Below are 56,449 nucleotides of genomic sequence, written 5' to 3'. Positions count from 1 at the left end.
CGATGCTGCTGGTGTAGGGGCCTGCTTTCGTTCGCGTACAGGAACAGCGTTGATCGACCGGTGCGGCGGCATTACCTTGACCGCCCCGATGTTACAAGGAGACTCCTGTGGCCAGGACACTTGAACCCCCTGCAGTCCCCGGCCCGTACTACCCCCCGTCCCCGGCACCATCCGGTGCAATCTCTTCACCGATCCCATGGCCTAACGCATGAGCACCACTGGCGTTCCTCGCACGGGCGCACCCTCTCCCGTCCGCACCCCGAATGCGATCAAGCGCGGCATCATCGGCGCCGCGGCGTTCGTCTCGCTGCTGATCGTCGGCATCATGTTGAGCACGGCATTCACCCGTGTGGACTCGACGGAGCACTGCGTGCTGACCCGCTATGGCTCCGTGCTCAAGCGGAAGATGCCGACCGGGCTCAACTTCACGCCGCTCTCCGAGCCGACGTGCTTCAACATGACGCAGCACAACTTTCCGGACAACTCCGAGGGCAAGGAGGTCATCCAGGCCACCACCGCGGACCCGGTAACGGTGGAGGGAGACGTGGCGGTGACGTGGAGCTACAATCACGGTTCCATCTACCAGGTCTTCCTGGACAAGCGCACCCCCGAGGCAGCCGAGACCGAGGTGATGAACGCGCTGCGTGAAGGCTACCGCAACGCGCTCAATGCCTGGACGGTGAACCGCATCTTCTCCGCCCAGAGGGCGCAGCTGTCGGAGGACGTCCGGCGCCAGATCCAGGCGAAGCTCGGGAACCGGGCCACCATCCACCAGGTGTTCGTCCGCGACATCCGCATCCCACCCGCGATCGAACAGGCCCGCATCGCGGCCGCGCAGCAGGCGCAGGTGCTCGACAAGGCGCAGAAGCAGTTCACGATCGATTCCGTGGAAGCCCGCGGGCGCGTGATGCGGGCTGAGGCCGACGCTCGCGCCAAGGAGCTCGAGGCCCGCTCCTACGCCGCCAACCCCGCACTAATTCAGCTGGAGAGCGCGAAGGCTATGAGCCAGGGGCTTTCCCAGGCGTGCCGCGGAGTGCAGACGTGCGTGATCGGCGGCAGCGTCATGGACACGTGGAAGAGCGGCCCGTGATCGGGATCGCGGTGTTTCTTCTCATCCTGGTGCTGGCCGCCGGCTCGATCGCGGCCCACGTCGGCGCGTACAACCGGATCGCCGCGCTCCAGCAGCAGCTTCAGATCGCGGAGCGCGAGCGCGTGCGTGATCGCGAGCTTTTGGAGGCCGTCCTGCTGGAAGACCCCGGCAAGGTCCGCCGCCTGATGGCTCGCGGGTAGGCACTCCGAACGCCACCGCCGCGGGTTCGAACGGGAGCAGCCATCGTGGTGAAGCCTCACGGCAAGGTGGTTCGGGGGGCCGGCGCCGCGCCGGGCGCACGGAGGCGTCGCAAGAACGATTGCCGATTTATCGGATGGAGAGGGTTCACAGAACGGAGACACAGGGGAAAGGCACGAACTCGCCTCTCGTCCCCGTGTCTCTGCATGCATCCGTCACTGCGGAAACGCACACCGATTCACGCGTCGGTGGCGGGGTCGGACGTAACTCAGTACGCGCCCACGCGCGCCGGCCGCCCTCGGCGTCCCCGCGGAATCCGCCGCCGCGCTGGCCGAGGTCCGCGCTGCGGGCGGCTCCACCTGGGCCGTGGGCACCACCGTCGCGCGCACCCTGGAATCGGTCGCCACCGAGGACGGCGCCATCCCCGCCGGCTCCGGCTGGACGGACATCTTCATCTGCCCGCCCTACCGCTTCCGCGCCGGCGGCCACCTAGTCACCAACTTCCACCTCCCCAAGAGCACCCTCCTCATGCTCGTCGCTGTCTTCTGCGGCTACGACCTGGCGATGGAGACGTACCGGGAGGCTGTGGCGGAGCGGTACCGCTTCTTCTCGTACGGGATGCGATGCTGCTGGTGTGAAGGCGAAATCGAGGAAGGCAGAAGAAAACGGCGAGAACCCCGGGGAATTCTCGCCGTTCTTCATCTCTTATCAGGCACCGTTCGCTCGGCAGCAGGTGTGACGAGTCCGCGCTCGCCGCGATCGGCTAGTTGAACTAGTTCAAGCACCGCCGCACACAGCCGGCGGAAGGAGCGCGAGCGTTTGTATGCTCGGCGCAGGCTCATCCTATGGGTGAACTGTGGCTGGTTGATGCGCTCCTTGTACGCGCGCCCAGCGCCCATCTGGCTGCTTATCCAACCTTTCGCATCTCTTGGAGCTTCCGGATCACCGGGATAATCTAGGCGTTGCTCACCGATCCCGGCGTTCAGCGAGAGCGACCACATGCTCGCAAGGAACCAGGCTTCGTACTCTCGGTGCGCAAATACCACAGCAATTGGGAACGCAGCATTGTAGGTGCGCAGGCGCTCGGCAAGCTCGTGTGCAGCGGCGCGAGGACACCCGTCGTCTAGGTCGAGGAGTACGAGTGCGCCGGCGCAGTTCGGGTCCTGAGCGACATACCTCAGAAAGTCGTCCAAACGGTTGACGAAGTTGGCTACCGAATGGACCCGGATCGTGCGGTTGGCGTTCAGATCGTAGCGACCAAGCTTGTGCAGAATTCGGTTCAGCAGGATCGGCACGGCCGCCTCATCACCCTCACCCTCCACGAACGTGACGAGTGATCGCATCCGCTAGACTCCCGCCGCCTCGCGTCGAAGGCCCTCCATCTTCATGATCTCCGCCGTTGAGAACAGCATCTCCCGAATCGCTTCCTGCTGATCCTGCGCGACCGGACCGACGTGCGTCACACCGTCACTCTTCTCCACGACTCGGAGGACATCCGGCATGAATTGCCCGATGAGATCTGGGTTGTGGGTCGTGACGAGGATCTGGCTGCGAAGGCGAGCCTCCTGCAGCAAGTCTGCTATCACTCCGAGAGCACCGGGGTGGATGTTGATCTCAGGTTCCTCGATCACGACCAGCCCGCGCGACGGCTTCTGGTAAAGCGCGGCGAGGATCGACAGGATTCTCAGTGTGCCGTCGGACTCCTGCGCGAGGTCCGACGCCAGCCGGGTCACGCGGGCCTGATCAGCTGCGGTAGTGACGTCTGGAAACTCGTAATGAAGCCTGGTCACGAGGTAGCTGCCAACATTGTGTATATCATACGACCGGAGTCCATCAACGAGACGGGCGAGTGCGCCTTCAATGTCGTTCAACTCCGGGCCTTCGCCCCTCTTAACGGAGCGTAGAACCGCCGCGAGATTCCGCCCCTTCTCGTCGAATGGCGACTCCGATACGATTTGTTGGGGAGTGCGAAGGCTCTCGGGGCTGATGTTGTAGAACGACATGTCGGCGACAAGCCCGAACGTAGCCCTGACCGCCCACTCCGGATCGGCAGGGAGCAACCCCATATACAGCCACCATGTCCGTAGCATGTGGAGCTCGGTATCGGGGTACGAGCGCAGCTGAAGTTCGTTGGAGATTGCATCTCCAATCCACTGGCCATTGACCAAGTGGAGAACGCCTATCACCGCGCCCGACTCCGTGCTCCGCACCTGGAGGTGCTCCTCGAGGATCTTGTACTCAGTGCGAGGGTTCGGTGCAAGCGTAAATCCGTACAGGACCTCGTACCGGCCGAAGGTACACTCCACTTCGAGCAAGATGTCGGAATCGGGGGACTGCGACCCGAAGCGCTGTACTGCCCCCATTCCCCCGCGATCCAGCAATGCCTGATCGACGCCTTTGGTCAGGCAGTCCCGGATGAACCGTAGCGCGTCGATGATGTTGCTCTTCCCCACACCGTTCTGCCCTACGAGAACATTTAGTGGCCCGAGTTTGAGGTCGATCCACTCGATGCTGCGGAAGTTGGAGGCGCGCAGGCGTGTAATGATGGCTCGCGGTTTCCTCGACATGACGACTCGGGTTCGGGACCGGGCGGGGAAGTATACTTCCCAATGTAATCTCCCCGTGCGATCCCGGAACAGGGAACCGTGTCTCTCCAGACCCCGCATGCGCCGCCGACGCCTTGCTTTCTCCCCCGACTTCCGGCAAACTACCGGCTTGGATCGGGTCCGGAGTGGGCCGGGCGCGCGGCACACGTGCAGGAGGCGGGAGCGCTGTTCGAGTTCGAGATCGAAGCCAGGGAGGGCGCCGCCCGCGCGGGCACCCTGCGCCTGCCGCACGGCGAGGTGCGCACCCCCGTGTTCATGCCGGTGGGCACGCAGGCCACGGTGAAGACGCTGACCCCCGAGGAGACCGAGGCGCTCGGCGCGCAGATCATCCTGGGGAACACGTACCACCTGTACCTGCGCCCCGGCCACGACACCGTGCGCGAGCTGGGCGGCCTGCACCGCTTCCAGGGGTGGAAAAAGCCGATCCTCACCGACTCGGGCGGCTTCCAGGTGTTCTCCCTCTCCGACATCAGCACGATCGAGGAGGAGGGGGTCACCTTCCAGAGCCACATCGACGGCTCGCGCCACCTCTTCACCCCGGAGCGGGTGATGGAAATCGAGCGGGCGCTGGGGGCCGACATCATCATGGCCTTCGACCAGTGCCCGCCCGGGCAGAGCAGCCGCGAGCTTGCCACCGTGGCCTACGAGCGCACGCTGCGCTGGCTGGACCGCTGCCGCACCCGCTTCGCGCAGCTGCCGTTCGAGGACCCCGAGGGGCCGGTGCAGACGCTCTTCCCCATCGTGCAGGGCGGCGTGCACCCGGACCTGCGCGTGGCCAGCGCGCGCGGCACGCTGGCGGCGGGGGATTGGGACGGGATCGCCATCGGCGGGCTGTCGGTGGGGGAGCCGAAGCCGGCGATGCACGCGATGCTGGAGGCGCTCCACCCCGAGCTACCCGAGCGGCTCCCGCGCTACCTGATGGGCGTCGGCTATCCCGACGACCTGCTGGAGGCGATCGCGCGGGGGGTGGACATGTTCGACTGCGTGGCACCCACGCGGAACGGGCGCAACGGGGCCGTGTGGATCGCGGCGGAGGGGCAGGTGAACATCAAGGGGCAGCGCTTTCGCCTGGACGCGGGGCCGCTGGACCCCGAATGCGACTGCTACACCTGCCGCACCTACACGCGCGCCTACCTGCGCCACCTCTTCGTGGCCGGCGAGGCGCTGAGCATGCGGCTCCTCTCCATCCACAACCTGCGCTTCCTGGTGCGCCTGGCGGAGCAGTCCCGGGATGCGATTGCCGCGGGGACGTTCGGGGGGTGGAGCAGGGCGTGGCTGGATCGGTTTCACGAGGGGAAAAAGAAGTCCTGAGTGCTAAGTGCTAAGTGCTGAACAGCAGTGCGTGAGTGCGTTAGTGCGTGAGTGCGGCTTTTACTTAGCACTTAGGACTTGGCACTTAGCACTTTCGTCCCAACACCGAACCGAACCCATATGCCCTTCCTGATCCTGGCCCAGACGGCCCCGACGTCCCAGAGCCCGCTCGTGAGTTTCCTGCCCATCGTGGCGATGCTCGCGATCTTTTACTTCATCCTCTTCGTCCCGCAGAAGCGGCAGATGAAGCAGCACCAGGCGCTGCTGGCGTCGCTTACAAAAGGCGATCAGGTGGTGACCGCGGGGGGGCTGATCGGCGAGGTGATGGCGATCAAGGCCGACCAGGTGACGCTGCGGACCGGCACTTCGACGGTGGTGGTGGAAAAGGCGCGCATCCAGCGCAAGGCCACCCCCCCGGCCGAAGCCAAGTAGACGAGCGATGGCGATTCTGAAGATCGAGACGCTCGGCGCCGAGGTCCTGCGCCGCCGCGCCGACGAGATCGAGTTCAGCGGCGAGGACCCCGAGCTGGACCGCCTCATCGAGGACATGTTCGAGACGATGTACGACGCGCACGGCATCGGCCTCGCCGCGCCGCAGGTGGGGATCTCCCGCCGGCTCATCGTCGTGCACGTCAACGAGGAGGGGGAGGAGCCGTTCGCCCTCCTCAACCCGCGCGTCCTTGAGACCGGGAAGGCAAAGGAGAAGGGGGAGGAGGGGTGCCTCAGCATCCCCAACATCTCCGCCGCGGTGGAGCGGCCGGCGACCGTGGTCGTGGAAGGGGTGGACGCCAAGGGCAATGCGGTGCGCATCGAGGCGGATGGGATGCTCGCGCGCTGCCTGCAGCACGAGATCGACCACCTGGACGGCGTCCTCTTCCTGGACCGGCTGTCGCCGCTGAAGCGCAACATGCTGGTCAAGAAGTACCGCAAGCAGGAATCGTGAGGATTCTCTTCTGGGGGACGCCCGAGTTCGCCGTGACCCCACTGCGTGCAATCGCGGACGAGGGGCACGACGTCGTGGGCGTCGTCACCCAGCCGGACCGCCCTGCGGGGCGGGGAAGGGGGCTCGCCACCAGCGCCGTCAAGCGCGAGGCGATCGAGATGGGCGTCCCCGTCCTCCAGCCGGAGCGCGCGCGCGGCGACGAGTTCATGGCGCAGATGAAGTCGCTCGACCCGGAGCTCTCCGTCGTCGTGGCGTACGGGCAGATCCTGAAGCCCGAGGTGCTGGAGCTGCCGCCGCTGGGCTCCATCAACATCCACGCGTCCCTCCTCCCCGAGCTGCGCGGCGCGGCGCCCATCCAGTGGGCGGTCGCCCGCGGCTACCAAACGACCGGCGTCACCATCATGCGCATGGAGGCGGGGCTCGACTCCGGTCCCATGATCATCAAGGTGGAGGAGGAGATCCTGGCCGACGACTCCGCGAGCGAGCTGGCCGAGCGGCTGTCCGCCGTGGGCGCGGAGGCGGTGGTTGAGGCGCTGGCGCTGATGGAGAGCGGGCAGGCCCGCGAGGAGGTGCAGGACCACTCGCGCGCCACCTTTGCTCCCAAGATCGACCGCGAGACGGCACGGATCGACTGGACGCTCTCCGCCGACCGCGTGTCGCTGCACATCCGCGCGATGGACGAGGTGCCGGGCGCGTGGACCCCGCACGGCGCGCGCGGTGCGGTGAAGCTCTTTCGCCCGCGCGCCAGCGGCGGCAGCGGCGAGCCGGGAACGGTGATGGCGGTGGGCGAGGATGGCGTGCTCGTCGCCTGTGGGGAGGGCGCCGTCCTCGTGCGCGAGGTGCAGCCGCCGGGGAAGCGGCGCATGGCCGCCGGCGAGTGGGTGCGCGGGCGCGGTGTGTCGGTGGATGACCGCTTCGGCGCTGAGGGCTGAGCTTCCGCCCCTCCACGTCGTCACCGACGACGCCACGGCCGCGCGCCCGGACTTCCTCCGCGCCGCCGCCGAGGTGGTGGCCGAGGGAGGGCCGCTGATCGCGCTCCACCTGCGCGCGCCGTCCGCGAACGGGCTTGCGGTGTACAGGTGGGCGGAGGCGCTCCGCACGCTGACCCGCGATGCCGGCGCCCTGCTCCTGGTGAACGACCGCGTGGACGTGGCGCTCGCGGTGGATGCGGATGGCGTGCAGCTCGGGCGGCGCGGCCTCCCCGCGGCGGATGCGCGGGGGCTGGCGGGTGCGGAGCGGCTGGTAGGCGTCTCCGTGCACACATCCGCCGAGGTGGACGAGGCGCGGGAGGGTGGGGCGGATTTCGTGCTGGTCGGCAACGTTTACGCGACCGAGTCCCATCCGGGGCGCGCCGGGATCGGGGTACGGGCGCTGGCGTCCTTCGTCGGCCTCCCGCGCATCGCCATCGGCGGGGTGACGCCGGAGGGGGTGGCGGAGCTCAAGGAGGCGGGGGTGCAGGGCGTCGCGGCGATCCGCGGCGTGTGGGACGCGCCGAGCCCGGCACGGGCGGTGCGCAGCTATCTGAAGGAGTGGAAGGGATGACGACGATTACGGCGGTTTCCATCCAGGTCAACGGCGACGAGCGCGAGGTCCCCGCGGGGCTCCACGTGGCCGCGCTGCTGGAGCACCTGGATCTCCACCCGCGCATGGTGGTGGTGGAGCGCAACGGCGATATCCTGCGCCGCGAAGCGCTGGACGCGACGCCGGTGGAGCCCGGCGACCGCTTCGAGCTGGTACACTTCGTCGGCGGGGGCTGACGACCAATCGCATTTCAGGCAGGAAGGAAGGGATACATGGCGACCGCAATGCTGGACGTGCAGACGCTGGACGAGCCGCTCGTGATCGCGGGCCGCCCGCTCCGCTCCCGCCTCCTGGTGGGGACGGGGAAGTACCGCAGCAACGACGAGATGGTGCAGGCCATCGAGGCATCCGGCGCCGAGGTGGTGACCGTCGCCGTGCGCCGCGTGGACCTGGACCGCACAAAGGAGGAGGGCGTCCTCTTCCACCTGGACCCGGAGCGCTTCCTCCTCCTCCCGAACACCGCCGGCTGCTACACGGCGGAGGACGCGGTGCGCTACGCCCGCCTCGCCCGCGCCGCCGGCTTCACCGACTGGGTGAAGCTGGAGGTGATCGGCGACCAGGAGACGCTCCTCCCGGATGCGGACGCGACGATCCGCGCCGCGCGCGAGCTGGTGGCGGACGGCTTCAAGGTCCTGGCGTATACCAACGACGACCTGATCACCGCGCTCCGCCTGGAGGATGCAGGCTGCGCGGCGGTGATGCCGCTGGCGTCGCCCATCGGCAGCGGGCTGGGGCTCGTGAATCCGTACAACATCCGCACCATCAAGGCGCGCCTGCAGGTGCCGGTGATCGTGGACGCGGGCGTGGGCACCGCATCGGACGCGGCGGTGACGATGGAGCAGGGCGTGGACGGCATCCTGATGAACACCGCGCTGGCGGAGGCGCAGGAGCCGGTGCGCATGGCGCGCGCGATGGCGCTGGCCACCGAGGCGGGGCGCCTGGCGTTCCTGGCCGGCCGCATGCCGCGCCGCGAGCGCGCGGTGCCGTCGTCGCCGCGCAAGGGGATGCTCGACTGAGCATGAAGGGGCGGGCGACCCCCACCCGGCACGCGGCGCTGGAGACGCTGCGCCGCGTGAGCACCGGCGACCTGGCCGACCGGGCGCTCGAGCACGCCACGCGCGAGTTGGAGCCGCGCGACCGCGCCTGGACGCAGGAGCTGGTGTACGGCACCTTTCGTATGCGCGGCCGGCTGGACCACGTGCTGGACGGGCTGGTGCGCGACGGGGTGGCGAAGCTGGAGGAGGAGGTGCTGGACGTGCTGCGCCTGGGCGCGTACCAGCTCCTGGAGATGGGGAGCGTCCCCCCGTACGCCGCCGTCAGCGAGTCGGTGGAGCTGGCGCGCGACGCGGGCGCATCGCGGGCGGCGGGGCTGGTGAACGGCGTCCTCCAGAACCTGCACCGCCGGCGCGACCAGCTCCGCTTCCCGGACTTCGAGCGCGACCCCGCGGCGCACCTGGCCACGGCGGGCTCGCATCCGCGCTGGCTGCTCGACCGGTGGATTGCCCGCTGGGGCGCCGAGGACGTCCGCGCTCTCGTCGAGGCGAACAACGCTCGCCCCGAGCTCTACCTGCGTCCGCTGGGCGTGGCGCGCGACGAGGCGGCGGAGCGGCTGGCGGCCGCCGGGATTGCGGCGGAGCCGGTGGATTTCTCGCCCGACTCGCTGCGGATTCCGCCCCCCGGCACCGCCGCCGATGCGCTGGCGGCCGTCCCCGCGGTGGTGCAGGACCCCGCGGCCGCGCTGGTGGTGCGCTACGCCGCCGCTCCCGAAGGCGCCACGGTGCTGGACCTGTGCGCGGCGCCGGGCGGCAAGGCGCTGGGGCTGGCCGAGCCGGGCGCCCGCGTGGCCGCCGCCGACCTGTCGCGCCGCCGCATGCGGCGCGTGGTGGAGAACGCTGAGCGCATCGGGTGGCGGGACCGGGTTGCCGCCGTGGTGGCGGACGCGCGCATGCCTCCCTTCCGCCCCGTGGACGTGGTGCTGCTGGATGCGCCCTGCACGGGAACCGGCACCTTTCGCCGGCACCCGGACGGGCGCTGGCGCATCGCCCCGCACGACCTGGAAGCACTCACCGAGTTGCAGGACCAGCTCCTGCGCGCGGCGGCGGAGGTGGTCCGCCCCGGCGGGGTGCTGGTGTACTCCACCTGTTCGCTCGAGCGCGAGGAGAACGAAGACCGGATGGAGCGTTTTCTGGCCGAGCACCCGGATTGGTCGATGAGCCCCGCCCCCGGCGCGGTGGACGGCGCGCTGCTGGACGAGCGCGGGCGCCTCTGCGTCCTGCCGCAGCGGCAGGGAGTGGACGGCGCCTTTGCCGCGCGCATGCGGAGGAACGCGTGAGCGCCCCCGTGAAGCCGCCGCGCGCGCCGCGCCGCTGGGTGCCCGCCATCCCCCAGCGCGTATCGGGACCTTTCACCGAGGGGAACCTGCTGCGCTGGGTGATCGGCGCGGGACTGGGCGCTTTTGCGCTCGGCTACCTGGTCATCACGCTCCTCTTCTTCCCCGGCTTCGGCCGCTCGGCCATCGTCACCGTCCCCGACCTGCGCGGGCAGCCGCTGCGCGAGGCGGAGCGGACGCTGGACCGGCTGGGGCTGGAGCTGGGCCGCGGCGGCACGCTCGCCAACCCGCGTATCCGCGCCGGCGCCGTGCTGGTGCAGAGCCCGCTTCCCGGCCAGGAGGTCACCCGCGGCGCCGAGATCCGCGTGGTGCTGAGCGCAGGCCCGGAGCGGCACCCGGTGCCTCCCATCGCCGGCCTCACCCTGCGCGAGGCCCGCACGCTGCTGGAGCGCTTCGGCTTCTCGGTAAAGGTGCAGCGCATGGTAGCCGACCGCGAAGAGGGAACGTTCCTGGGGATGCGGCCGCGCGCGGGCACCGTGGCGGTGGTGCCCAGCGTCGTGACCATCACCCTGAGCGCCGGCCCGCCGAAGTTCCCAGTCCCCAGCGTCGTCACCCTGCCGCTCGGCGAGGCGGAGACGCGGCTGCGCGCGGCCGGCTTCCGCCTGGGGAACGTGTCGTACGATCCGGCCTCGGCCGAGGCGCTGGGCGGGGTCGCGTCGCAGCGCCCCGCGCCGGGCGACTCCCTGCGGCGCGGCGGCGCGGTGAACGTGACGGTCTCCGGCACCGATCCCAACCCGCCGCCGCCCGTGGTGGAGGAGCCCGTCGTGCCCGACTCGACGGCGGCCCCCGCTCCCGAGGAGCCGCAGGCCCCGCCGCCGCAGGAGTTCCCTCCGGCGCCCCCGCCGGCGAAGCGGTGAGCGCGGCCATGTCCGAATCGCGGAAGCAGTGGATCGTCGTGGGCGCGGTGCTGGCCCTCCTCGCGGCGCTGGTGGGCGTGGGCTGGGCCAACCGCGGCTCGTTCCTCCCGCTGGACGTGGGGAGCGAGGCCCCGGGCTTCCGCGCCGCCGACCTGCAGGGGCGCCCCGTCGCCCTGGCCGATCTGCGCGGCCAGGTAGTGCTCCTCAACATCTGGGCGACGTGGTGCGGCCCCTGCCGCGACGAGATGCCCTCGCTCCAGCGCCTTCACCAGCAGCTCGGGCCGGAGGGGCTGCAGGTGATCGCCGTGAGCGTGGACGCCGCGCCCGGGAAGCGGGACGCGGGCGGCAACCCGGGGGGCGACGTGGCGGCGTTCGGGAAGCAATACGGGCTCACCTTCGCCCTCTGGCGCGAGCCCACGGGGAGCATCCAGCGCGCCTACCGCACCACCGGCATCCCCGAATCCTTTGTGATCGGCCGCGACGGCAGCATCCGCAAAAAGGTCATCGGCGCCACCGAATGGGACGATCAGGCGAACGTGGATCTGATCCGCAGGCTGCTGAAGCAGTGATGCGGCGCGCGAGTGTGTCCGCGGGAGCGGCCCCCCCTTTATGTCATCCTGAGAGAGCCGCCTCGCCGACCATCGGCGATGCGCGCCGAACTCCTGCGGCGACCGAAGGATCTAGCCGGCGAGGCAAGAGGACGGCCCGACACGACGAACCCCTCGGCACGCGCAGTAGATCCTTCGCTCCGCGCCAGGGCGTGGAGACGGGGCGAGGCCGGTGTGGCGCGTCGCTCAGGATGACAGATCGGGGGGTGCGCGAATGAGGCCCTTCTCGCTGCGGCGGGCGATGCGCAACTGGCAGCTGAAGCTGGCGGCGCTGGCGTTGGCGGTGCTGCTGTGGGTGCTGGTGCGCGCGGAGCAGCCCACCGAGCAGTGGATGCAGGTACAGGTCGAGCCGCAGCTCCTCGATCCCGCCTACACACTTACCGCGCCGCCGGCGCCGCACGTGGTACAGGTGCGCTTCGCCGGGAAGTGGCGCGAAATCGGGGAGCTGGCGCTGGAGAAGCCCGTGCTCGTGCTGCACGTGCGCAACGTGGGGCGGCAGCGGACTTTCGTGCTGGAGCCGAGCATGGTCCGCCTCCCCGATGGCGCGCGCGGCCACGTCAGCGCGCTGGACGTGCGCCCGGGGCTCGTGAAGCTGGCGCTGCAGCCGGTTCCCGACACGCCGTCCGCGCCCATTCGATGACCCGTCCGCCCCTGGTGCTCGGCATCGAGACCTCCTGCGACGAGACCTCCGCCGCCGTGCTGCGCGGTGAGAACGAGCTGCTGGGGCACGTCATCTTCACCCAGGACGTGCATCGCCTGTACGGCGGCGTCGTGCCGGAGATCGCGTCGCGCGCCCACCTGCGCACGCTGGACGACGTGGTGGATGGCGCTCTGCGGGAGGCCGGCGTGCAGCTCAAGGACGTGGACGTCGTCGGCGTGACGGCCGGGCCGGGGCTGATCGGCGCGCTTCTCGTGGGTGTCTCGTGGGGCAAGGCCGCCGCGTGGGCCGCGGGGAAGCCGGTCGTGGGGGTGCACCACATGGAGGCGCACCTCTTCGCCACGCAGCTGGAGCACCTGGACGCCACGCCGCCCTTTGTGGCGCTCCTCGTCTCCGGCGGCCACACGCTCCTCCTCTGGGTGCCAGCTTGGGGCGAGTACGTGCAGCTCGGCGCCACCCGCGACGACGCGGCGGGCGAGGCGTTCGACAAGGCGGCCAAGATCCTGGGGCTTCCGTACCCCGGCGGCCCCTCCATCCAGCGCGCGGCCGAGGGCGGCGACCCGTCGCGCCACCGCTTCACGCGCCCGCTGCTGAACCGCGGCCAGCGCCCCGAAGACTCCGAGTACTACGACTTCTCCTTCAGCGGCCTGAAGACGGCGCTCCGCAACCGTGTGCGAGATGTGGAGCGCGAGGGCGCGCTGGAAGCCGAGGTCCCGCACCTGGCCGCCGCCTTCCAGGATGCCGCCGTCGACGTCCTCGCCACCAAGACGATGCGCGCTGTCCGGGAGATGGATTGCCGGCGCGTCGTTCTGGGGGGCGGAGTCGCCAACAGCCGCGCGCTGCGTGCGGAGCTGACGCGGCGGCTGGGCGGGCGCGGGGCCGTCTTCGCCCCCTCGCCGCGCCTGTCCACCGACAACGCCGCGATGATCGCGCGAGCCGCGCAGTTCCGGTTCGCGCGCGGCGAGGTGGCTGGCCTGGACCTCAACGCCCGCGCCGACCTCCCGTTCCCCGGCCTGCGCAAGCGCTGAGGAACAGCAGGGCTCACGCGGAGACGCGGAGGCGCGAAGAGAACCGCAACTGCAGGGCTCACACAGAGACACAGAGCCACAGAGGAAGAACAGCAAGGAGAAGTTCTCTGTGGCTTTCAGTTCCTTCTGTGCCCTCTGTGTGATGCTTTTTTCTGTTGTTCTCCCGCGCCTCCGCGTCTCCGCGTGAGACAATGGTACGCGAGTCGCATCGCAATTGGTTGACGTGGCCCACACGACCTGAACCAGACGGCGCCGGCTTGATCACGCTCCTCCACATCTCCGACCTGCACTTCGGCCCGCCGTTCCAGGAGCGCGTGGGCGAGTCGCTCCAGCGCTTCGCGCACCAGCTGGAGCCGGACGCCATCGTGGCCTCGGGCGACTTCACGCAGCGCGCGCTCCCGGAGCAGTTCGCGGCGGCCCGCGCGTACCTGGACCGCCTCCCCCCCGTCCCCATCGTGGTGACGCCGGGGAACCACGACATCGCGCTCTACCGCTTCACCGAGCGTGTCTTCCACCCGTACGACCTGTACAGGGCGCACATCCTGCCGGAGCTGGACACGGTCACCAAGCTCCCCGGCGCCACCATCGTCGCGCTCAACTCGACGGCGCCGCTGCGGGCCACGGTCAACGGCCGCATCCACCGCTGGCAGATCGACTTCGCGCGCGAGGCGTTCCAGGACGTGCCTGACGAGGACGCGCGCATCCTGGTGTCGCACCACCACTTCGCGCCTCCGCCGGATTGGGATCGCGTGGCCGTGATGCCTCAGGCCAAGCGCGCGCTGGACGCCTTCACGCACTTCAAGGTGGACATGATCCTGGGCGGCCACCTGCACCGCGCGTACATCGGCAACTCGCTGGACGTGTACTCCGGGGCGGACCGCGAGCACGGCATCATCATCGTGCAGAGCGGCACCTCCACCTCGCGCAGGGGTAGGGCGAGGGAGCGCGAAAAGAACTCGCTCAACGTGGTGCGGGTGGACGCGCGGCACATCCGGGTGACGCACTACATGTACTTCGACGACGTGCAGGACTTCGTGCCCACGAGCCGGCACCAGTTCTTCCGCCGAGGCCGCCCCGCCCTGGACCGCGAAGGGCAGGCCGAGGCCGAGGCCATCTTCCGCGAGGACCACTCCTGATGGCGAGCCCCCGGCGCAACCGCGCCCTCCGGCACACGGCGTGGGCGGCGGGCGGCGCCCTGCTGGGCGTCGCGCTGGCTTTCCTCGTCCTGAACCTGGTCGCGCGCACGCGGGCGGGGCACGATCGCATCCTGGAGTACACGCTCAATGCCCTCGCGCGCAACGTGCAGGGCTCGCTGGACGTGCAGCGCATCAGCGGCAACCTGTTCGAAGGCGCCCGCGTCTACGGAATCTCGCTGAAGGAAAAGGACGGCACCCCCTTCGTGGTGGCCGACAGCGCGGACATCACGTACGACGTGCGCACGCTGCTCTCGCCGCGCATCCGCATCAACCGCCTGGTGCTGTACAAGCCCAACATCTACGTGCGCCGCTCGCCGGGCGACTCGCTCTGGAACTACCAGTCGATCTTCCGCGACACGGTCGTGCGCGATCCAACCAAACCCCGCCTGCAGCGCGTGACCTTTGTGGATACGCTGCGCGTGGTGAACGGCTTCACGCGCGTGGAGATCCCGTGGGCGCCGGACTCCACCACCTCCACCCGCGCCCAGCGCGAGGAGGTGCGGCTGGCGCTGCGCGACACCTCGCCGATCATCGTGCGGCGGGTGCGGGGCGGCTACCTGCGCACCATCAACATGACCGGGCTGGGGGGAAGGCTGCGCCAGATCCGTTTCTCTCCCGGCGCCGAGTCGGGGTCGCGCATCACCATCGACACGCTGCGCGGCCGGGTGCAGTTCTTTCGCCGCCCCGCGGACGTGCGCCACGTGCAGGGGAACATCGCCATCCTCCCCGACCGCGTGGAGTTCGACGCGCCCGTGCTGCGCCTTCCCGGCTCGCGCATCGCGACCTCGGGGGTGATCTGCACGAAGAACGACACGCGGAGCTGCAACCGCGCCATTCCCACGAACCAGCTCCCGTACTACGACGTCGCCTTCCGCAGCGACACGATGGCGTTCCGCGACCTGCAGTGGTTGTATCCGCGCTTCCCGCGCGACGCGCACGGCAAGATGTCGGTCTTCCTGGAGACGCGCCCCGAGGGCACCCTCTTCGACATCCGCGGTGCGCGCTTCGATGCGCCGGGCACGCGCATCGCCGGCAGCTTCGGCATCACCGTGGGCGACACCATCGTCTTCAGCAACGTGGACGTGCAGGCCCGCCCCGTGCGCGTCTCCACCATCGAGCGCATGCTTCCGGAGGGGCTCCCGGTCCGCGGCCTGGTGCTGGGGTCGGCGGCGATCAAAGGATCGCGCTGAGGCCCTCACCCCCCGGCCCCCTTGTTTGATCAGTCCAGGATAGATTGTAGTACGTGATCGAGGTCCGAGGCGAGTTTTCCACGCGGTGCGAGGAGAGCACCTTGGTGCAGCTCCCCGCAGCAGCGTGTGGAAAACTCGGGTTGCCCGAGCTGGGAAACCGGGTCGGCAGGATCACGGTCGTACAAGAGGGTCGGGCAGCTAGTTACCCCCTTGGTGGGAAACACCGTGGGAGAGCAGGAGCGTCCGACCCTTGTTTAGCCGAAGAGCCCGAACCGTTGCTTGGGGGAGAACCCCGAAATTCGCAAGGCTGGGCCAACGGGGACATCCAACTTTCAATGCAAGGGAAGGATTCACAATGTCCGAGCTGTTCGCCGGGATCGACGTATCGAAGAAGCGTCTCGACATCGCCATTCGCGGAAGAGAGAGCCGAGGGTGGAGCGTTGCGTACGATGAACGGGGGGTCCGAGCCCTCGTCAGCACGCTGAAAGAACTCGCTCCCACGCTCCTGATCCTGGAGGCGACCGGAGGACTCGAGACGCACCTCGTCGCAGAACTAGCTGCGGCGGGCATTCCACTGGCCGTCATCAATCCGCGTCAGTCCCGTGACTTCGCCCGCGCCACGGGTGAGCTGGCCAAGACGGACGCAATCGACGCCCGCATCCTTGCGCTGTTCGCGGAGCGGATCCGGCCGGAGGTCCGCCCACTGCCGAACGCGGAAGCTCGCGATCTCGATGCTCTGATGACGCGCCGCCGGCAACTGGTCGACATCCGAGTCGGTGAGTGCAACCGACTCTACCAAGCGTCCTCCGCAACCGTTCGGACCAGCATCGAGGAGCACATCGCCTGGCTGGATGCCCGGATCGATGCGGTCGAGGCGGAACTACAGAGGCTGATCAAGGCCAGCCCCCTCTGGCGCGCAAAGGATGACCTCCTGCGCAGCGCGCCAGGTGTAGGCCCGACTGTCTCGCTGACACTGCTGGCGGGGGTTCCCGAACTCGGGAAGCTGAACCGCCAGAAGATCAGCAAACTTGTCGGCGTTGCACCGCTCAACCGCGACAGCGGAATTCTGCGGGGACAGCGCAGGATCTGGGGCGGCCGGTCAGACGTGCGCAACGTACTGTACATGGGCACCCTGTCGGCCATACGCCACAACCCGGTGATCCGGGCGTTCTACGAGCGTCTCGTTGCCCGAGGTAAGCTGAAGAAGGTTGCACTCGTCGCATGCATGAGGAAGCTCCTGACGATTCTCAACTGCATGCTCAGGGACAACACTCCTTGGAACGCCCAATTCGCCGCGGGCTGCGGGTGACCTCAACACCGTTGCTCTCCCGATAACAGGAGAGGGCTGCGCCCTCACCTTTATCGAGAGAGGGGGGGAACTTCGGCCCGCCGCGACTGATGTCGGGGCGGGCCGGGTTTGTAGGGCGTGGGATGGCGTGCGCTGCTGGCGGCGGAGCGGGGCGGGGCACGGGCAGCCACGCGGGGCTGCCCCTACGGGGGTGTCGGGGTGGGCCATTATGCGACGCGGCCCAGCGCCTCGGGCTCGGGACGAACCAGGGCGGTGACGCGGGCGACGGGGAGGCGGACGGTGAAGACGCTCCCCTCGCCTTGCGTGCTCTGGGCGTGGATCGTGCCCTCGTGCTGGTCCACGATCATGCGCACGATGGCCAGGCCCAGCCCCGTTCCGCCGCTCCGCTCGCGCGCGGCGTCGGCGCGGTAGAAGCGGTCGAAGACGCGCGGAAGCTCCTCGGGGGCGATTCCTGAGCCGGTGTCGCGCACCTGCACCTCCACGAAGCCCGGATCGCCGGCCGGCTCCTCGCCATCGGCGGCGGAGTTGGCGCCGCGAACGCGGATCTCGACCACGCCGGCCTCGGTGAACTTGACGGCGTTGGAGACGAGGTTCAGGAAGAGGCGCCGCAGCGAGCCGGCCGCGCCGTGCACGATCACGGACTCGGGCGCATCCAGCCGCACCGCCACCGGCTTCCCCTCCGCCAGCGCCTCGCCGATGTCCTGCACGTCGCGCAGCACGGCGACGAGGTCGACCGGGGCGGTGGGGCGGGGGACCGAGGCTTCCTCGCCCCGCGCCAGCGTCAGCAGGTCCTCCACCAGCGCCAGCATCGAGCGCGTCTCCTCCAGGATCTCGCCCATCGTGTCCCGCAGCTCCTCCGGCGAGCGGGGGCGGGCCAGCGCCACCTCCGCCGTGCCGCGGATGGCGGTGAGCGGGGTGCGCAGCTCGTGGCTCGCGTCGGCGGTGAAGCGGCGCAGGGCCTCGACGGCGCGCTGCAGCCGGCCGAGCATGCCATTGTACGCCTGGGCCAGCTCGCGCAGCTCGGCGGGGTGCTCCGGCTCGTCCACCCGGCGGTCCAGCGCGGCGATCCCGATCTCGCGCGAGGCGGCGACCAGGCGGTTGAGCGGCTTCAGGAGGCGGTTGGCGACCGACCATCCCGCCAGCGCCGCCGCGATCCCCGTGAGCGGGATCAGAAAGAACGCGATCACGGAGAAGGCACGCAGCGCCTTCTTCTCCACGTCGCCGGTGCGCGCCACCACGATGTCCACCGTCTGCCCCGTGACCAGGCGGGTGCGGCGGCGCAGCGTCTCCACGTCGCCCACGGCGGAGGGGATGCGATCTTCGATCACCTCCACGCGGGGGATGTCTGGCGGGGCCACGAGCTGCTCCGCCGCCGCCGCCGTCTGCCGGAGCGACTGCGTGCCCGTGCGGGCGAGCGACTGCCGCAGGATGGCGTAGGTGATCCCCGCGAAGAGCGTCAGCGACGCCAGCAGGATCACCGAGTAGCCCACCACCAGCTCGCGCCGCAGGGAGGTACGGTTCATTCGGCTCGCTCCGGGGTGCGGATCGCGTAGCCCACGCCGCGCACGGTGTGGATCAGCTCCGGCTCGCGCCCCAGCTTGTTGCGGAGCGCATTCACGCAAACGTCCACGATGTTGGTCCCCGGGTCGAAACGGATTCCCCAGACGTGCTCCATCAGCGTGGCGCGCGACAGGGGACGGTCCGCGTTGCGGAGGAGGTACTCCAGGAGGGAGAACTCGCGCGGCGTCAGTTCCACCGAGCTGCTGCCGCGCCGCACTTCGCGGGTGGCCGGGTCCATCTCCAGGTCGCCCACGCGCAGCACGGCGGGGGCGCCGGCCACGCGGCGCCGCAGGAGGGCGCGCAGGCGGGCGGTCAGCTCGCTGAAGTCGAAGGGCTTGGTCAGGTAGTCGTCCGCGCCCGAGTCCAGCCCCTCCACCTTGTCCTCGGTGCGGTCGCGCGCCGTCAGCATCAGCACGGGGAGCGCGACGCCGGACGCGCGCAGGTCGCGCACCAGGTCGAAGCCGGAGCGGCCCGGGATCATCACGTCCACCACCGCCGCGTCGAAGCCCTGCGTCCGCGCCTTGTCGAAGGCGGAGTCGCCGTCGGCCGCCGTTTCCACGATGTACCCCTCCTCGCGCAGCCCCTTCGCCAGAAACGCCAGGATCCGCGGGTTGTCTTCTACGATCAGGATGCGCATGGGGAGAGTCCGTCGCGGGGGGGCGCCCGGCGCGTCCGGGCGTTGTCGCATGCGTATACCCGCGCGCGAGCCACGAGGGGCCACTCCGGCGGGCGGATTAACTCTCCTTAATCGACGCTTAACCCGCGACTAACCCGGCGCATGAACCGTTGGAACGGGTGATGTGTAAATTTACCCACGACGCCGCGGACCGAGTGCGGCGCCGAGCACCTCAAACCCGTGTATGACCATGAACAGCTACGTTCGCAGGCTCGCCATCCCCACCACGCTCGTCGTCGGCCTCGGAGCGGGGCTGACGCTGGCGGACGCGGCGCAGAATCCGCTTCCCGACCTGATGGCCCAGAGCGGCCCGCTCGCCTCGGCGCCCACGGCGCCGGTGGTGCGCGCCGCGCCGTCCGCCGACGCGCTCTCGGGCGCCTTCCGCGCCGCCAGCAGCGCCGCGCTCCCGGCCGTGGTCTTCATCCAGGTGGAGTCCGCCGCGCGGCAGGTCAACGCGCAGATCCCGCCCGAGATGCGCGGCACTCCGTTCGAGGACTTCTTCCGCGGCCCGCAGCGCTCGGGGCCCACGCAGTCGTCCGGCTCCGGCTTCATCGTCTCCGCGGACGGCTACGTCATCACCAACAACCACGTGGTGGACGGCGCGTCGCGCGTGAAGGTGGTGATGAACGACCGCCGCGAGCTCGACGCGCGCGTCGTGGGGCGCGACGCCAACACCGACATCGCCGTCCTCAAGGTGGACGCGAAGAACCTCCCCGTGGTGCGCCTGGGCGACTCCGACGCGCTGGAGACGGGCGACTGGGTGCTCGCCCTCGGCTATCCGCTCTCGCTGGGCCAGACGACCACGGCCGGCATCGTGAGCGCCAAGGGCCGCAGCCTGGGGATCATGGGCCGCAACACCGGCGCCACGTCTCCGCTGGAGCACTTCATCCAGACCGACGCGGCCATCAACCCCGGCAACTCCGGCGGCCCGCTGGTCGATCTGCAGGGCCGCGTGGTCGGCGTCAACTCGGCCATCGCTTCGCCCACCGGTTACTACTCCGGGTACGGGTTCGCGGTGCCCATCGACCTCGCCAAGCGCGTGGCGGACGACCTGATCCGATACGGCGTGGTGCACCGCCCCATGCTCGGCGTGGAGATCCGCGACGCCGCTCCGGCCGACGCGGAGGTGTTCGGCCTGCGCGCTCCCGAGGGCGCCGTCATCAGCAGCGAGCCCAAGGCCGGCGCCCGCGATGCCGGGCTGCGCCTGGGCGACGTGATCGTCTCGGTGGACGGCGGCACCGTGCGCAACACGGGCGACCTGATGGAGCAGGTGATGCGCAAGCAGCCGGGCGACGAGGTGGTGCTGGAGGTCATCCGCTACGGCCGCCGCCAGCGCGCCACGGTGAAGCTCGCCACCTTCGACTCGCCGCGCGCCGAGCGGACCGGCACCGCCGCCCCCGCCGCCAGCGGCGACGCGGCGGACCGCCTGGGCTTCGCGGCCGCCCCGGTGACGCCGCTGATCGCGCAGCAGCTCCGCCTCCCCTCCGCCGAGGGCGTGGTGGTGACGGGCGTGGACCCCTCCGGCCCAAGCGCTTCGCAGCTGATGCCGGGCTTCCGCATCGAGCGCTTCAACGGCCGCGAGATCCGCACGATCACCGAGCTGCGCTCCGCCATGGAGGGCGTCCGCCCCGGCGCCGTCGTCTCCCTCGTCGGCCGCCGCCCGGACGGCACGCAGACCATCGTGAACTTCAGGGCGCGCAGCTGAGCGGATTTCAACACCGACCGCGGAATTTCTGGCGCGTAGTTGCGGGTTGACCCCGTAGCTACGCGCCCTTCACGCATTTGGCTGCGTTCACGCCTCCATCTGCGCAGCACTCGAGAACTCCGTTGCGCGCTTCCAATGATAAGCGAACACGGCCACCGCAGCGTCTTCCACCGCCTTCTGTGCAGATGTGATTTGCTGTGCCGTCTCCGGGATTTCCGGATCATGGCTGTTGACGGCCTGCCGGAGTTGCTCTGTGGCGGCGAGGAGCGGCTTCTGCTCAGTTTGGTCTGGATAGAGGAGAAGACGGATCATGGCGCCGTGGAGCATCGCGCGGTCAAGCTTTGCATTGATCACGTCCCGTGAGAGACCGGCCTCGCGATCAGTCGCCACCTGGCTCGACACCGCAATCAACCCGGCGACCTCGCTGCGTAGTTGCTCGATCCACCGGATACGGTTCGAGTTTACAACAGTCGCTCGGACCTGTGTCTCGGCGATGTCTTTCTGCGCGATGATTTGTTTGGATGCAACGCTGCGGGCCATACGGGCGGCGAGGTATGTGCCCGCAACACCCAAGATCCCACCCAGCAAACCCGTCCACAGAGGGAGCCAGTTACCATCCGATTTGGGGGCCTGAGCAACGCTGTGCCCGATGATGACCAAGGTATCTGCTGAAAGTAGCATTCTTCTGTTCACTTATATAGGAGGTCCGGGACGATCGCCCCTCATCGACGCCGCGTGGAACTCTGCGGGGCCGGCCGGCGTGCGGGATCGTTCAACGCCGCATGCGCCGCCGCCAGCCGCGCGATCGGCACGCGGTAGGGCGAGCAAGAGACGTAATCCAGGCCGACGCGGTGAAAGAACTGCACCGAGCGCGGGTCGCCGCCGTGCTCGCCGCAGACGCCCAGCTTCAGCTCCGGCTGCACGCCGCGGCCGAGGTCCGAGGCGATCTCCACCAGCCGCCCGACCCCCTCCTGGTCCAGCGTCTGGAACGGATCGTCGGGGAGGATGCCGTCCTCCACGTACTTAGGGAGGAAGCGCCCCGCGTCGTCGCGCGACAGGCCAAAGGTGGTCTGCGTCAGGTCGTTGGTGCCGAAGGAGAAGAACTGCGCGTGCTCCGCGATCTTGTTGGCGGTGAGGGCGGCGCGCGGCAGCTCGATCATGGTGCCGGCCAGGTACGCCACCCGCTCCCCCGTCTGCTCGAAGACCTCGGCGGCGCACTCGTCCACGATCTGGCGCTGGCGGCGCAGCTCCTCGGCGGTGGATACCAGCGGGATCATGATCTCCGGGCACACCGTCACGCCTTCCCTCTGCACGGCGACGGCGGCTTCGAAGATGGCCTGCGCCTGCATCCAGGTGATGTCCGGGTAGCTGATCCCCAGCCGGCAGCCGCGGTGGCCGAGCATGGGGTTGCTCTCGTGGTGCTCCTCCACCCGCATGCGAAGGCGCACCGGGTCCAGCCCCAGCTTGCGCGCCAGATCGCGCGTCTCCGCCGCGCCCTGTGGGAGAAACTCGTGCAGCGGCGGGTCCAGGAGGCGGATCGTGACGGGGAGGCCATCCATCGCCCGAAAGATCCCCTCGAAGTCCGCGCGCTGCATGGGGAGGAGCTTGGCGAGCGCGATAGCCCGCTTCGCCCCGCCCTCCGCCAGGATCATCTCGCGCACCGCGTCGATGCGGTCGCCCTCGAAGAACATGTGCTCCGTGCGGCACAGCCCGATCCCCTCCGCGCCGAAGCGGCGGGCGACGGCGGAGTCGTGCGGCGTGTCCGCGTTGGTGCGCACGCGCAGGGTTCGGTAGCCGTCCGCCCATTCCATCAGCCGCTGGAACTGTGGAGACAGCTCCGGCTCACGGGTGGGGACCTGCCCCAGGATCACGCGCCCGGTGCTCCCGTCCAGCGTGATCCAATCGTTCTCGTGCACCACCGTCTCGCCCACGCGGAAGCGGCGGTACGCCTCGTCCACCTGCACCTCGCTCGCGCCGGCCACGCAGCACTTCCCCATCCCGCGCGCCACCACCGCCGCGTGCGAGGTCATCCCGCCGCGCGCGGTGAGGATCGCCTGCGCGGCCACCATCCCGTGGAAGTCCTCGGGCGAGGTCTCGCGCCGCACCAGGATCACGGGCTCGTGCGGCCCGCGCTCCGCCGCCTCGTCCGGGTTGAAGACCACGCGCCCCGACGCCGCGCCGGGCGACGCGGGGAGCCCCGTCGTCAGCACCTTGACGTCGGCGCCGGGGTCGATCATCGGGTGGAGGAGCTGGTCGAGCTGCTCCGGCTTCACTCGCAGCACCGCTTCCTCGACGGAGATCACCCCCTCGTCCACCATGTCCACGGCGGTGCGGACGGCGGCGGCGGCGGAGCGCTTGGCGGAGCGGGTCTGGAGGAGGAAGAGGTGCCCGCGCTCCACCGTGAACTCCAGGTCCTGCACGTCGCGGTAGTGCGTCTCCAGCCGTTGCTGCGCGGCGAGCAGCTCCTGATACGCGCCGGGGAGCGCCGCGGCCATCCCGTCGATGTGCAGCGGGTCGCGAATGCCGGCCACCACGTCCTCGCCCTGCGCGTTCACCAGGAACTCGCCGTACAGGCAGCGCTCACCGGTCGATGGGTCGCGGGTGAAGCAGACCCCCGTCCCCGAGTCGTTCCCCATGTTGCCGAACACCATCGAGCAGACGCTCACCGCCGTCCCCAGGTCGTGCGAGATGTTGTTGATGCGGCGGTAGGCGATGGCGCGCGGGGTGTTCCACGAGTTGAAGACGGCCTGGATGGCGCCCCAGAGCTGCGCCTTGGGGTCCGTCGGGAAGTCCTTGCCGGTCGCCTCGCGCACCAGCGCCTTGAACTCCGCCACGAGAGTGCGCCAGTCTTCGGCGGAAAGGTCGGTGTCTTCGCGTACGCCGCGCCGCTCCTTGGCCTGCTCCAGCAGGTGCTCGAAGCGCTCGCCGCGGATGCCGAGCACAACGTTGGAGTACATCTGCACGAAGCGGCGGTACGAGTCGAAGGCGAAGCGCTCGTCCCCGCTCTCCGCCGCGAGGGCGGCGGCGGTCTCGTCGTTGAGCCCCAGGTTGAGGATCGTGTCCATCATCCCCGGCATCGACACCGCGGCCCCGGAGCGCACCGACACCAGCAGCGGCCGCCCCCCGCCGCCGAACGTCTTCCCCGTCGCCTCCTCCAGCCGGTGCAGCGCGGCGTCCACCTCGGCGGGGAGCGCGTCGGGGTAGCCGCCGGTGCGGATGAAGTGGCGGCAGCACTCGGTGGTGATGGTGAAGCCCGGCGGCACCGGCACCCCGATGCGCGCCATCTCGGCGAGCCCGGCGCCCTTGCCGCCGAGCAGCTCCTTCATCTCCCCGCTCCCCTCCGTCTGATTCGCGCCGTAGAAGTAGACGTGCTGCTCCGCCATGTGCCGCTCTCGTGTGGGTTCCTGGATCAGGGCTCCTCGGCGCGCGCCGGTGGCAAGATCAGAGCCGCCTCCTCGAACTCCTCGCCGCGCTCCGGCCTCTCGGCACGCGCAGTAGATCCCTCGCTCCGCGCCAGGCATCGGCGGCGCGGCGAGGACGGGGAGGCGCGTCGCTCAGGATGACAAAAGGAAGGGGCGCGCGACGGCGCCCGCTCCGCCGCGACTCAGCCGCAGCGCCGCGCCAGGGTGCGTACGAGGGTGGCGGCGCGAGCCTTGTCCGCGCCGGCGGAGGCGTCCACGGTGCGGCCGAGGGCGGCGATGCGGTCCGCCTTCACGGTGTAGTCCGCGCCCGTCTTTGTGCAGAACCGCGCCTCGAGACCGCGCGACTGCTCTTCCACCCAGCCAAGCACTTCCACCATCCTCCGCAGCGCGGCCGGTGCGTGCGCGCCGCGCGGGTACAGCGACAGGTAGCGCGCCACGGTGATCTCCGCGAGGCCGAAGAGGCAGGTCGGGTCCCCCTCGCACTCGCCGGGGAGCTGCTGGGTGGCCGCCTCCCACGCAATCGCCTCGCCGATCGGCAGAGCGCGATACCGCCTCTGCAGCGCCCAGAAGGCGTCGGCGGTGACGTACCACTGCCCCTGCGGCTCACCGTACGCGATCTCGCTGCTGTCCGCGCGGATGCGGCCGTCGCGCAGCGGGCGCGCGTCGGAGCCGCCCTGCGACGTGCGCGCGTGCTCGTCCAGCGCCTTCTGGAGGGCGCGCAGGCGCAGCAGCCCGAGCTCGCCCCTGGCCGCGGGCGCTGCGGCCGCGGCCGCCGCATCGGTGAGCACGTTCACCAGCCGCGCGCGGGTGGCAAAGGGCGCCTGCTCCTGCGCCACCGAGCGCGCCGTGATCCTGCGCAGCGCCGGGAGCGGGTTCGCCGCGTCGTACGGCACCGTCAGGTCGCGCCGCACCCACCCGCGCGCGCCATCTGCCGTGCGCACGCGCACCCACTCGCCCGCGGCGGCACCCTCCACCGTCAGCGGCATCGCGATGTCCAGGGTGCGCACGGCCGCCCCGGTCGCGGCGGGGGTGGCGCGGAGCCGCACCGCATCCAGCGTCGCGACGCGCGCCTGCGCCGCCAGCGGTACGGGGGCGAGGACGAGGAGGCACAGCATCCACGCGCGCGGGCCGAATCGTGCTCGAAGCATGGTGTCCAGGTGTTGAGATGGGAGCCGCGGAACGCTCTGCACGAACGGATAGCCGCTCGGTGCGCCATGCGCAACGACGCAGCAGAAACTCGAAGGCCCCCGAACGCCAAAAAGGACTGCACGCGGTCGGCGCACGAAAACACGTGTGGGTTTTCCGCATGTCCGGCTTCATCGCGACAGCCTTCATGCATCCCGGGCGGTGCGGTGCGTCGGAGTCCCACCGCGCCCGGGCACGCCGTAGATGATCTTGCGGTACGGCGCACGCGTCGCGGCCCACGGGAGCTCCGTCGTGCTGGAGAGTCCGCCTGTTTCAGAGGCAGCTTGTGCGCACCGCCGCCGCCAATTACTATCCCGTTGTTATTGCTCCGCAGTGTGGCGCCAAACATGTGCACGGTCCTTCTCCGCGTGCTGACTGAACCCCCGGGTACATTTCCCGCCGGACCCGGCCGGCTACGTCAACCTAGACCCTGAGGACGTGTATGTTCCGCAATGCAGGAAAGTGGTTCCCCGTCGCGCTGCTGGCGATCGGGATGGCCGCCTGCGACGAGTCGCCGGTGACCCTCCCTGACCTCCCCGAAGCGACTTCGTTCGCGAGCACGCCCGCCGAGATTCGCCTGGTGGTGGGTGGAACGGCGACGATCCCCGCACAGGTGCTGGACCAGAACGGTCAGGTGATGACGAACGCCCAGGCGGTGTTCGTCTCGCAAGATCCGTCGGTGGCGACGGTCGATGCCAGCGGGACTGTGCGCGCCGTGTCGCCGGGCACCACCAACATCACGGCGACGTTCGGCCAGGTCACGGCGACCACCCGCATCATCGTGGCCCGCAACGAGAGCGCCTTTATCCGTACTCTCGACGTGGCGGGCGACTCCGTGGTGATCGACGTGAACAGCCCGCCGGTCGAGCTTCTGGTGCGTTCCTTCACCGCGGGCGGTGTGTCGACGTGCCCGAACCTGACCATCACCGCGACGGATCGCACGGTGGCGAACGTCACCCAGGGGTTCAACCCGTGCCGCCTCATCATCCGGGGGAATTTCCCCGGGCGCACCATGGTGACCGTGTCGGCCGAGGGCGTGTCGGACAGCGTGCGGGTGATCGTGGCCGCCGCCAACTCGAGGGCGAACTTCGTCAATCCGGTCACGCAGGCTCAGGCGGGCAGCACCGTTCCGTACACGGTGCGGGTGACGGATGAAGCCGGGAATCCGATAGCCGGGACCACGGTGAACTTCGACGTTACCGCGGGCCGCCTTTCGGCCACCAGCGTAGTGACCGACGCCAACGGCAACGCCACCGTGCAGTACACGCTGCCGACCAACCTCCGCGACGCGGGGAGCTTCCAGACCATCTCGTTCGCCACCACGCTGCCGAACGGCGCGGCGATCACCCGGTCGGTCAGCGTCAACGTGACCCCGGGACCGACCGCGACCCTGACGCTGCAGCTGCTGGCCGATCAGTTCAGCGGCAACGCTACGCCGATCACGGGGAGCTCGATTTCGGCGCGCGTCAACACGACGCTGTTCATCGGCGCCACCGGTGAGGACCAGTTCGGCAACCGCACGAACGAAGACCTCACGTTCGCGGTGACCCCGCCGGCTGTCCGCACCTGTGGCGACAACTTCGCCTTCCCCCCGGGCGGCGGCCCTGCGATCGAGTACACGTGCATCCGCTCGTCCACGACCGGCACGTCGACCTTCACCGCGACGCGCCCAGCCACGGGCAGCCAGCCCGCGGTGTCGCGAAGCGTGAGCGTCGTCTTCACGCCCTGAGACATACTCCGGTGTCCCTCGGGCGGGGCGCTCTGCCCCGCCCGCATGTAGCGAAGCCAACCACTCTCGTCACGGGAGTTCATGAAACGCTTTTTCGGTGTGCTCGCACTCGTGTGTGTAGCGAGCACCGCTTCGGCGCAGAGCGCGCTGCGGATCAACACCTCGCTGGGATCGTTCACGCCCATGCTGCCGGTGATCGCGGTGGACGACACGCGGAATCCGGACGTGGAGCTGGAGTCGGCGACCGCCACCACGCTGGAGCTGGGGTACGCGGCGCGGTCGTGGGCCACGCTGTACGGCGGCCTCACCTACGCCCAGCCGCGGCTGGTTCTGAGCGGCGCCCTGGAGTCCAACCAGGTGAACGGCGCCTCTTCTCGCACCAACATCCTCATCCCCACTGCCGGCGTAATGCTGTCGCGCCAGTTGGGCCGGACCTCGATTCGTCCGAGCGCGCGCCTTGGGATCGGGGTGAAGAGCTACAAGTTCGACCTGGCCGAGCAAGACGACCGGGTAGGGAACCTGACCGGCGACCTGGGGCTCGGTCTCTCGGCGGGCGAGGGTCCGGTGACGATGACGGCGGAAGCGCGCTGGCTTCCCAGCACCTTCAACGCGCGCTCGCTTCCGATCCGCGCCACCGGCAACACGGATCAGCAGCAGAACGACTGGATCTTCCAGCTGGGCTTCCGCTTCCGCCCCTGAACGGCTGGCCAGGGTTGAGAACGTGAGCCGTTCCGAGTTCAGGGAGCGGCTCGAAGGTGAAGCAAGAAACCTCCCCTCCGGCGCGCGACGCCGGAGGGGAGGTTTCTCTTCCGCCACCAGAAGCTACTCCGCGTCCATGAAGGGGTATTCGAAGCGCTGCGCCGGCGCCAACGTCTCCTTGATGGCGCGCGGGCTGATCCAGCGCACCATGTTGAGCACGGAGCCCGCCTTGTCGTTGGTGCCGCTCGCGCGCCCGCCGCCAAAGGGCTGCTGGCCGACGACGGCCCCGGTGGGCTTGTCGTTGATGTAGAAGTTGCCGGCGGAGTTGCGCAGCCGGCGGTCGGCCTCCACGATCGGCTTGCGCTCGTTGGAGAAGACGGCGCCCGTGAGCGCGTACGGGGTGCCGGCGTCCACCACGTCCATGATCCGCTCCCAGTCGCGCTCCGGGTACACGTGCAGCGCGAGCACCGGGCCGAACACCTCCTCGCACATCAGCCGGTAGGCGGAATCCTCCACCTGCACCAGCGTGGGGTCGATGAAGTAGCCCTTCGAGTCGTCCGAGGTGCCGCCGTGGATGATCTCGATCCCCTTCGATTCCTTGGCGTGCTGGATGTAGCCGGTGATCTTGTCGAACGCCTTCCGGTCGATCACCGCGCCCATGAAGTTGCGGAAGTCGCGCACGTCGCCCACGCGGATCTTCGACAGCATCTCCACCGTCCGCTCGCGCACCTGCGGCCAGATGGAGTCCGGCACGAAGACGCGCGACGCGGCGCTGCACTTCTGGCCCTGGTACTCGAAGCCGCCGCGCACGATGGCGGTGGCGAGCGCGTCTACGTCGGCGCTGGCGTGGGCCAGGATGAAGTCCTTGCCCCCCGTCTCGCCCACCAGCCGCGGGTAGCTCTTGTACGACGCGATGCGTTCCCCCACCGTCTTCCAGAGCGTGTGAAAGACGGATGTGGAGCCGGTGAAGTGGATGCCGGCCAGGTCGCGGTGCGCCACCAGGATGTCGGTGATCGGCCCCGGGTCGCCCGGGATGAAGTTGATGACCCCGTCCGGAAGCCCGGCCTCCTGCAGGATCTTCATGATGTAGTAGTTGCTGTAGACCGCCGCGTTGGACGGCTTCCAGAGCGCCACGTTCCCCATCATCGCCGGCGCGGTGGGGAGGTTCCCGCCGATGGCGGTGAAGTTGAACGGGGTGACGGCGTAGATGAACCCCTCGAGCGGGCGGTGGTCCATCCGGTTCCACATCCCGGGGCCGGACACGGGCTGCTCGCTGTAGATCTTTTCGGCGAAGTGGGTGTTCCAGCGCCAGAAGTCGATCAGCTCGCAGGCGCTGTCGATCTCGGCCTGGTACGCCGTCTTGCTCTGCCCCAGCATGGTGGCGGCGTTGAGCACGGGGCGGTAGCGCGTGGCCAGCAGCTCCGCGGCGCGCTGGAAGACGGCGAGACGGTCCTCCCACGGCCAGTGCATCCACTCCTTCTGCGCCTCGCGCGAGGCGTGGATCGCCTGGCGGACCTCGTCGGGCCCTGCCTTGTGGTACGTCGCCAGGACGTGCCCGTGGTCGTGCGGCATCACCTGGCGCTCGGTGTTGCCGGTGCGGACTTCCTTGCCCCCGATGATGAGCGGAATCTCGATCTCTTCCCCCGCCATCCGCGCCAGCGCGGCCTTGAGCTCGGCGCGCTCGGGGCTCCCGGGGGCATACGACAGCACCGGCTCGTTGCGCGGAGCTGGAACCTGTGTAACGCTGTTCATGCGAGGTCTCCTGGTGGTTCGGAACTGAAGTGCTGAGTGCTAAGTGCTAAGTCCTAAGTAATACGCACTCACGCACTCACGCACTTCTCTGTTCAGCACTTAGCACTCAGCACTTAGCACTTTCCGCGCACAAGCTACTCCCCGGCCGCCCCCTCCGCCACACCCGCCCGGCTTGACCCATTTACCGGCTGTGGGGTACATTGGCGTGCAGGGCGCACCGCTCACCCAACCGGCCGCGGCATGACCATCGTCGAGCAGATCGAAGACACTCTGGACACCATCCGCCCCGCCCTGCGCGGCGACGGCGGAGACGTGGAGTTCGTGGGATACGACGACGCACAGGGCGTGGTGCAGCTCCGCCTGATGGGCGCGTGCAGCTCGTGCCCGATCTCGACGATGACGGTGAAGCAGGGGATCGAGCGGCGGATCAAGCAGGTGATTCCGGAAGTCCGCGAAGTCCAGGCGGTCTGAACGACGCCCGCACAGACGATAGCCGGCGCTCGCATGGGCGCCGGCTTTTTAACAGAAGTGCGTGAGTGCGTTGGTGCGTCGGTGCGCTTGCCCGTACCAACGCACTTCCGCACTCATGCACTCACGCACTTTTTTTCAGTTCCTATGACCAACGAACAGCGTGACCAGGTCCTCCGGCGCGTCGCGGCGGCCCTCACGCGGGTGATCCACCCCACCACCGGCGAGGACGTCGTCTCCTCCGGCCGCGTCCGCGAGCTGGACGTGGGCGAGGACGGGCTGGTCCGCTTCCGCTTCGCCCTGCAGGCCGACGACCCCGGGACGCTCGTGCGCCAGGCCCGCTCCGCCGCCGAGCGCGTGGAGGGGGTGGAGCGCGTCAAGATCGACATCTCGCTCCCCGCCACGGGAGCGCCGATGAAAAAGGGCGCCGCGCGCGCCGGCACCGTCCCCGCGCCGACGCCGAACTCGGGGCTCCTTCCGCGGGTCAAGCGCATCATCGCCGTCTCCTCCGGGAAGGGCGGGGTGGGGAAGAGCACCGTCGCCGTGAACCTGGCCGCCGCCCTTGCGGCCGGCGGCAGGCGCGTGGGGGTGCTGGACGCGGACGTGTACGGCCCCAACGTCCCCATCATGTTCGGCGAGACGCGACAGCCGCACGTGACCGACGACAAGAAGCTCCTGCCGCTGGAGGCGCACGGCGTCCGCCTGATGTCGCTCGGCTTCCTCCTGCAGCCGGACCAGGCGGCCATCATGCGCGGCCCCATGATCGCCGGCATCCTGAAGCAGTTCATCGAACAGGTCGAATGGGGCGAGCTGGACGTGATGATCGTCGACATGCCCCCCGGCACCGGCGACGCGCAGCTCTCCCTGGTGCAGACGCTCCGCCTGGACGGCGTGGTGATGGTGACCACCCCGCAGGACGTCTCCACCGGCGACGTGCTGCGCGGCATCAAGATGTTCGAGAAGACCAACACGCGCGTCCTTGGCGTGGTGGAGAACATGAGCGGCTTCATCTGCCCCTGCTGCGGCGAGCGCTACGAGATCTTTGGCCGCGCCGGCGGAACGCGCCTCGCCGGCCAGACCGGCGTCGAGTTCCTGGGCGACGTTCCCCTGGAGATGCGCGTGCGCCAGGGCGGCGACTCCGGCGTCCCCGTCGTCGTCTCCGAGCCCGATTCCCCCGCTGGCCAGGCCCTCCGCAAAGTCGCCGCCCGCGTCGCCGCGCTCGTGGAGGCGTGACAGTTACCGGCGGACGAAGCGCCGGGGGCTGAAGCCCCCGGCTGAAACGACGGGAAGGCGGCTAAAGCCGGCTCGAGAAACGCGGCAACAGACCCGGAGCACCTGGACGCGGGCCGCGGCGAAACGCAAACCCCCTCCCCAGGCAGTTTTGGGGGAGGGGGATGCATCGCGGAGCGACGCTGGGGGAGAGTGCCCCTCAGTCGATCCAGTCCACCTCGATGGAGCCGAGGGCGGCTTCGATTTGGATGTCCAGCTTGCGGGGGGCGCGCTCGTAGCCGCGCGAGTACCACGCGTTGCCGCGCTTCACCATCCCATTGCTGTCGAAGGACGCCAGGAAGGACTCCTTTACGATCCGCACGCCGACCGTGCGCGGAAGGCGCAGCGTCACGGAGCCGAGCCCCATCTTGACCGTGGCCCGCGCATCGCGCGTCCACGCGCCGCCGAAGTCCAGCGTCGTCTCGCCGACGCCGCCCTCGAAGTCGATGCGCTGGGTGCGCGCGTTGGCCAGGCCGGTCACCACCAGGCTCGCGGCGCCCGCCTCCAGCGTCACGGCGCGGGCCGCGGTGCGGTTGGGGCGGTCGAAGCTGATGCGCGTCTCGCTGGCGCCGGTGGAGATGTCCAGCTCCTCCAGCGCGAGCCCGCCCAGCTTCACGTCCGCCTCGCCGGCGCCGAAGGACAGCTTCAGCGACATGGGCACGGCGGGGGTGAGGGCGATGTCGGCGCGGCCCTCGCCGCGGCTGTCCTCGCGGTTGTTGCGGCCCTTCCGGCCCTCCGCCCCCAGGCGCAGCCGGCCCGTGCGGCGGTCGTACGAGGTGACGGGGGAAGCCGACTGGGCGTCGTAGCGCATCTCCATGCGGTAGAGCAGGTTGCCGCGCTCCGGCTGTACCCGCAGGCGCCCGGCCCCGTACTCCACGTCCACCGCCAGCCGCCGCTCCCCCGCCACCTGCCGCGCGGACGTCATCGTCCGCCACGTCTGCTGCGCCCAAACCGGGAGCGCGATGGCGGCGAGGAGAGCCGCGGCGCCGGCAGCCCGGCGCACGCGAGGGCCGGCGATCCGCTCAAACACCGGTACCGCTCCCACCCGCCGGCCCATCGAAGATCGGGTCGTAGTCGCGCGTGCGGCGCCACTGCCACTGCCCGCCGGCGCCGGCGCGCGTCAGGAGGAGCGCCCCGATCCCCACCGCCGCGGCAAACGCGAGCCCCATCTTCGCCAGGAACTCCAGCAGCCCGCCGGCGAAGCCCAGGAAGACGGTCATCTTCAGCAGGTTCGCGGCGATCAGGGGGGCCAGCATGACCGCCAGGCCGGTGAAGACGTACGCGTACGAGTTGCGGTACTGCGCGTCCCAGTTGCCGCGCCGCTCGGCCGTGCGCTCGCCCAGTGCGTGCGCCACCGCCACCAGCCCGAACGCCCCGGCCGCCATCACCAGGATGGGGAAGAGCGGCAGGAAGACCAGGAGGAGAGGGATGCCGATGAGGGTGAGCACCAGGATCACGCCCCCCACGACGTACGCCGGGAAGATCAGGAAGCTGGTGGCAACCCCCAGCGCGCCGGCCCGCAGCGTGTCCGCCCTCACGGAGTCGCTCACCCGGTCCAGCCGCGGGTGTGCGTAGAAGACCGCCGCCGCGCCGATGCCGGCCAGGAGCAGCCCCAGCGCGATGGTGGAAAGAAGCCCCGAGAGCCCGTCGCTGAACTGCCCCAGGAAGCTGCGGTTCTTCATGCGCAGGCGTCCGTCGCCGGCGGTGCGGCGGCCGGCCATGCGCTCCTCGCCGCCCTCCACCCGCATCTCGCCGAGCACGCGCCCGTGGTGGTTCACCAGCCGCCCGCCGAGCACGCGGGCGTCGCCGTTCACCACCCCGGCGTTGTCCAGGTCCCCGCCGCTCACCTGCACGCTGCCGCCCACGGCCGCGCCCCGCACGATGCGCAGGTCGCCGCCGACGACGGTGACGTTCCCCTGCACGCGGCCCCGCACCTCCAGATCGCCGCCGGTGACCACCACCTTTCCTTCCACCACCTCGTCGGGCCCGATCTCCACGTCGCGGCCGACCACGATGCGGTCGCCTCCGCGGCGGATCTCGGCGGCGGGGCGGGCGCCGGCCTCGAGCGTGTCCTGGGCGGGCACGGCGTGCGCCGTTCCCAGCAGCGCCGCGAGCGCGGCGAATGCGACGGCCGCGAACCCGCGGTTCATCCGATCAGTGTGCATGAGTCAGTTCCCCTGTCGGGGTCCGAAGGAGTCGAACCATCGCCCATCCGGAGACGGGTATCGCAAGTAGCGCCATCAAAACGACGGCCAGCAGCCCCGCGTACCCGCCCGGCATCTGCCCGCCCTGTTCCACCACCCACCGCGCCGCATCGCTGCGCAGCGTCCACTCCGCCGCGCGGACGGTGGTGCCCCACACCGTCTCGGCCACCCACCCGCGCCCGATGGCCCACAGCGACCCCGCGTTCACGCCGGGGTGCGAGAACACCCAGGCCAGGAAGGGGACGAGGGGCGCCAGCGGGGCGAGCACCGCCGCGAGCACCAGCATCCACCCGCGCCGGGTGGCGGGGAGCCAGCGGCGGCGCGCCTTGGCCGTGCTCGCCTCCGGCGCTTCGGCCGGAAGGAGCACGCGGGCCATCACCGCGTCCGCGAATGTGGCGGACGGGGCGAAGCGCGGGAGCGCGGCGAGCGCCGAGATCACGGCCCTCGATGCTTCCAGCTCGGCCGTGCACAGCGCACACTGGGCCAGGTGCGACTCGGCGCGGGCGCGCTCCATCTGCGAGAGCGTGCCCTCCGCGAGTTCGTCCAGCGTCCAGTGTTCAAGGTGTGCGGTGTTTTGCGTCACGGTGTCCTCGTCAGCAGCGGCTTGCGTTCATGTTGGGGCCTACGGGAGTAGATGGAGCTGAGTTTCAAAACTGCGAGTGCTAAGTCCTAAGTCCTAAGTCCTGGGGCGGCCGTTCAGCACTTAGCACTTAGCACTTAGCACTTCCGTTCATACCCGTAAGTGCTCGAGCTTCCCTCTGAGTTCATGTCGCGCGCGGTGGATGAACGTCTTCACCGTGCCGAGCGGGAGGCTCATGATGTCGGCGATCTCCTGGTACTCGCGGCCCTCCACGTGGCGCAGCAGGATGGCCGTGCGGTACTCCGGGCGAAGGGCGCCGATCGCGCCCTCGATCGACTCGCCCAGCTCCTTGGCCTCCAGCAGCTCCTCGGGATTCTCGTCGTCGCTCGCCACCGTGATGGTGGAGGCTTCGATCTCGTCCGGGGTTACCGCATAGCGCGATCCGTCTATCGAGACCGTCGCCACTTCCTTCTTGCGAATGTGGTCGATGGTCAGGTTCGTGGCGATCTTGAAGATCCACGAAGAGAATTTGTACTTCGGGTCGTAGCGGCCGATGTTGTTGAAGACGCGGACAAACGTCTCCTGCGCCAGGTCTTCCGCCTGCTCGCGGTCGCGAAGCATGCGGTAGACGAGGGAAAACACCGGGCGCTGGTAGCGCCCGAGCAGCTCGCGGTATGCCTTCTCACTCCCTTTCTGGGCGAGGGCGACGAGCTCGTGGTCCGTAAGCGCGGTTGCGATCAACGTAGGAAACGGGGTGAAAACCGTACCTCCTTGCGATGGGTACGGCATCCTCCGGCGGGAAGTTTCAGGCGCGGCGTGCGGCCTTGCTGGCGACCGGGGCGGGGGGTACCTTTCCGCGTCTATTCTACACCCGCGAGCCCATTTACGGTATGCCGCAGACCCCCGTCCGCCCTTCGGTGCTTCCGGCCAGCGAGGAGAAGGCCGCGCACGTCCGGCGGATGTTCTCGTCCATCGCGCCGCGCTACGACCTGCTCAACCACCTCCTGTCGCTCAACATCGATCGGGTGTGGCGGCGCCGCGCGGTGGACCGGCTGGGGTGGGAGCGCAACCCCGCGGGCACCTACCTGGACACCTGCGCGGGGACGCTGGACCTGTCCGTGGAGCTGGCGCGCCGCCCCGGCTTCACCGGGCGCGTGGTGGGGAGCGACTTCACCTACGCCATGCTGGAGCACGGTACGGACAAGCTGGCCGCGATCCCCGTGGAGCCCGCCTGCGCGGACGCGATGCTCCTTCCCTTCGCAGACGAGGCGTTCGACGGCGCCACGGTGGGGTTCGGGGTGCGCAACCTGGCGGACCTGGACGTAGGGCTGCGCGAGACGGCGCGGGTGCTGAAGCCGGGGGCGCGCTTCGTGATCCTGGAGTTCACCACGCCGGGGTGGCAGCCGTTTCGCGGGCTGTACCTCTTCTACTTCCTGCGCGTGCTGCCGGCGGTGGGGCGGCTGGTGTCGAAGCACGACTCGGCGTACACGTACCTCCCCGAGTCGGTGCGCCAGTTTCCGGAGCCGCCGGAGCTCGCCGCGCGAATGGAGCGCGCCGGCTTCGCGGACGTGGGCTGGACGACGCTCTCCGGCGGGATCGCGGCGCTGCACTGGGGAACGAAGCGCTGATGCCGCGCGCCCTCCAGGTCTTCGCGATGACGCTCCTCCTGTCGTTCATGGGGTGCTGCGTCGCGTCCGCGCTCCTGCAGCTCATCGCCCACACGCGGCACTCGCGCGGCGGGCCGGGCGGTCTGGGGTCGATGTGGAAGCCGGAGGGGAAGTTCGACGACGTGGGGGTGTACCAGATGCGTCTGGCGCGCAAGCTCCTGCTGGTAGGCGCGGTGGCGTACCTGTCGTACGGGCTGGTGACGATGATCGCGCACCAGGTGGACGTGCGGGGGTAACAGGCCCTCACCCCCCGGCCCCCTCCCCCGATAACAGGAGAGGGCTGCGCCCTCGCCGTTATCGGGAGAGGGGGGGAACCGCTGGGCAAGGCGTTCGACCTCGCCTTTGCGTTTGTGGCGAACGGATAAAGGAAAGCAGGCATAGATATGGTGTATCAGAACCTCAGGGATTTCCTCCGCTTCCTGGACCGCACGGGGCAGCTCGTGCGCATCCAGCGGCCCGTCTCCGTGGACCTGGAGATGGCGGAGATCACCGATCGCACGATGAAGCTTCCCGGCGGGGGGCCGGCGCTCCTGTTCGAGCGGCCGGTGCTGATGGATGGCACCGAAAGCCCCATCCCCGTGGCCATCAACATATTCGGGTCGTGGCGCCGCATGGCCGCGGCGCTGGGGGTGGACGACGTGGAGGTGCACGCGCGCCGCATCGCCGAGCTGGTGAAGCCGGAGATCCCCAAGGGGCTGTGGGGGAAGATGGCGATGCTCCCCAAGCTCGCCGAGTTCACCAAGGTGCCGCCGCGGCCGTACAAGGGCGCGCCTCCCTGCCAGCAGGTGATCCTGCGCGAGGGCGAATTCGACCTGACGCGCTTCCCCGTGCTCAAGACCTGGCCTCACGACGGCGGGCCCTTCATCACCCTCCCCATGGTGGTGACGTCGGACCCGGAGACCGGGATCCAGAACATCGGGATGTACCGGATGCAGGTGTTCGGGCCGACCTCGACCGGGATGCACTGGCAGCGGCACAAGGGCGGCGCCGCGCACTACCGCGCCTGGAAGCGCACCCGCGGCGGGCGCATGCCCGTGGTGGTCGCGATCGGCGGGGACCCGGCGACGATGTACACGCCCAGCGCGCCGCTGCCGCCGGGGATCGACGAGTACCTGTTCGGCGGCTTCCTGCGGCGCGACCCGGTGCGCACCTGCAAGGCCATCACCGCCGACCTCACCATCCCCGCCGAGGCGGAGATCGTGCTGGAGGGGTACGTGGACACGGACGAGGAGCTCCGCATCGAGGGGCCCTTCGGCGACCACACCGGCTTCTACACGCTGGAGGACCCGTACCCCACCTTCCACGTGACGACCGTCACGCTGCGCGAGGAGCCGATCTACCCCGCCACGCTGGTGGGGCGCCCGCCCGTGGAGGACGTGTACCTGGGCGGCGCCACGGAGCGGATCTTTCTTCCGCTCGCGCGCTTGACGATGCCGGAGATCGTGGACTACCACATGCCTCCCGAGGGCGTGTTCCACAACCTGGTCTTCGTCTCCATCCGCAAGGAGTACCCGGGGCACGCCTACAAGGTGATGAACGGCCTCTGGGGGATGGGGCTGATGTCGCTCGCCAAGGTGATCGTGGTGGTGGACGAGGGGATCGACGTGCGGAACACGCAGGAGGCGTGGTGGTACGCGCTCGGCAACATCGATCCGGAGCGCGACGTGAAGTTCACCAAGGGCCCGGTGGACGACCTGGACCACGCGGCGCAGAACCCGTCCTTTGGCAGCAAGATGGGGATCGACGGCACGCGGAAGTGGGCCGAGGAGGGCTTCACCCGCCGCTGGCCCGAGATGATCGAAATGTCAGCCGACGTGAAGGCGCACGTCGATGGCATCTGGGCGCGGCTCGGCATTGAGCCGATCGACTGAAACAGCTGGTTTCACACAGAGCCGCAGAGGGGTACGGAAAGAACACAGAGGCAATCGGCGACCTCTCCTCTTTTCTCGCGGTTTTCTCTGTGTCTCTGTGTGAGGCCGCAGTTCAAGGATGACAGTGACCGAGCGCATCATGGAAGGCCAGCACGTCCGCGGGCGCGGGAAGGTGGCCGACCTTTCGAACCTGGTGAAGCTGCCGCACACCATCTTTGCGCTGCCGTTCGCGCTGGTGGGGGCGACGCTGGCGTCTTACGAGCACTCCGTTCAGGTTGCGGACGTGTTCCTGATCCTGACGGCGTTCACCTCTGCGCGGTTCGCGGCGATGGGGTTCAACCGGATCGTGGACCGCGCCATCGACGCCAGGAACCCGCGCACGATGATGCGCGAGATCCCTGCGGGGAAGCTGTCGGTGGGTGAGGCCGCGACGGCGGTGGTGGTCGCGAGCGGGATCTTTTTCCTGTGCGCCGCGCTTCTAAACCCGCTCTGCCTGATGCTGGCGCCGCTCGCGCTGGGGTGGATCCTCTTCTACTCGTACACGAAGCGCTTCACGCGGTGGGCGCACCTGGTGCTGGGGTTCGCGCTCGCCATCGCGCCGGTGGGGGCGTACCTCGCGATCGCGGGGGAGTGGAGCCGGCCGGCGGGGGCGCTGCTGGCACTGGCGGGGGCGGTGCTGTGCTGGGTGGCGGGCTTCGACATCCTCTACTCGCTGCAGGACATGGAGTTCGACCGGGCGGAGGGGCTGCACTCGGTGCCGGCGGCGCTGGGCGCCAGGGGAGCGCTCGCGGTATCGAGGACGCTGCACGTGCTCTCGACGGCGCTCTTCGTGGCGCTCGGGTTTCTGGTGCCGGGGCTGGGGACGCTGTACTTCGCGGCGGCGGCGGTGATCGGAGTGATGCTGGTGTACGAGCAGAGCCTGGTGCGCGCCGATGATTTCTCCAGGATAGACGCGGCGTTCTTCAACGTGAACGGCGCCATCTCGGTCGTGTTCTTTCTGATGGTGCTCGCGGAAAGGGTGCTCGCGTGAGGGACGCGCCGGTCGTCTTCGGGATCACGGGCGCGTCGGGTGCACCGTACGCCGTGCGCCTGCTGCGCGCCCTCAACGATTCCGGGACGGCGGTCCGGCTGATCGTCTCCGGCTACGGCCTGCGGCTGCTGGCGGAGGAGACGGAGATCGACGGGATCGATGCCCTGCGCGCCGCCACGGGTGACTGGTCGCGGGTGGAGCTGTACGACTCGCTCGACCGCGGCGCCACGCCGGCGTCCGGCTCGGCGCCGTCGCGGGGGATGGTGATCTGCCCGTGCTCCATGGGGACGCTCGCCTCCATCGCGGCGGGGACTTCGCGCAACCTGGTGGAGCGCGCGGCGGACGTGGCGTTGAAGGAGCGGAGGACGCTCATTCTGGTGCCGCGCGAGACACCGTTCTCGCTCATCCACCTGGAGAACATGACCCGGCTGACCCGCGCCGGGGCCACCATCCTTCCCGCGGCGCCGGGGTTCTACAACCGGCCGAAGACGATCGCGGACCTGGTGGACTTCGTCGTGGCGCGGGTTCTGGATCATCTGGGCGTGGAGCACGCGCTGGGGCGGCGGTGGCGGAGCGGGGAGGACGGCGGGGAAGCAGGAACGGGGAGCGGCGAACGGGGGGCATAGGCGGAAAGCCTGTGCCCCTGCGTGCATCCATCAACGGCGGGTACGACCATGAAGATCGGGATCATCTCCGACACGCACGGGTTGCTGCGGAGCGAGGTGTTCGACGTGTTCGCCGGGGTCGAGCACATCCTGCACGCGGGCGATGTGGGCGCGGCCGACATCCTCGCCGAGCTGGAGGCGATCGCGCCGCTGACCGCCGTCTGGGGGAACACCGACAGCTTCGACCTGCGCAAGCGCGTGCCCGAGGTGGCGCACGTGGAGCTGGACGGCGTGCCGGTGGTGGTGCTGCACGGGATGCAGCTCGGCTCCCCCACGCCCGAGAAGGCCGCGGCGGCGTACAGCGGCGCGGGGCTCGTCGTCTTCGGCCACTCGCACAAGCCGGTGATCCGGCAGGTGATGGGGACTCTCGCCGTGAACCCGGGTAGCGCGGGTCCGCTGCGGTTCCGCGATCCCGTGACGGTCGCCCTCGCGGAGCTGGTGGACGGGAAGGTCACGGCGCGCCTCGTGGAGCTGGATCCCAAACGGAAGTAGGCTCGGCTTGCGCTCGGGCGGCGCGTCTGGTATTTCGCTGGGATCAAGTGCTAAGTGCTAAGTGCTAAGTGCTAAGTGCTAAGTGCTAAGTGCTAAGTGCTAAGTGCTAAGTGAAAAAACGCACTCACGCACTGCCGTTCAGGACTCAGCACTTAGCACTTAGCACTCCCCCCGTAGTGCGACTCTCCACCACAGGAGTACGATGAAGCGATCGGTCGCGTTCGTGATGGGTGCGCTGCTGGCGGGCTCGCCGGCGGCGGCGCAGGAGTGGACCTCCACCGACCCCGTCCTCCAGGGCATCTGGCGCGAGGGGATGTCGAACTCGCAGGTGGAGCGGCTGGCGCAGGTGCTCACCGACTCGCTGGGGCCGCGGCTTACCGGGTCGCCCGAGACGGCGAACGCGCGGCAGTGGGCGATCTCTACCTACCGCAACTGGGGGATCACCGCGCGCGAGGAGCAGTACGGCACCTGGCGCGGCTGGCGGCGCGGCCACACGCACGTCGACCTGATGACGCCGCGAATGCGATCGCTGGAGGGGACGATGCTGGCGTGGAGCCCCGGCACCAACGGTCCCGTCACTGCGGGCGTGGTGATGCTCCCCGAAGCCGCGGACTCGGCCGCGTTCCAGGCGGCGCTCTCGGCGGTGCGCGGCAAGTTCGTCCTCATCTCCGCCGCGCAGCCCACCTGCCGCCCGGACGAGAACTGGGTGAAGTGGGCGCCGCCCGGGACGTTCGAGCGGATGAGGGACCAGCGCACCGCAACCATGAACGCATGGGCGCGCCGCCTTCAGGCCACCGGCAGCACGGCGCGTGACCTGCCGCGGCGGTTGGAGCAGGCGGGCGCGGTCGGGGTCCTGACCAACCTCTGGTCGCAGGGGTGGGGGGTGGACAAGGTGTTCCAGGCCCGCACCGAGCGCGTCCCCACGCTGGACCTGAGCTGCGAGGACTACGGGCTCGTCTTCCGCATGGTGCAGAACAACCAGTCGCCCACGCTGCGGCTGGACGCAGGGTCGCAGTTCACGGGCGACGTGCCGGCCTCCAACGTCCTGGCGGAGATCCGCGGGCGCCAGAAGCCGAACGAGTACGTGATGATGTCGGCCCACTTCGACTCGTGGGACGCGGCCTCCGGCGCGACGGACAACGCCACCGGCACCGTGGTGATGATGGAGGCGATGCGCATCCTGCGGCAGGTGTATCCCAACCCGAAGCGCACCATCCTCTCCGGGCACTGGAGCGGCGAGGAGCAGGGGCTGAACGGGTCGCGCGGCTTCGTGGCGGACAACCCGCGCATCGTGGAGGGGCTGCAGGCGCTCTTCAACCAGGACAACGGCACCGGGCGCATCGTGCAGGTGTCGATGCAGGGGCTAACCGGGGTGGAGCCGTACTTCCGCCGCTGGTTCTCGCGCATGCCGGGGCTGCTGGTGGACTCGGTGCGCATCGACGCGCCGGGGCTCCCCAGCGGCGGCGGGAGCGACAACGCGTCGTTCATCTGCGCGGGAGCGCCGGGCTTCGGGCTGGGGTCGCTGTCGTGGGACTACGGCACCTACACCTGGCACACCAACCGCGACACGTACGACAAGATCGCCTTCGACGACGTGCGGCGGAACGCGACGATGGTGGCGATGCTCGTGTACCTGGCGTCGGAGGAGCCGGACAAGCTGCCGCGCGCACGGCTCGCGCAGCTTCCGCCGGACCAGCAGGGGCGGCCGCGCACCTGGCCCGTGTGCCAGCAGCCCACGCGCAGGGACCCGGCGAGCGCACCGCAGTAGGCGCGTTCCGGCCGGCTCTGGTGAGGTCGCGAGGATCGTTCTGGTGTCACGCGGAGGCGCAGAGACGCGGAGCAGAGGCGCGGAGAGATCTTCGCGCCCTGGCCGGCTCGTCTCACGCAGAGGCGCAGAAACGCAGGGAGAGAACAACAGAGAAAAGCTCACACAGAGGCAGAAGGAACTGAAAGCCACAGAGAAAACCTTTTGCGGTTCTCTCTGTGGCTCTGTGTCTCTGTGTGAGCCATGCAGTTGCAGTTCTCTCCTGCGTCTCTGCGCCTCCGCGCGAGACTTCCTTTTCCGGCTTTGCACAAACCTGGATGACGAATGGTATAATACCGTCTTGACAGAAATTTCTGTGCAATCTCAACGGATCAAGATGTCACGCAAAGCCGAGAAGACGCGAAGGAAAGACAACGGGAAGCCTTTCTTTGCGCCTTCGCGCCTTCGCGTGAGACCATTTCCTCCGATGCACACGGGTTCGTGAGAAACGGTATGCCATGATGGCGCAGAATCCGCTTGATCAGGATGAGATGACGACGCTGGAGGCCGAGTATCGCGAGGCGCTCCAGCGGCTGCTGGCGGCGCACCTGGTGGCGCTGGAGTGCCAGGCGGAGCTGGAGGATGTGATGCGGCGGGCGGAGGCGGTCCTGGGACGGGTGCGGCGGGAAGGAGGGGTCCGCGGGTGAAGGCGAAATTGTAGAGGCCCGGGGCACATCTGCGCTCCGGGCCTCTTCGTCCACGTACCCACGGTCACGGTGCGATCCGCTCCACCTTTTCCAGCGCGTGGAGCCCAATCTGGTACTCGAAGTATCGGTCAAACGGCCAATCTGGAACCACGGATGCGAGCTGCCCCTCCTCCTGGGTGTAGAGGTAGCGGGTGGAAACACGCAGGCGGTCGCCGACGCGCGGCCGGAGCGCTTCCACGGTCGCCGCCAGCTCGGCGGGGCGCACGGCGACCACTCGGTCGATGCTGTGCGGCCGCGAGGCGAGCAGCCCCACGCGATCCACGTAGAAGGAGTAGACCGACCCCTCCGGCGTGTTGTAGACGACGCGCACGATCACCTCTTCGTCCGCGAGTCCCACCCTGGCGGGGAGCGGCGCCCTATAGTCCCCGAGGAGGTCGCCGCACCCGGCCAGCGCAAGGAGCCCAACGAGCGCGCTGATGCGGCGGGCTGTACTCCGCGTTCGCGACGGCCGGCTCATGGCGCGGCGCCGCCGGTGGTGTCGGCAGGGGTGGCGGTGGTGTCGCGGCGGCCGTAGGCCTGGAGCAGCGAGTCGAGGTTGGCCTCGCCGGGGGCGGCGGCGGCGCGGGCGCTGTCGGCGGCGGCCTTGGTGTTGAAGCCGCGCAGCGTCACCATCGCCACCTCGGGCGGCGAGCCGAAGCGCACCGGGATGAAGCCGTAGCCCACGCCGCAGGTGATGAAGAGCGTGCTTCCCTTTACGCGAAAGATGCGGCGCTTGTCCGGCTCGGGGGTGCCGGGGTACAGCTCCGTGTTCACCCACGTCAGCCGCGGTGTGCCGGGCACCTCCATGCGGCCGCAGAAGGTGTGGCCGGTGAGGACGGCGGCGTACTTGTCCGTCGGCAGCGACAGGCCCGTGGCGGGGAAGTGGGCCAGCAGCAGCGGGGTGCGCGGGCCGCCCGGGATGCCGCCGTAGATCTCCGCCTGGCGCCACTCGGGGCGTCGCGGCGTATAGGGCTCCACCCCAGCGATGTACGCCGTGTCGCCGTTGCGGCCAAAGGGCGCGCGGGCGTTGCGCAGGACGCGCACCCCGTTGCGCTGCAGCGCCTGCACCGTGCGGATCTGCGCGCTGTCCGGCTCGCCGTCCGTGTCGTCGTCCTCGTCCGTGTGGCCGAGCACGGCGAAGACAGGGGTCCCCCGCAGCGGCGCCAGGATGCGGTCCAGCGCGGCGTAGTCGTCGCCGCGGGCCACGTAGTCGCCCAGCAGCACCACGACGTCCGGCTTCTCGGCGAGGGCACGGCGCACGGCGGCGGTGGCGACGCGCTCGTTGTCTGGCCAGAGGCCGAGCTGGAAGTCGGAGAGGGCGGCGATCTTCATCCCGTTCCACCCGGCCGGGAGGTCGGCGACTTCGATCTCCACCGGCGTGACGCGGACGTTCTCCGCGCTGGTGGCGCCGTAGATGGCGCGCGGGTCTTCCTGGCGTGCCGCGCTGTCCGAGGGCGCCAGCGCCGCCGCTTCGGGGCGCGCGTCGTCGCACGCCGGGAGCGCGGCGGCGATGAGGAGGAGCAGGGTGCGGAGGGTGCTCCGCATCTGGATGCCTTGGTCTGTGATGGTCAGGGGCCGCGCGCACGCGGTACGGCCCTGCGCGGGCGCAACGCGTGTGCCACCCGCGCGGAGCTCACGCGCTGAGCGGGACCGCATCTACGCGCTCGGGTGCGACGGTGGCCTCCAGCTCGCGTGGATTCATGCGGAACCAGCGCGCGATCAGGAGGATTTCGTCCACCTGGTGCTTGGAAACGAGCGCGCTGTTCGGCTCGGGCTGGCCGAAGTGCTCCTCCGCCAATCGCGCCAGCCGCCGCCGTTCCGCCTGCGAGTCCGGCGCCGAAACGACGGCGCGCACGGTGCCCCGCCGGATCAGGTAGACGCGGGGGTCCACGCCGCGCGCGCAGGGGACGCGATAGAGGAACGAAAGGGTGTCCAGCGCCTCGCGCAGGCGGGCGAACTCGTCGCGCAGGCGTTCCAGCCGTTTGATCCGCTCGCGAACGGCGGCGGCGTACTCGAAGTCCCACCGCTCCGCCGCGGCCAGCATGCGCGCGTTGAGCCACGCCAGCGGCTCGTCCGCATCGCCGTTGAGGAAGGAGCGCAGCAGGTTCACCCGCTTGCGGTACTCGGCCTGGGTGGTGAGCGCGGCGCAGGGGCCCAGGCACAGCTTCAGCTCGGCGCGGTGACAGCCGGGGGTGCGCTCGAAGGCGAAGAGGTCCGGCTGGTCCGAGAAGCGCATCGGCGTGGTGAGCGCGCAGTCGCGCAAGCCGAGCACGTCGTTGAGCTCGCGAACGGCCTCGATCACCCGGCGTCCGCCGCGGAAGGGGCCGTAGTAGGCCGCCCGGTCGTCGCTGACTGCGGCGACCACCGCCAGCTTGGGAACGGCCCCGCCGGTTAGCTTGAGGAAGGAGTAACGCCCGTCGCGCTTGTGCTGGACGTTGAGGCGCGGGCGGAAGCGCTTGATCAGCTCCAGCTCGCGCAGCAGCGCCGCGAACTCGCTCGGCTCGTAGTCCCACGCGACGGAGCCCGCCTCGTTGACGACGCGATAGCCCTTTTCCTCGGGGCGCGCGCGGAAGTAGGAGAGGAGGCGGGTGCGGATCTGCTTCGACTTCCCCACGTACACGATCTCCCCGTCCGGCGCCAGGAACCGGTAGGTGCCTGGGAAGTTCCGGGCGTCGCGCACGGAGTCGCGCAGGGGGTGTGCGGCGGGTTTGGGCACGCGGGGGCTCGATGCCGCGGAGAACAAAAACCGAATCGCGGCAAGATAGTGCGCGCGATGCGTTCGCGGAAGGGCGGAACGGAAGGGGCTCACACAGAGACACAGAGGGGCACCGAAAGAACAGCAAGAGGGTTTCTCTGCGGCTTGTAGTTTCCTCTGTGTTCTCTGTGTGAGGCTTTGCTGTTTTTATCTGGTGAGGGCGCGCTCCAGTTGGGTGGCGAGAGTGTCCGCAGCGGTGGCGAGCTCGGGGGGCTCGGCGGGCTGAGGCGCGGCGGGGGCGGCGCGGCGGGTGACGGCGTCGAGGAGGGCCTCGGCGGCGGTGCGGCCACGTGCGTCGGCGGCGATGGAGAGGGCGTGGCGGGCGGCGGACTCAGCCTTGTTCCAGGCGCCCATCGCTGCGGCGGCACGGGAAAGCGAGAGGATGGCGCGCACGGGTGGTGGCGCTTTGGGCTCGTCGCGCGCCGCTTCCCAGGCCTGCGTCCAGGCGTCGAGGAAGCCGTCCGCGTCGTGGGTGCCGGCGGCGGCGCGGGCCAGCTCGGAGAGTACGGCGAGGCGCAGGGGCCCCGCTTCGGAGTCGCGCTGCAGGGCGCGGAGGATGGGGAGCGCGCGGGTGAAGTGGCCGCCGGCGACCCAGTGGCGCGCCACGTCGAACGCGAGCCGAGTTGTGCGGGGGTGGTGCGGACCGTAGAGCTCCAGCGCCGTGGCGGCGAGGCGCACCGCCTCGCGCCGCTGTCCGCCTTCGGCGGCGGCCAAAAAGAGCTTGTGGAGTGCTCTTCCTTCCAGCTCGCGAAGAGTGTTTCTGTCGGCGGCGCGAAGTGCGCGCATGTAGAAGCGGCGAGCGGCCGCGAGGCTCCCGCGTCTGGCGTGGAGGGAGCCCAGGCCCAGGAAGGCGCGTGCGTAGGTCGCCCAGTCCCCCCGCTGCCGGGCGACGGCGACGGTGCGGCGGTACCAGGTCTCGGCGCGGGCCTCTTCGGCGCGGCGGCGGGCCAGGCGCGCCACCTCGTACGCGGCTTTGGCGTCCGTCGGATCCGCCATCGCGGACGCCTGCGAGAAGGCGAGGGCGGTGGACAGCAGGCCCCGCTCGTCGGCCCACTCGGCGACGGCGCGGCAAGCGGCGGCGATGCGCACCGGATCGCCCGACCCGGGGCTGGCGGCGAGCGCCTGCAGGTCGCGCACGGCGGGGGCGAGTTCTGGGGGAAGGGCCGGGGAGGGAATGGAGCGCGCCCCGCGCCGCTGGAAGAGGGCGGGGCGGACTTCGGGAGCCGCTTCGGACCAGAGCGTGGCGTCGCGGAGCGCCTGCCAGAGGATGACGCCACCCTCGCCGGGCACCTCGTCCAGCACGCCAAGCCCCTCGAACACTTCGGGGCCCTGCGTGAGCACCGGCGGGATGCGCCAGCGGCGCTGCGTCTTGCGGCGGGCGGGGCGAAGCTTGGGCTCGGTCGTGGGGGTGTGCATTTGGGCGCTCCGTCGGGGACACCGGCGGCACGCTCCCGTTCGCGGGGTGGCCTACCGCTGGCAGTCTTCGCAGAAAAAAGTGGATCGATTTGCCTGTACGATGCGCTGCAGCGGGCGGTTGCACGCCGCGCACGGCTGGCCCTCGCGGTCGTATACGCGCAACCGGTCGTAGAACTCGCCGCGATTGCCGCTGGCGTCGCGGTAATCCAGGAAGGTGGTGCCCCGGAACTCGATCGCCTCGCTGAGCACTTCCTGCGTCGCGCGGCGGATGCGCTCCACGTCGTCGAGGGTCAGCTCGTTCGCCGGGCGGCGCGGATCGACCCCCGCGCGGAATAGCGCTTCGCTCGCATAGATGTTCCCGACTCCCACCACGCGCGCCTGGTCCATCAGCCACGTCTTCACGGCCACGCGGGAGCGGCGCGTCATCTCGAACAGGCGCTCGGCGCTGAAGTCGTCCGAAAGCGGCTCCACGCCGAGCCGGCCGTCGAAGGCGCTCCACCCGGACTCGTCCGTCCGCCACAGCCGGCCAAAGCGCCGCGTGTCCGCGTAGAGGAGCTCGCGCCCGCGCCCGAGCGTCATCCGCACGCCAAGGTGGGTGGGGAGTGGGTCGCCACGGCGGGGGACGAGGAGGCGGCCCGTCATCCCCAGGTTCACCAGGAGCCGGTCGCCGCGCCCAAGGTCGAAGACGATGTTCTTGGCGCGCCTCGTGACCCCGCCGATGCGCCGTCCCCGCAGCGCCTCCGCGAACTCCGCCGCGCGCTCCCCCTCGATCAGGTCCGCGTGGAAGACCTCGACGTCTCGGATGGTGCGGCCCGGTACCGACGACGCCAGGTCGCGGACGATGGTTTCGACTTCGGGAAGCTCAGGCACGCTCCCCTCCCGCCCGTGCCACCTCGCGCCACCCGATGTCGCGGCGTAGCTGCATCCCCTCGAACACGATCCGCTCCGCCGCCTCCCGGCTGCGCCGCGCCGCCTCCGCGACGGTGGGCGCCAGCGCCGTGACGGCCAGCACGCGCCCGCCCGCGGTCACCAGCGCGCCCCCCTCCTCGCGCGTACCTGCGTGGAAGACGATCACGTCACCCCCGGCCTCGACGTCCGCCGGGATGGTCACGGGGAGTCCGGACGGGTAGTCGCCCGGGTAGCCGGCGGAGGCGAGGACGGTGGACGCGGCGGCGCCGGGGTCCCATTCCAGCCGCGCGCCCGCGATGCTCCCGCCGCGCGCGATCTCCAGCACCGGCTCCAGCAGCGAGGAGCGGAGCAGGGGGAGGACGACCTGCGTCTCCGGATCGCCGAAACGGCAGTTGAACTCCACCACGCGCGGCCCGCTCTCGGTGAGCATCAGCCCGGCGTACAGCAGGCCGCGGAAGGTGCGTCCCTCCTCCGCCATCGCCGCGACCGTGGGTCGCAGGATGTCGCGCTCGACGCGCTCCATCAGCTCCGGCGTGGCGAGCGAAACCGGCGCGTAGGCGCCCATCCCGCCCGTGTTGGGCCCCGTCTCTCCCTCGCCGATGCGCTTGTGGTCCTGCGCCGGGAGCATGGCGACGACGTCAGTGCCGTCCGTGAGCGCGAAGACGGAGAGCTCCTCCCCGCGCATGAACTCCTCGATCACCACCTCGGCACCCGCAGTGCCGTACGCGGTGCCCCCGAGCATCTCGCGCACCGCGGTAAACGCTTGATCCAGCGTTTCGCACACAACCACACCTTTCCCGGCTGCCAACCCTGACGCCTTGACCACCACCGGCGCGCCCACTTCGCGCAGGTACGCCTCGGCCTCCGGGAGCTGATCGAAGGCGCGGAAGTCGGCGGTGGGGATGCCGTGGCGTTTCATCAGCGCCTTGGCGAAGCTCTTGGAGCTCTCGATCTCCGCCGCCGCCTTGCACGGACCGAAGACGGCGAGCCCCCGGTCCGCGAAGTGGTCCGCGATTCCCGCAGCCAGCGGCGCCTCCGGGCCCACGATGGTGAGGTCGACGCCGTTGGCCTGCACCCAAGCGGCGAGTGCCTGGATCTCGCCGGGCGCCAGGGGCAGGGCGGTGGCCCCGCGCATCCCGCCGTTGGGGTTGGTGACGTAGAACTCGGCGGCGGGTGCGTCGCGCCGCAGCTTCCACAGGAGGGCGTGCTCGCGCCCGCCATTGCCCACGATCAGGATCTTCACGAATGCCGGTCGTCTGGAGGAGGAGGTGCTCCGGTGCGGGGATGATACAGGCGCCTGGGTTGCGGATCAAATCCCCTCTGCGCCACCGCGCGAACCGGTTTGCGGCGGGCGCTTGTAAGTCCTGTTGCTCCTGTATAGTATGGCTCGTTCGGCACGACGCCACCCCTGGTCCTGGAGCGCCTCCGCGGCATGAAAACGCCCCTCATCCTCTACTCCGCGAGCACCTGGCTCGCGTACTCCGTCGCGGAGCGCTTCTACGGCGTGCACTACGCCTGGTGCACCGCGTTCTACGACGGTATCACCGCCCCGCGCCACTTCAACATCCCACCGACCTCCAGCCCGGCCGAGATCTACCGCAACCTGGAGGAGGAGACCCGCCGGGGGGATCTCCACAGCGACGCGATCCGGCGAAACGTCGCCGGAATCCGGGACGGGGCCGAGGCGAAGCTCGCGGCTGGCATTATCACCAAGGCTCAACACCGCGAGATCAAAAGAATCGTCGCGGAGGCAAAGATCCCGGATTTCCGACCCGTGTTGTACGTCATTCCGTTCGACCGGCTGGAGGGCAGAATTCCCGAAGTACCGGTTTCCAAGCGCGCCCATCCGCTCTCCCTCGAATACCGCATCGAGGACCTGCGGAACGGGTGCTTCGATGTCCTCGAATTACGGAGGTGAGCATGTTCGAGATCCTGAACGAGGTGCCGGAGGCAGACGCCGTGCACGCGGTGTACGAGGCGACACTCCAGCTCTACCAGCACGACCGGCTGGGAACCCTCCGCGACACGGGGTGCCCGCTCTCCGAGAACAAATTGGCGGTACAGCTGCTCGACGAAATCAGCGAGGTCGAGGGGAAGCACGTCGCTGATCTGCCGACGGAGGAGACGAAGCGCTACATCGTAGAAGTCGTCGAAGTGCTGGAGCGCAGGATGCGGGAGGCGTACCCGGACCCCGACGGAGAGGGGGAGGCGATTCTCAAAGAGATGCGGGTGCAGTACGCGTGGCCCCATTACGGGAGGCCGGAGCGCGGAGCGCCCGTGCAGCCCGGACGACGGGCCGTGGGGTGAGCGAAGGAGGGAGGCACGAAGCTCGTGCCTCCCTCCTCTCATCCGTGCGAGCGAGCGCCTCAGGCCTTTGCCAGCGCCTGGTCGATGTCGGCGATCAGGTCGTCCACGTCCTCGACGCCGCAGGAGAGGCGGACGAGGGCGTCGGAGAGGCCCATGGCCATGCGGCGGTCGGAGGGGATGGAGGCGTGCGTCATCAGGGCGGGGTGGCCGATCAGGCTCTCCACCCCGCCCAGCGACTCGGCGAGCGCGAAGATGCGCACGTTGTTCACGAAGGCGCGCGCGCGGTCCATCGTTCCCAACTCCACCGAGATCATCCCCGTGAAGCCGCGCATCTGCGACTTCGCCAGCTCGTGCTGGGGGTGCGAGGGAAGGCCCGGGTAGAACGCCTTCACCACCTTGGGGTGCCCCTCCAGGTACTCAGCGATGCGCTGGCCGTTCGCGTTGTGCGCCTGCATGCGCAGGTGCAGCGTCTTGGTGCCACGCAGCGCCAGCCAGCAGTCCCACGGTCCCGGGATGCCGCCGGCCGCGTTCTGCAGGAAGCGGAGGCGCTCGTGGAGGTCGTCGCTGGAGGTGACGAGCATCCCGCCGATCATGTCCGAGTGGCCGTTGATGTACTTCGTCGTGGAGTGCAGCACCACGTCCGCGCCCAGCGCCAGCGGGTTCTGGTTGTAGGGCGAGGCAAAGGTGTTGTCCACACTCAGCACCGCGCCGCCCGCGTGCGCGATCTCCGCCGCCCCGGCGATGTCGGAGATGCGCATCATCGGGTTGGTGGGCGTCTCCACGTGCACCAGGCGCGTGTTGGGGCGCATGGCGGCGCGGATCTCGTCCAGGTTGCCGCTGTCCACGAAGGAGAACTCCATCCCCAGCCGCGCGAAGACCTTGGCGAAGAGCCGAAAGGTGCCGCCGTAGACGCCCTCGCCGCAGACCACGTGGTCGCCCGCGTCCCACAGCTTGGCGAGCGTGTCCGTGGCCGCCAGGCCGCTGGCGAAGGCGATGCCGTGCGTGCCTCCCTCCAGCGCCGCCACGTTGCGCTCCAGCGCCTCGCGGGTGGGGTTGTGCGTGCGGGCGTACTCGTACCCCAGGTGCCGCCCCAGCTCCGGCTGCACGTAGGTGGAGGTCTGGTACACCGGCGCCATGATGGCGCCGGTGGTGGGGTCGGGCGTCTGTCCGGCGTGCACCGCCAGGGTCGCGAAGCGGTGGGCCGCGGCCTCCGCGCTGTCATCGTGCATCATGTCTTTTCTCTCTTCCGCTGGGTTCGGTCGTGTGGCGGCGGAAGATGCGCGCCGCTCCACCGCACGGCAAGGTGTCCGCTGTCCCAACGAATATTGTTCGGCAGTGTTGCGCATGCAAGGTGCTGGAACGCAGATTGCTGCTCAGACGGGAGTACGATGTTCGGTGATTTTGCTGGTGGAGAGAACGTATGGATGATATCGACCTGCGCATCGTGGCGCTTCTGCAGGAGAACGCGCGCACTTCCAACGCGGAGATCGCGCGGCAGATGGGGATGGCGCCTTCCGCGATTCTGGAGCGGGTGCGGAAGCTGGAGGAGCGCGGCGTGATCATGGGGTACGCCGCGCGCGTGAACCCCGAGGCGGTGGGTCTGGGGCTGACCGCTTTCGTCTTCGTGCGCGCGAGCGAGCGGGCGGGGGCGGTGAACACGTCGCGCCGCCTGGCGGATCTCCGCGAGGTTCAGGAGGTGCACCACGTGGCGGGCGAGGACTGCTTCCTGGTGAAGGTGCGCGTCGCCAACGCGCGCGCGCTCAGCGTGCTCCTTTCCGAGCGCTTCGGGGAGATCGACACGATCGTCTCCACGCGCTCCACCATCGTCATGGACACGGTCAAGGAGACGGCCGCGCTTCCCATTCCGCGGGAGGCGAGCCGTGGCTGAGACGCGCGCGGGCGAGCCGCGGGCGGCCGTGCTGGCGGCCTTCGCCGCGGTGTACCTGATCTGGGGTTCGACGTACCTCGCGATCCGCTACGCCATCGAGACGCTCCCGCCCTTTCTGATGGCCGGCACGCGCTTCATGACGGCGGGTGCGGTGCTCTACCTGTTCATGCGGATGCGCGGCGTCGCGCCCCCCATGCGGGTGCACTGGCGCTCGGCGTTCCTGCTGGGCGGGATGCTCCTGCTGTTCGGCAACGGCGCGGTGGTGTGGGCCGAGCACCGCATCGCCAGCGGGATCGCGGCGCTGCTGGTGGCGGTGGAGCCGCTCTGGATCGTGCTGCTGGAATGGCTGCGCCCCGGCGGACGCAGGCCTTCCGCGCGCACGGCCGCGGGGGTGGTGCTCGGCTTCGGCGGGCTGGTGATCCTGGTGGGGCCGCAGGACCTCGGCGGCGGACGGGTGGACGTGCTGGGCGCCTTCGTGGTGGTGGTCGCCGCGCTGAGCTGGGCGGCGGGCTCGCTCTACTCGCGCGAGGCTCCGCTCCCGGCGTCGCCTTTCCTCGCCACTTCCATGCAGATGCTGGCCGGCGGCGCGCTGCTGATGGCCGCGGGGCTGGTGACGGGCGACGCGGGGCGGGTGGATCCCTCCGCCTTCTCGGCGAAGTCGCTGGCGGCGCTGGCGTATCTTACGGTGTTCGGGTCGCTGGTGGCGTTCACCGCGTACATCTGGCTGCTTGGCGTGGTGAGCCCTTCGCGCGCCTCCACCTACGCGTACGTCAACCCGCTGGTGGCGGTGGTGCTGGGATGGGCGCTCGCAGGCGAGTCGCTGGATGCGCGCGTCGCCCTCTCCGCCGTGGTGATCGTGGGCGCGGTGGCGATGATCATCGCCGCGTCCAGGGAAGCGGAGAAGGCCGCGCGCCCCGGCGCGGAGAACGCGGAGAAGATCGCGGCGGCGCCGATGCCCGCGCCCGTGCCGGCCGTGCCGGAGACGCGGCGGGTCAGGCGGGTTCGATCGTGATGCGCCCCGGCTGCTTGTAGGCGGCGAGGCCGTCGCGGCAGAGGCGGCGCACGTCCTCCTCGCTCAGCTCGGCGCCGGGGGCGGGGACGACGGTGAGTGCGATCTCGTTCTCCTTGGCCCCGTCCGGCACCGCGGTCACGGAGGCATCGGCCACGCGCGGGTCTTCCTGGATGACGCGCTCGATCTCGCGCGGGTAGATGTTGAAGCCGCTGCGGGTGAACATCGGCTTCAGGCAGCCGCGGAAGCGGATGGTGCCGTCCGGCCCGCACACGCCCAGGTCGCCGGTGCGCAGGGCGCCGCCCCAGAACTGCTCCGGGTCGCGTCCCTCCTCGCCCACGTAGCCGGCGAAGACGTTGGCGCCCTCCACGCAGATCTCGCCGGTGGAGCCGACCGGGCAGTGCTCGCCGCGCGTGCCGCGGATGGTGACCTCCACCCCCGGAAAGGGGTGCCCCATGGAGCCCGGCTGGTTGGGGCGGTCCACACGGTTGAAGAGGCACACGGGCGACGCCTCGGTCAGCCCGTACCCTTCGCGCAGGGGGATGCCAAAGGTCTCCTCCCAGCGCCGCGACACCTCCGCCTGGAGGGGCGCGCCGCCGCAGATGGCCGCGCGCAGCGCATGCTTCGGCACGCCGCGCCGCTCCGCCGCGGAGACCAGCGCCAGGTACGCGGCCGGCACGCCGCTGATGACCGTGGCCTGCGACTCCTCCAGCTGGTCCAGCGTGCGGACGGGGTGGAAGCGCTCTACGGGGACCATGGTGGCGCCGGCGGAGAGCGGAGCCGTCATGGTGACGGTGAGCCCGAAGGCGTGGATCAGCGGGAGGAGGGCGAAGACGCGGTCGTCGGGCGTCAGCGCCATCGCCTCGATGGTGGAGGCGAGGTTGGCGCCCAGGCCGCGGTGCGTGAGCCGGGCTCCGCGCGCCCACCCGTGGATGGCCGAGGTGTAGATGACGGCCGCCTCATCGTCCGGCCCGGGGCGGGGGAGGGGGAAGTCCGCGGCGAGCCCGGTGGAGGGCTCGGTCATGCACCCCTCGGCGGGCTCCAGCAGCACCGGCGTGGCGCCGGGCGGAAGCAGGTGCTCCAGCGCTTCCATGGTGACCACCGTCCGCGCGCCGGCGTCGGCGGTGTACTCGGCGATCTCGCGCCGCGAGTACTGCGGGTTCAGCAGCAGCGCGCTCGCCCCGGCGCGCAGCACCCCGTAGAACGCCACCGGGAACGCCGCCACGTTGGGAAGCAGTATCCCCACGCGCTCCCCCGCCACGCCCAGCGCGTGCAGCTCCGCGGCGAACGAGGTGATGCGCTGGTCCAGCTCGGCGTACGTAACCGGCGGGCAATCCGCCGCGGCGACGGCGAGGTTGTCCGGGAAGCGCCGTGCGGCGTCGGCGAAACGGTCGTACAGCGATGCGCTCATTGACGGTCCGGATGGCGGAATCGGGTTAGGCTTTGCGCAAGGTAGCGAGGACCCGTACCAAAGAACAACAGGGCCTCACACAGAGACACAGAGGGCACGGAAAGAACGGCAGAAGGAGTTCTCTGCGTCTTGCGGTTCCCTCCGTGTTCTCTGTGTGAGGCTTTGTTCTCTACGCGAGGCTTTTTTTGAGAACCGATCTTGCAAAGCGTCCCCGCGACCACGGCAAGTCAACCAGCGAATACGGCGCACGTGATCGATACTTCGAAGCTGATGGTGAGCGTCTCCGGGCTACGGGGACGCGTGGGGGAAGGGCTCACGCCGGAGGTCATCGCGCACTTCGCCGCCGCGTTCGGCGCGTACGTGCGGAGCCGCGGGCCGGGGAAGACGGTGGTGCTGGGACGGGACAGCCGCGTCAGCGGGCCGATGTTCGCGCGGGCCGCCACGGCGGGGCTCCAGTCCGTGGGGTGCGACGTGGTGGACGTGGGCGTCGCGCCCACCCCCAGCGTGCAGCTCGCGGTGGAGGACCTCGGCGCGGCCGGCGGGCTCGCGGTGACGGCGAGCCACAACCCCATCGAGTGGAACGCGCTGAAGTTCATCGGCCCCACCGGGATGTTCCTCGACGCCGAGGAGAGCGCGGGGATGCGCGCCATCGCCGACGTCGAGGTGCCGCGCGTGACCTGGCAGGACCTGGGCGGATGGAAGGAGGACGTTGAGGCCGTCGAGCGGCACCTGCAGCGCATCCTGGGCATCCCGTTCCTGGACGTGGAGCGCATCCGCCAGCGGCGCTTCCGCGTGGCGCTGGACTGCGTGCGCGGAGCCGGCGGCGCCATCTTCACCCGACTCCTGGAGGAGCTGGGCTGCGAGGTGACGGCCATCAACATGGAGCCGGACGGCCTCTTTCCGCGCGAGCCGGAGCCGGTCGCCGAGAACCTGGGCGAGCTGGAGGAGCTGGTGCGCAGCAGCGGCGCCGAGCTGGGGCTCGCCACCGACCCCGACGTCGACCGCCTCTCGCTCGTCTCCGACGAAGGGAAGGCGATCGGCGAGGACTACACGCTGGCGCTGGCGGCGTCGCTCGTGCTGCGCCACCGGCCGGGCGCGCTGGTCACGAACCTCTCCACCAGCCGCCTGCTGGACGACGTGGCGGAGGCCGCCGGGCGCACGCTGGTGCGCGCGCCGGTGGGGGAGATCAACGTGGCGCGCCGGATGCAAGCGGAGCGCGCCACCATCGGCGGCGAGGGGAACGGCGGAGTCATCCTCCCCGACGTGCACCTGACGCGCGACGCGCCCGTGGCCGCCGCGCTCATCCTTCAGCTGCTGGCCGAGAGCGACCAGCCGCTGAGCGCGCTGGCGGCGGGAATCGGCAAGTACGAGATCGTCAAGGAGAAGCTCCCCCGCCCGTCGCAGCCGCTGGACGCGGTGTACGACGCGCTGGCGGCGCGCTTCCCCGAGGCGGACGCGGACCGGCAGGACGGGCTGCGCCTCTCCTGGGCCGCCGAGCGGAAGTGGGCGCACCTGCGCCCCTCCGGCACCGAGCCGATCGTCCGCATCATCTGCGAGGCGCCCTCGCGCGAGGAGGCGCTCGCGCTGGTGGACACGCTGCGCACCGCCCTTCCGGCGTGACGGCGTAACGACACGACCCATCATCACACGAATCGAGAAACCCCCATGTGCGGAATCGTCGGCTACATCGGTGAGCAGCAGGTCGCGCCGCTCCTCATCCAGGGGCTGAAGCGGCTGGAGTATCGCGGGTACGACTCCGCGGGGGTCGCGGTGGTGCGCGACGGCACCATCCAGGTGCGGAAGGAAGCCGGCAAGATCGTCGAGCTGGAGAAGGCGATCGAGGCCGATCCGGTGGAGGGGGTGTACGGGATCGGGCACACGCGCTGGGCCACCCACGGGCCGCCCACCACGCGCAACGCCCACCCGCACATGAGCGAAAAGGGCGACTTCGCCGTGGTCCACAACGGAATCATCGAGAACGCGGGGACGCTGCGGAAGCTCCTCCAGGGGCGCGGCCACGTCTTCTCATCCGAGACGGACACCGAGGTGCTGGTGCACCTGATCGAGGAGATGTTCGAAAAGGGGGAGGGGCGCGCGCAGGGGTCGTTGGAGCGCGCCGTGGAGGCCGCCCTCGGGCAGATCGAGGGGACGTACGGGATCGCCGTGGTCTCCACGCGCGACCCCAACAAGATCGTCGCCGCTCGCCTGGGGAGCCCGCTCCTGATCGGCGTGGGCGAGAACGGCGAGACGTTCGTGGGGTCCGACGCGGCGGCCGTCATCGCGCACACCCGGGAGGTGGTGTACCTGGACGACGGCGACATGGTTA

At 69.9% G+C, this 56,449-nt stretch carries 57 protein-coding genes (2 of these 57 only partly in view); 37 read left to right on the top strand and 20 right to left on the bottom strand.

The genetic code is table 11. The annotated features are described in order from the left end of the window. The 3 genes from queA to VF584_09325 all read left to right on the top strand — a co-directional run. On the top strand, window positions 1-17 hold the end of the coding sequence (queA, locus tag VF584_09335) for a tRNA preQ1(34) S-adenosylmethionine ribosyltransferase-isomerase QueA (protein HEX8210381.1). Its footprint begins 1,024 nt before the window's first position; only the last 17 of its 1,041 coding nucleotides appear in the window; its start codon lies beyond the left edge, outside the window; it ends in the stop codon at window positions 15-17. Window positions 18-208: 191 nt separating this feature from the next. Next, window positions 209-1,090, top strand: coding sequence for an SPFH domain-containing protein (locus tag VF584_09330; protein ID HEX8210380.1), 882 nt, complete (start codon window positions 209-211; stop codon window positions 1,088-1,090). Next, complete coding sequence (locus VF584_09325; protein HEX8210379.1) at window positions 1,087-1,290, top strand: hypothetical protein; 204 nt, start codon at window positions 1,087-1,089, stop codon at window positions 1,288-1,290. The genes VF584_09330 and VF584_09325 overlap by 4 nt, the downstream gene beginning before the upstream one ends. A 696-nt stretch (window positions 1,291-1,986) precedes the next feature. Here VF584_09325 and VF584_09320 read toward each other — a convergent pair. Further along, window positions 1,987-2,631: a DUF4276 family protein gene (locus VF584_09320; protein HEX8210378.1), complete on the bottom strand. Its 645-nt coding sequence runs from the start codon at window positions 2,629-2,631 to the stop codon at window positions 1,987-1,989. Window positions 2,632-2,634: 3 nt separating this feature from the next. Beyond that, window positions 2,635-3,855 (bottom strand): AAA family ATPase, encoded by a 1,221-nt coding sequence (locus VF584_09315; protein HEX8210377.1) that lies wholly within the window; start codon window positions 3,853-3,855, stop codon window positions 2,635-2,637. A gap of 186 nt (window positions 3,856-4,041) precedes the next feature. Here VF584_09315 and tgt point away from each other — a divergent pair, with 186 nt between their 5' ends. From tgt to VF584_09240, 15 genes are all read left to right on the top strand, one after another. Then, on the top strand, window positions 4,042-5,205 hold the full coding sequence (tgt, locus tag VF584_09310) for a tRNA guanosine(34) transglycosylase Tgt (GenBank protein HEX8210376.1): 1,164 nt from the start codon (window positions 4,042-4,044) through the stop codon (window positions 5,203-5,205). A gap of 120 nt (window positions 5,206-5,325) precedes the next feature. Beyond that, window positions 5,326-5,637 carry a preprotein translocase subunit YajC gene (gene yajC / locus VF584_09305; protein HEX8210375.1) on the top strand — a complete coding sequence of 104 codons (312 nt, stop codon included), beginning with the start codon at window positions 5,326-5,328 and terminating at the stop codon, window positions 5,635-5,637. Between the two features lie 7 nt (window positions 5,638-5,644). After that, entirely contained in the window at window positions 5,645-6,148 is a 504-nt protein-coding gene (def, locus tag VF584_09300) for a peptide deformylase (GenBank protein HEX8210374.1), read from the top strand. After that, complete coding sequence (gene fmt, locus VF584_09295; GenBank protein ID HEX8210373.1) at window positions 6,145-7,080, top strand: methionyl-tRNA formyltransferase; 936 nt, start codon at window positions 6,145-6,147, stop codon at window positions 7,078-7,080. Before def ends, fmt begins: the two co-directional genes overlap by 4 nt. Further along, window positions 7,055-7,690, top strand: coding sequence for a thiamine phosphate synthase (locus VF584_09290; GenBank protein ID HEX8210372.1), 636 nt, complete (start codon window positions 7,055-7,057; stop codon window positions 7,688-7,690). Before fmt ends, VF584_09290 begins: the two co-directional genes overlap by 26 nt. Further along, window positions 7,687-7,905, top strand: coding sequence for a sulfur carrier protein ThiS (thiS, locus tag VF584_09285; protein ID HEX8210371.1), 219 nt, complete (start codon window positions 7,687-7,689; stop codon window positions 7,903-7,905). Before VF584_09290 ends, thiS begins: the two co-directional genes overlap by 4 nt. A 36-nt stretch (window positions 7,906-7,941) precedes the next feature. Beyond that, complete coding sequence (locus VF584_09280) at window positions 7,942-8,745, top strand: thiazole synthase (GenBank protein HEX8210370.1); 804 nt, start codon at window positions 7,942-7,944, stop codon at window positions 8,743-8,745. 2 nt (window positions 8,746-8,747) lie between these two features. Beyond that, window positions 8,748-10,061, top strand: coding sequence for a 16S rRNA (cytosine(967)-C(5))-methyltransferase RsmB (rsmB, locus tag VF584_09275; GenBank protein ID HEX8210369.1), 1,314 nt, complete (start codon window positions 8,748-8,750; stop codon window positions 10,059-10,061). Beyond that, window positions 10,058-10,975, top strand: coding sequence for a PASTA domain-containing protein (locus VF584_09270; protein HEX8210368.1), 918 nt, complete (start codon window positions 10,058-10,060; stop codon window positions 10,973-10,975). Before rsmB ends, VF584_09270 begins: the two co-directional genes overlap by 4 nt. 8 nt (window positions 10,976-10,983) lie before the next feature. Further along, window positions 10,984-11,544, top strand: a complete 561-nt coding sequence (locus tag VF584_09265; GenBank protein ID HEX8210367.1) for a TlpA disulfide reductase family protein — start codon at window positions 10,984-10,986, stop codon at window positions 11,542-11,544. A gap of 253 nt (window positions 11,545-11,797) precedes the next feature. After that, window positions 11,798-12,223 carry a hypothetical protein gene (locus tag VF584_09260; GenBank protein HEX8210366.1) on the top strand — a complete coding sequence of 142 codons (426 nt, stop codon included), beginning with the start codon at window positions 11,798-11,800 and terminating at the stop codon, window positions 12,221-12,223. Next, window positions 12,220-13,269, top strand: a complete 1,050-nt coding sequence (gene tsaD, locus VF584_09255) for a tRNA (adenosine(37)-N6)-threonylcarbamoyltransferase complex transferase subunit TsaD (GenBank protein HEX8210365.1) — start codon at window positions 12,220-12,222, stop codon at window positions 13,267-13,269. The genes VF584_09260 and tsaD overlap by 4 nt, the downstream gene beginning before the upstream one ends. Window positions 13,270-13,526: 257 nt before the next feature. Further along, window positions 13,527-14,405: a metallophosphoesterase family protein gene (locus VF584_09250; protein HEX8210364.1), complete on the top strand. Its 879-nt coding sequence runs from the start codon at window positions 13,527-13,529 to the stop codon at window positions 14,403-14,405. Beyond that, window positions 14,405-15,655: a hypothetical protein gene (locus VF584_09245; protein ID HEX8210363.1), complete on the top strand. Its 1,251-nt coding sequence runs from the start codon at window positions 14,405-14,407 to the stop codon at window positions 15,653-15,655. Before VF584_09250 ends, VF584_09245 begins: the two co-directional genes overlap by 1 nt. Before the next feature lie 355 nt (window positions 15,656-16,010). Further along, a complete protein-coding gene (locus tag VF584_09240; protein HEX8210362.1) occupies window positions 16,011-16,964 on the top strand; it encodes an IS110 family transposase in 954 nt (317 codons plus the stop codon). Window positions 16,965-17,170: 206 nt separating this feature from the next. Here the strand turns inward: VF584_09240 and VF584_09235 are convergent, their stop codons facing one another. Together VF584_09235 and VF584_09230 are read right to left on the bottom strand one after the other, a co-directional pair. Further along, window positions 17,171-18,487, bottom strand: a complete 1,317-nt coding sequence (locus VF584_09235) for an ATP-binding protein (GenBank protein ID HEX8210361.1) — start codon at window positions 18,485-18,487, stop codon at window positions 17,171-17,173. Next, window positions 18,484-19,161: a response regulator transcription factor gene (locus VF584_09230; protein ID HEX8210360.1), complete on the bottom strand. Its 678-nt coding sequence runs from the start codon at window positions 19,159-19,161 to the stop codon at window positions 18,484-18,486. The genes VF584_09235 and VF584_09230 overlap by 4 nt, the downstream gene beginning before the upstream one ends. A 229-nt stretch (window positions 19,162-19,390) precedes the next feature. On the opposite strand from VF584_09230, the gene VF584_09225 reads away from it, so the two are divergent. Beyond that, complete coding sequence (locus VF584_09225; protein ID HEX8210359.1) at window positions 19,391-20,905, top strand: trypsin-like peptidase domain-containing protein; 1,515 nt, start codon at window positions 19,391-19,393, stop codon at window positions 20,903-20,905. A gap of 87 nt (window positions 20,906-20,992) precedes the next feature. Here the strand turns inward: VF584_09225 and VF584_09220 are convergent, their stop codons facing one another. From VF584_09220 to VF584_09210, 3 genes are all read right to left on the bottom strand, one after another. Further along, the gene (locus VF584_09220; protein ID HEX8210358.1) at window positions 20,993-21,565 is read right to left on the bottom strand and encodes a hypothetical protein; all 573 of its coding nucleotides are present in this window, start codon (window positions 21,563-21,565) and stop codon (window positions 20,993-20,995) included. A 62-nt stretch (window positions 21,566-21,627) separates the two neighbouring features. Then, complete coding sequence (ppdK, locus tag VF584_09215) at window positions 21,628-24,288, bottom strand: pyruvate, phosphate dikinase (protein HEX8210357.1); 2,661 nt, start codon at window positions 24,286-24,288, stop codon at window positions 21,628-21,630. Window positions 24,289-24,509: 221 nt separating this feature from the next. Then, window positions 24,510-25,475 (bottom strand): SH3 domain-containing protein, encoded by a 966-nt coding sequence (locus tag VF584_09210; protein HEX8210356.1) that lies wholly within the window; start codon window positions 25,473-25,475, stop codon window positions 24,510-24,512. A gap of 479 nt (window positions 25,476-25,954) precedes the next feature. On the opposite strand from VF584_09210, the gene VF584_09205 reads away from it, so the two are divergent. Both VF584_09205 and VF584_09200 read left to right on the top strand, forming a co-directional pair. Further along, a complete protein-coding gene (locus VF584_09205) occupies window positions 25,955-27,241 on the top strand; it encodes an Ig-like domain-containing protein (GenBank protein ID HEX8210355.1) in 1,287 nt (428 codons plus the stop codon). Between the two features lie 81 nt (window positions 27,242-27,322). Beyond that, complete coding sequence (locus tag VF584_09200; GenBank protein HEX8210354.1) at window positions 27,323-27,940, top strand: hypothetical protein; 618 nt, start codon at window positions 27,323-27,325, stop codon at window positions 27,938-27,940. A 123-nt stretch (window positions 27,941-28,063) separates the two neighbouring features. On the opposite strand, the gene pruA is transcribed toward VF584_09200, so the two are convergent. Beyond that, window positions 28,064-29,692, bottom strand: a complete 1,629-nt coding sequence (gene pruA / locus VF584_09195) for an L-glutamate gamma-semialdehyde dehydrogenase (GenBank protein HEX8210353.1) — start codon at window positions 29,690-29,692, stop codon at window positions 28,064-28,066. A gap of 246 nt (window positions 29,693-29,938) precedes the next feature. Between pruA and VF584_09190 the strand changes: the two genes are divergently transcribed. Together VF584_09190 and VF584_09185 are read left to right on the top strand one after the other, a co-directional pair. Further along, on the top strand, window positions 29,939-30,163 hold the full coding sequence (locus VF584_09190; protein HEX8210352.1) for a NifU family protein: 225 nt from the start codon (window positions 29,939-29,941) through the stop codon (window positions 30,161-30,163). 144 nt (window positions 30,164-30,307) lie between these two features. Next, complete coding sequence (locus VF584_09185) at window positions 30,308-31,393, top strand: Mrp/NBP35 family ATP-binding protein (protein HEX8210351.1); 1,086 nt, start codon at window positions 30,308-30,310, stop codon at window positions 31,391-31,393. A 196-nt stretch (window positions 31,394-31,589) separates the two neighbouring features. Here VF584_09185 and VF584_09180 read toward each other — a convergent pair whose 3' ends face one another. The 4 genes from VF584_09180 to VF584_09165 all read right to left on the bottom strand — a co-directional run bounded on the left by VF584_09180 (window position 31,590) and on the right by VF584_09165 (window position 34,954). Beyond that, a complete protein-coding gene (locus VF584_09180) occupies window positions 31,590-32,459 on the bottom strand; it encodes a LiaF domain-containing protein (GenBank protein HEX8210350.1) in 870 nt (289 codons plus the stop codon). Continuing rightward, window positions 32,452-33,594: a polymer-forming cytoskeletal protein gene (locus VF584_09175; GenBank protein HEX8210349.1), complete on the bottom strand. Its 1,143-nt coding sequence runs from the start codon at window positions 33,592-33,594 to the stop codon at window positions 32,452-32,454. Before VF584_09175 ends, VF584_09180 begins: the two co-directional genes overlap by 8 nt. Next, window positions 33,584-34,216: a hypothetical protein gene (locus VF584_09170; protein ID HEX8210348.1), complete on the bottom strand. Its 633-nt coding sequence runs from the start codon at window positions 34,214-34,216 to the stop codon at window positions 33,584-33,586. The genes VF584_09175 and VF584_09170 overlap by 11 nt, the downstream gene beginning before the upstream one ends. A 147-nt stretch (window positions 34,217-34,363) precedes the next feature. Next, on the bottom strand, window positions 34,364-34,954 hold the full coding sequence (locus tag VF584_09165) for a sigma-70 family RNA polymerase sigma factor (protein HEX8210347.1): 591 nt from the start codon (window positions 34,952-34,954) through the stop codon (window positions 34,364-34,366). A 149-nt stretch (window positions 34,955-35,103) separates the two neighbouring features. Here VF584_09165 and VF584_09160 point away from each other — a divergent pair, with 149 nt between their 5' ends. The 8 genes from VF584_09160 (at window position 35,104) to VF584_09125 (ending at window position 42,389) form a co-directional block, all read left to right on the top strand. Then, window positions 35,104-35,841 (top strand): class I SAM-dependent methyltransferase, encoded by a 738-nt coding sequence (locus VF584_09160; protein HEX8210346.1) that lies wholly within the window; start codon window positions 35,104-35,106, stop codon window positions 35,839-35,841. Next, complete coding sequence (locus VF584_09155) at window positions 35,841-36,116, top strand: hypothetical protein (protein HEX8210345.1); 276 nt, start codon at window positions 35,841-35,843, stop codon at window positions 36,114-36,116. The genes VF584_09160 and VF584_09155 overlap by 1 nt, the downstream gene beginning before the upstream one ends. A 147-nt stretch (window positions 36,117-36,263) precedes the next feature. Continuing rightward, the gene (locus tag VF584_09150) at window positions 36,264-37,751 is read left to right on the top strand and encodes a menaquinone biosynthesis decarboxylase (GenBank protein ID HEX8210344.1); all 1,488 of its coding nucleotides are present in this window, start codon (window positions 36,264-36,266) and stop codon (window positions 37,749-37,751) included. Window positions 37,752-37,869: 118 nt separating this feature from the next. Then, entirely contained in the window at window positions 37,870-38,781 is a 912-nt protein-coding gene (locus tag VF584_09145) for a UbiA-like polyprenyltransferase (protein HEX8210343.1), read from the top strand. Beyond that, window positions 38,778-39,407, top strand: a complete 630-nt coding sequence (locus tag VF584_09140; GenBank protein HEX8210342.1) for a flavin prenyltransferase UbiX — start codon at window positions 38,778-38,780, stop codon at window positions 39,405-39,407. Before VF584_09145 ends, VF584_09140 begins: the two co-directional genes overlap by 4 nt. 48 nt (window positions 39,408-39,455) lie before the next feature. Next, entirely contained in the window at window positions 39,456-39,938 is a 483-nt protein-coding gene (locus VF584_09135; GenBank protein ID HEX8210341.1) for a metallophosphoesterase family protein, read from the top strand. A gap of 202 nt (window positions 39,939-40,140) precedes the next feature. After that, entirely contained in the window at window positions 40,141-41,706 is a 1,566-nt protein-coding gene (locus VF584_09130) for a M28 family peptidase (GenBank protein HEX8210340.1), read from the top strand. A 527-nt stretch (window positions 41,707-42,233) separates the two neighbouring features. Beyond that, window positions 42,234-42,389, top strand: coding sequence for a hypothetical protein (locus tag VF584_09125; protein HEX8210339.1), 156 nt, complete (start codon window positions 42,234-42,236; stop codon window positions 42,387-42,389). Window positions 42,390-42,453: 64 nt separating this feature from the next. On the opposite strand, the gene VF584_09120 is transcribed toward VF584_09125, so the two are convergent. The 6 genes from VF584_09120 to purD all read right to left on the bottom strand — a co-directional run bounded on the left by VF584_09120 (window position 42,454) and on the right by purD (window position 48,751). Continuing rightward, window positions 42,454-42,906 (bottom strand): hypothetical protein, encoded by a 453-nt coding sequence (locus VF584_09120; protein HEX8210338.1) that lies wholly within the window; start codon window positions 42,904-42,906, stop codon window positions 42,454-42,456. Beyond that, window positions 42,903-43,973, bottom strand: coding sequence for a metallophosphoesterase (locus VF584_09115; GenBank protein HEX8210337.1), 1,071 nt, complete (start codon window positions 43,971-43,973; stop codon window positions 42,903-42,905). The genes VF584_09120 and VF584_09115 overlap by 4 nt, the downstream gene beginning before the upstream one ends. An 88-nt stretch (window positions 43,974-44,061) precedes the next feature. Further along, window positions 44,062-45,144: a GIY-YIG nuclease family protein gene (locus VF584_09110; protein HEX8210336.1), complete on the bottom strand. Its 1,083-nt coding sequence runs from the start codon at window positions 45,142-45,144 to the stop codon at window positions 44,062-44,064. Window positions 45,145-45,330: 186 nt separating this feature from the next. After that, entirely contained in the window at window positions 45,331-46,599 is a 1,269-nt protein-coding gene (locus tag VF584_09105) for a hypothetical protein (protein HEX8210335.1), read from the bottom strand. Window positions 46,600-46,650: 51 nt separating this feature from the next. Then, window positions 46,651-47,469, bottom strand: coding sequence for a bifunctional DNA-formamidopyrimidine glycosylase/DNA-(apurinic or apyrimidinic site) lyase (mutM, locus tag VF584_09100; GenBank protein ID HEX8210334.1), 819 nt, complete (start codon window positions 47,467-47,469; stop codon window positions 46,651-46,653). Next, window positions 47,462-48,751 (bottom strand): phosphoribosylamine--glycine ligase, encoded by a 1,290-nt coding sequence (gene purD / locus VF584_09095; protein ID HEX8210333.1) that lies wholly within the window; start codon window positions 48,749-48,751, stop codon window positions 47,462-47,464. The genes mutM and purD overlap by 8 nt, the downstream gene beginning before the upstream one ends. A gap of 189 nt (window positions 48,752-48,940) precedes the next feature. On the opposite strand from purD, the gene VF584_09090 reads away from it, so the two are divergent. Then, window positions 48,941-49,426 carry a hypothetical protein gene (locus tag VF584_09090; protein HEX8210332.1) on the top strand — a complete coding sequence of 162 codons (486 nt, stop codon included), beginning with the start codon at window positions 48,941-48,943 and terminating at the stop codon, window positions 49,424-49,426. Window positions 49,427-49,428: 2 nt separating this feature from the next. Next, the gene (locus VF584_09085) at window positions 49,429-49,815 is read left to right on the top strand and encodes a hypothetical protein (protein ID HEX8210331.1); all 387 of its coding nucleotides are present in this window, start codon (window positions 49,429-49,431) and stop codon (window positions 49,813-49,815) included. A 59-nt stretch (window positions 49,816-49,874) separates the two neighbouring features. Here VF584_09085 and VF584_09080 read toward each other — a convergent pair whose 3' ends face one another. Beyond that, window positions 49,875-51,047, bottom strand: coding sequence for a cystathionine gamma-synthase (locus VF584_09080; protein ID HEX8210330.1), 1,173 nt, complete (start codon window positions 51,045-51,047; stop codon window positions 49,875-49,877). Between the two features lie 188 nt (window positions 51,048-51,235). Between VF584_09080 and VF584_09075 the strand changes: the two genes are divergently transcribed. After that, on the top strand, window positions 51,236-51,703 hold the full coding sequence (locus VF584_09075; protein HEX8210329.1) for an Lrp/AsnC family transcriptional regulator: 468 nt from the start codon (window positions 51,236-51,238) through the stop codon (window positions 51,701-51,703). Next, window positions 51,696-52,715, top strand: coding sequence for an EamA family transporter (locus VF584_09070; protein HEX8210328.1), 1,020 nt, complete (start codon window positions 51,696-51,698; stop codon window positions 52,713-52,715). Before VF584_09075 ends, VF584_09070 begins: the two co-directional genes overlap by 8 nt. Here VF584_09070 and VF584_09065 read toward each other — a convergent pair. Then, entirely contained in the window at window positions 52,696-54,123 is a 1,428-nt protein-coding gene (locus VF584_09065; GenBank protein ID HEX8210327.1) for an AMP-binding protein, read from the bottom strand. The two genes, VF584_09070 and VF584_09065, sit on opposite strands and share 20 nt — an antisense overlap. A 249-nt stretch (window positions 54,124-54,372) precedes the next feature. Here VF584_09065 and glmM point away from each other — a divergent pair, with 249 nt between their 5' ends. Further along, entirely contained in the window at window positions 54,373-55,743 is a 1,371-nt protein-coding gene (gene glmM / locus VF584_09060) for a phosphoglucosamine mutase (GenBank protein ID HEX8210326.1), read from the top strand. Between the two features lie 45 nt (window positions 55,744-55,788). Beyond that, a protein-coding gene (gene glmS / locus VF584_09055; GenBank protein ID HEX8210325.1) for a glutamine--fructose-6-phosphate transaminase (isomerizing) crosses the window boundary here: on the top strand, window positions 55,789-56,449 show its beginning. It continues 1,193 nt past the right edge of the window; the window shows 661 of its 1,854 coding nt (coding positions 1-661); its start codon is at window positions 55,789-55,791; the stop codon falls past the right edge of the window.

The organism is Longimicrobium sp. (assembly GCA_036389135.1).
Lineage (GTDB): Bacteria > Gemmatimonadota > Gemmatimonadetes > Longimicrobiales > Longimicrobiaceae > Longimicrobium.
This window is presented reverse-complemented; position numbering and strand designations above follow the sequence as displayed.

Coding starts and splice junctions, on each gene's coding strand:
- VF584_09330 (HEX8210380.1), top strand. CDS start 209: ATGAGCACCACTGGCGTTCCTCGCACGGGCGCACCCTCTCCCGTCCGC.
- VF584_09320 (HEX8210378.1), bottom strand. CDS start 2,631: ATGCGATCACTCGTCACGTTCGTGGAGGGTGAGGGTGATGAGGCGGCC.
- VF584_09315 (HEX8210377.1), bottom strand. CDS start 3,855: ATGTCGAGGAAACCGCGAGCCATCATTACACGCCTGCGCGCCTCCAAC.
- yajC (HEX8210375.1), top strand. CDS start 5,326: ATGCCCTTCCTGATCCTGGCCCAGACGGCCCCGACGTCCCAGAGCCCG.
- def (HEX8210374.1), top strand. CDS start 5,645: ATGGCGATTCTGAAGATCGAGACGCTCGGCGCCGAGGTCCTGCGCCGC.
- VF584_09290 (HEX8210372.1), top strand. CDS start 7,055: ATGACCGCTTCGGCGCTGAGGGCTGAGCTTCCGCCCCTCCACGTCGTC.
- thiS (HEX8210371.1), top strand. CDS start 7,687: ATGACGACGATTACGGCGGTTTCCATCCAGGTCAACGGCGACGAGCGC.
- VF584_09280 (HEX8210370.1), top strand. CDS start 7,942: ATGGCGACCGCAATGCTGGACGTGCAGACGCTGGACGAGCCGCTCGTG.
- rsmB (HEX8210369.1), top strand. CDS start 8,748: ATGAAGGGGCGGGCGACCCCCACCCGGCACGCGGCGCTGGAGACGCTG.
- VF584_09265 (HEX8210367.1), top strand. CDS start 10,984: ATGTCCGAATCGCGGAAGCAGTGGATCGTCGTGGGCGCGGTGCTGGCC.
- VF584_09260 (HEX8210366.1), top strand. CDS start 11,798: ATGAGGCCCTTCTCGCTGCGGCGGGCGATGCGCAACTGGCAGCTGAAG.
- tsaD (HEX8210365.1), top strand. CDS start 12,220: ATGACCCGTCCGCCCCTGGTGCTCGGCATCGAGACCTCCTGCGACGAG.
- VF584_09245 (HEX8210363.1), top strand. CDS start 14,405: ATGGCGAGCCCCCGGCGCAACCGCGCCCTCCGGCACACGGCGTGGGCG.
- VF584_09240 (HEX8210362.1), top strand. CDS start 16,011: ATGTCCGAGCTGTTCGCCGGGATCGACGTATCGAAGAAGCGTCTCGAC.
- VF584_09235 (HEX8210361.1), bottom strand. CDS start 18,487: ATGAACCGTACCTCCCTGCGGCGCGAGCTGGTGGTGGGCTACTCGGTG.
- VF584_09230 (HEX8210360.1), bottom strand. CDS start 19,161: ATGCGCATCCTGATCGTAGAAGACAACCCGCGGATCCTGGCGTTTCTG.
- VF584_09225 (HEX8210359.1), top strand. CDS start 19,391: ATGAACAGCTACGTTCGCAGGCTCGCCATCCCCACCACGCTCGTCGTC.
- ppdK (HEX8210357.1), bottom strand. CDS start 24,288: ATGGCGGAGCAGCACGTCTACTTCTACGGCGCGAATCAGACGGAGGGG.
- VF584_09210 (HEX8210356.1), bottom strand. CDS start 25,475: ATGCTTCGAGCACGATTCGGCCCGCGCGCGTGGATGCTGTGCCTCCTC.
- VF584_09205 (HEX8210355.1), top strand. CDS start 25,955: ATGTTCCGCAATGCAGGAAAGTGGTTCCCCGTCGCGCTGCTGGCGATC.
- VF584_09200 (HEX8210354.1), top strand. CDS start 27,323: ATGAAACGCTTTTTCGGTGTGCTCGCACTCGTGTGTGTAGCGAGCACC.
- pruA (HEX8210353.1), bottom strand. CDS start 29,692: ATGAACAGCGTTACACAGGTTCCAGCTCCGCGCAACGAGCCGGTGCTG.
- VF584_09185 (HEX8210351.1), top strand. CDS start 30,308: ATGACCAACGAACAGCGTGACCAGGTCCTCCGGCGCGTCGCGGCGGCC.
- VF584_09175 (HEX8210349.1), bottom strand. CDS start 33,594: ATGCACACTGATCGGATGAACCGCGGGTTCGCGGCCGTCGCATTCGCC.
- VF584_09160 (HEX8210346.1), top strand. CDS start 35,104: ATGCCGCAGACCCCCGTCCGCCCTTCGGTGCTTCCGGCCAGCGAGGAG.
- VF584_09155 (HEX8210345.1), top strand. CDS start 35,841: ATGCCGCGCGCCCTCCAGGTCTTCGCGATGACGCTCCTCCTGTCGTTC.
- VF584_09150 (HEX8210344.1), top strand. CDS start 36,264: ATGGTGTATCAGAACCTCAGGGATTTCCTCCGCTTCCTGGACCGCACG.
- VF584_09145 (HEX8210343.1), top strand. CDS start 37,870: ATGACAGTGACCGAGCGCATCATGGAAGGCCAGCACGTCCGCGGGCGC.
- VF584_09135 (HEX8210341.1), top strand. CDS start 39,456: ATGAAGATCGGGATCATCTCCGACACGCACGGGTTGCTGCGGAGCGAG.
- VF584_09130 (HEX8210340.1), top strand. CDS start 40,141: ATGAAGCGATCGGTCGCGTTCGTGATGGGTGCGCTGCTGGCGGGCTCG.
- VF584_09125 (HEX8210339.1), top strand. CDS start 42,234: ATGACGACGCTGGAGGCCGAGTATCGCGAGGCGCTCCAGCGGCTGCTG.
- VF584_09120 (HEX8210338.1), bottom strand. CDS start 42,906: ATGAGCCGGCCGTCGCGAACGCGGAGTACAGCCCGCCGCATCAGCGCG.
- VF584_09115 (HEX8210337.1), bottom strand. CDS start 43,973: ATGCGGAGCACCCTCCGCACCCTGCTCCTCCTCATCGCCGCCGCGCTC.
- VF584_09105 (HEX8210335.1), bottom strand. CDS start 46,599: ATGCACACCCCCACGACCGAGCCCAAGCTTCGCCCCGCCCGCCGCAAG.
- VF584_09090 (HEX8210332.1), top strand. CDS start 48,941: ATGAAAACGCCCCTCATCCTCTACTCCGCGAGCACCTGGCTCGCGTAC.
- VF584_09085 (HEX8210331.1), top strand. CDS start 49,429: ATGTTCGAGATCCTGAACGAGGTGCCGGAGGCAGACGCCGTGCACGCG.
- VF584_09080 (HEX8210330.1), bottom strand. CDS start 51,047: ATGATGCACGATGACAGCGCGGAGGCCGCGGCCCACCGCTTCGCGACC.
- VF584_09075 (HEX8210329.1), top strand. CDS start 51,236: ATGGATGATATCGACCTGCGCATCGTGGCGCTTCTGCAGGAGAACGCG.
- VF584_09065 (HEX8210327.1), bottom strand. CDS start 54,123: ATGAGCGCATCGCTGTACGACCGTTTCGCCGACGCCGCACGGCGCTTC.